50 protein-coding genes and 1 tRNA gene (1 of these 51 running past the window's edge) are annotated in these 45929 nt (G+C 50.4%); 21 read left to right on the top strand and 30 right to left on the bottom strand.

All coding sequences use genetic code 11. The annotated features are described in order from the left end of the window. Positions 1-66 precede the first annotated feature (66 nt). Positions 67-861 (bottom strand): Crp/Fnr family transcriptional regulator, encoded by a 795-nt coding sequence (locus AACR41_RS16470; RefSeq protein WP_030006012.1) that lies wholly within the window; start codon positions 859-861, stop codon positions 67-69. A 196-nt stretch (positions 862-1057) separates the two neighbouring features. On the opposite strand from AACR41_RS16470, the gene AACR41_RS16465 reads away from it, so the two are divergent. From AACR41_RS16465 to AACR41_RS16450, 4 genes are all read left to right on the top strand, one after another. After that, entirely contained in the window at positions 1058-3040 is a 1983-nt protein-coding gene (locus tag AACR41_RS16465; RefSeq protein ID WP_339367646.1) for an SLC13 family permease, read from the top strand. A gap of 102 nt (positions 3041-3142) precedes the next feature. Continuing rightward, a complete protein-coding gene (locus AACR41_RS16460) occupies positions 3143-3706 on the top strand; it encodes a peroxiredoxin (protein ID WP_012306421.1) in 564 nt (187 codons plus the stop codon). 117 nt (positions 3707-3823) lie between these two features. Further along, a complete protein-coding gene (locus AACR41_RS16455) occupies positions 3824-4813 on the top strand; it encodes an NAD(P)/FAD-dependent oxidoreductase (RefSeq protein ID WP_030006011.1) in 990 nt (329 codons plus the stop codon). A 149-nt stretch (positions 4814-4962) separates the two neighbouring features. Then, positions 4963-5943, top strand: a complete 981-nt coding sequence (locus AACR41_RS16450; protein ID WP_030006010.1) for a GntR family transcriptional regulator — start codon at positions 4963-4965, stop codon at positions 5941-5943. Positions 5944-5981: 38 nt separating this feature from the next. Here the strand turns inward: AACR41_RS16450 and AACR41_RS16445 are convergent, their stop codons facing one another. The 7 genes from AACR41_RS16445 to lipA all read right to left on the bottom strand — a co-directional run bounded on the left by AACR41_RS16445 (position 5982) and on the right by lipA (position 13223). Further along, positions 5982-6932, bottom strand: a complete 951-nt coding sequence (locus AACR41_RS16445) for a hypothetical protein (RefSeq protein WP_030006009.1) — start codon at positions 6930-6932, stop codon at positions 5982-5984. Positions 6933-7175: 243 nt separating this feature from the next. Then, positions 7176-8012, bottom strand: coding sequence for a nucleoside triphosphate pyrophosphohydrolase (gene mazG / locus AACR41_RS16440; protein ID WP_030006008.1), 837 nt, complete (start codon positions 8010-8012; stop codon positions 7176-7178). Between the two features lie 102 nt (positions 8013-8114). Continuing rightward, the gene (locus tag AACR41_RS16570; RefSeq protein WP_084149980.1) at positions 8115-8483 is read right to left on the bottom strand and encodes a hypothetical protein; all 369 of its coding nucleotides are present in this window, start codon (positions 8481-8483) and stop codon (positions 8115-8117) included. After that, the gene (locus AACR41_RS16435; protein WP_397427741.1) at positions 8480-10195 is read right to left on the bottom strand and encodes an Rne/Rng family ribonuclease; all 1716 of its coding nucleotides are present in this window, start codon (positions 10193-10195) and stop codon (positions 8480-8482) included. Before AACR41_RS16435 ends, AACR41_RS16570 begins: the two co-directional genes overlap by 4 nt. A gap of 356 nt (positions 10196-10551) precedes the next feature. Then, entirely contained in the window at positions 10552-11715 is a 1164-nt protein-coding gene (locus AACR41_RS16430; RefSeq protein ID WP_315862003.1) for a cysteine desulfurase family protein, read from the bottom strand. A gap of 10 nt (positions 11716-11725) precedes the next feature. Next, the gene (locus AACR41_RS16425; RefSeq protein ID WP_030006006.1) at positions 11726-12289 is read right to left on the bottom strand and encodes a Uma2 family endonuclease; all 564 of its coding nucleotides are present in this window, start codon (positions 12287-12289) and stop codon (positions 11726-11728) included. Between the two features lie 28 nt (positions 12290-12317). Beyond that, positions 12318-13223 (bottom strand): lipoyl synthase, encoded by a 906-nt coding sequence (lipA, locus tag AACR41_RS16420; protein WP_030006005.1) that lies wholly within the window; start codon positions 13221-13223, stop codon positions 12318-12320. A gap of 93 nt (positions 13224-13316) precedes the next feature. On the opposite strand from lipA, the gene AACR41_RS16415 reads away from it, so the two are divergent. Continuing rightward, positions 13317-13390 (top strand) — tRNA-Pro (locus tag AACR41_RS16415). Between the two features lie 58 nt (positions 13391-13448). On the opposite strand, the gene AACR41_RS16410 is transcribed toward AACR41_RS16415, so the two are convergent. Beyond that, a complete protein-coding gene (locus tag AACR41_RS16410; RefSeq protein ID WP_030006004.1) occupies positions 13449-13958 on the bottom strand; it encodes a pentapeptide repeat-containing protein in 510 nt (169 codons plus the stop codon). 246 nt (positions 13959-14204) lie between these two features. Here AACR41_RS16410 and AACR41_RS16405 point away from each other — a divergent pair, with 246 nt between their 5' ends. Continuing rightward, positions 14205-15821 carry an iron uptake porin gene (locus tag AACR41_RS16405; protein WP_030006003.1) on the top strand — a complete coding sequence of 539 codons (1617 nt, stop codon included), beginning with the start codon at positions 14205-14207 and terminating at the stop codon, positions 15819-15821. 84 nt (positions 15822-15905) lie between these two features. On the opposite strand, the gene AACR41_RS16400 is transcribed toward AACR41_RS16405, so the two are convergent. Next, positions 15906-16223 carry a DUF3082 domain-containing protein gene (locus AACR41_RS16400; RefSeq protein WP_012306410.1) on the bottom strand — a complete coding sequence of 106 codons (318 nt, stop codon included), beginning with the start codon at positions 16221-16223 and terminating at the stop codon, positions 15906-15908. A 216-nt stretch (positions 16224-16439) separates the two neighbouring features. On the opposite strand from AACR41_RS16400, the gene AACR41_RS16395 reads away from it, so the two are divergent. Further along, on the top strand, positions 16440-16682 hold the full coding sequence (locus AACR41_RS16395; RefSeq protein ID WP_052349580.1) for a hypothetical protein: 243 nt from the start codon (positions 16440-16442) through the stop codon (positions 16680-16682). Here the strand turns inward: AACR41_RS16395 and AACR41_RS16390 are convergent. The 4 genes from AACR41_RS16390 to AACR41_RS16375 all read right to left on the bottom strand — a co-directional run bounded on the left by AACR41_RS16390 (position 16679) and on the right by AACR41_RS16375 (position 18913). Next, complete coding sequence (locus AACR41_RS16390; protein ID WP_030006001.1) at positions 16679-17062, bottom strand: VOC family protein; 384 nt, start codon at positions 17060-17062, stop codon at positions 16679-16681. The two genes, AACR41_RS16395 and AACR41_RS16390, sit on opposite strands and share 4 nt — an antisense overlap. A 3-nt stretch (positions 17063-17065) precedes the next feature. Next, positions 17066-18190: a DUF3747 domain-containing protein gene (locus AACR41_RS16385; protein WP_030006000.1), complete on the bottom strand. Its 1125-nt coding sequence runs from the start codon at positions 18188-18190 to the stop codon at positions 17066-17068. A gap of 153 nt (positions 18191-18343) precedes the next feature. After that, positions 18344-18634 carry a hypothetical protein gene (locus AACR41_RS16380; protein ID WP_030005999.1) on the bottom strand — a complete coding sequence of 97 codons (291 nt, stop codon included), beginning with the start codon at positions 18632-18634 and terminating at the stop codon, positions 18344-18346. Positions 18635-18796: 162 nt separating this feature from the next. Further along, the gene (locus tag AACR41_RS16375; RefSeq protein ID WP_015132356.1) at positions 18797-18913 is read right to left on the bottom strand and encodes a photosystem II reaction center protein I; all 117 of its coding nucleotides are present in this window, start codon (positions 18911-18913) and stop codon (positions 18797-18799) included. 158 nt (positions 18914-19071) lie between these two features. Between AACR41_RS16375 and AACR41_RS16370 the strand changes: the two genes are divergently transcribed. Both AACR41_RS16370 and AACR41_RS16365 read left to right on the top strand, forming a co-directional pair. After that, positions 19072-20034, top strand: coding sequence for a DUF6282 family protein (locus AACR41_RS16370; protein WP_200870482.1), 963 nt, complete (start codon positions 19072-19074; stop codon positions 20032-20034). Positions 20035-20067: 33 nt separating this feature from the next. Continuing rightward, positions 20068-20853, top strand: a complete 786-nt coding sequence (locus AACR41_RS16365; protein ID WP_030005997.1) for a DUF1350 family protein — start codon at positions 20068-20070, stop codon at positions 20851-20853. Between the two features lie 17 nt (positions 20854-20870). On the opposite strand, the gene AACR41_RS16360 is transcribed toward AACR41_RS16365, so the two are convergent. After that, positions 20871-22166, bottom strand: a complete 1296-nt coding sequence (locus AACR41_RS16360) for a Glu/Leu/Phe/Val family dehydrogenase (protein WP_030005996.1) — start codon at positions 22164-22166, stop codon at positions 20871-20873. Between the two features lie 461 nt (positions 22167-22627). Here AACR41_RS16360 and AACR41_RS16355 point away from each other — a divergent pair, with 461 nt between their 5' ends. From AACR41_RS16355 to AACR41_RS16325, 7 genes are all read left to right on the top strand, one after another. Then, positions 22628-23209: a DUF4126 domain-containing protein gene (locus AACR41_RS16355; protein ID WP_030005995.1), complete on the top strand. Its 582-nt coding sequence runs from the start codon at positions 22628-22630 to the stop codon at positions 23207-23209. A gap of 52 nt (positions 23210-23261) precedes the next feature. Beyond that, a complete protein-coding gene (locus AACR41_RS16350) occupies positions 23262-24473 on the top strand; it encodes a molybdopterin molybdotransferase MoeA (RefSeq protein WP_030005994.1) in 1212 nt (403 codons plus the stop codon). A 135-nt stretch (positions 24474-24608) separates the two neighbouring features. Then, positions 24609-25076 (top strand): LptA/OstA family protein, encoded by a 468-nt coding sequence (locus AACR41_RS16345; protein WP_012306399.1) that lies wholly within the window; start codon positions 24609-24611, stop codon positions 25074-25076. 3 nt (positions 25077-25079) lie between these two features. After that, entirely contained in the window at positions 25080-25823 is a 744-nt protein-coding gene (gene lptB / locus AACR41_RS16340) for an LPS export ABC transporter ATP-binding protein (protein ID WP_012306398.1), read from the top strand. Between the two features lie 140 nt (positions 25824-25963). After that, the gene (locus AACR41_RS16335; protein ID WP_045441416.1) at positions 25964-26341 is read left to right on the top strand and encodes a hypothetical protein; all 378 of its coding nucleotides are present in this window, start codon (positions 25964-25966) and stop codon (positions 26339-26341) included. Positions 26342-26370: 29 nt separating this feature from the next. Beyond that, entirely contained in the window at positions 26371-26943 is a 573-nt protein-coding gene (gene lepB / locus AACR41_RS16330) for a signal peptidase I (RefSeq protein ID WP_030005992.1), read from the top strand. 34 nt (positions 26944-26977) lie between these two features. Beyond that, positions 26978-27919, top strand: a complete 942-nt coding sequence (locus AACR41_RS16325) for a glycosyltransferase family 2 protein (RefSeq protein ID WP_030005991.1) — start codon at positions 26978-26980, stop codon at positions 27917-27919. A gap of 11 nt (positions 27920-27930) precedes the next feature. On the opposite strand, the gene AACR41_RS16320 is transcribed toward AACR41_RS16325, so the two are convergent. Then, complete coding sequence (locus tag AACR41_RS16320; RefSeq protein WP_030005990.1) at positions 27931-28593, bottom strand: class I SAM-dependent methyltransferase; 663 nt, start codon at positions 28591-28593, stop codon at positions 27931-27933. Between the two features lie 73 nt (positions 28594-28666). Here AACR41_RS16320 and AACR41_RS16315 point away from each other — a divergent pair, with 73 nt between their 5' ends. Both AACR41_RS16315 and AACR41_RS16310 read left to right on the top strand, forming a co-directional pair. Further along, a complete protein-coding gene (locus AACR41_RS16315) occupies positions 28667-30367 on the top strand; it encodes an ABC-F family ATP-binding cassette domain-containing protein (protein WP_030005989.1) in 1701 nt (566 codons plus the stop codon). Between the two features lie 17 nt (positions 30368-30384). After that, a complete protein-coding gene (locus AACR41_RS16310) occupies positions 30385-31467 on the top strand; it encodes a YheT family hydrolase (RefSeq protein WP_030005988.1) in 1083 nt (360 codons plus the stop codon). Between the two features lie 28 nt (positions 31468-31495). Here AACR41_RS16310 and AACR41_RS16305 read toward each other — a convergent pair whose 3' ends face one another. The 6 genes from AACR41_RS16305 to psbX all read right to left on the bottom strand — a co-directional run bounded on the left by AACR41_RS16305 (position 31496) and on the right by psbX (position 35134). Continuing rightward, positions 31496-31711, bottom strand: coding sequence for a hypothetical protein (locus AACR41_RS16305; RefSeq protein ID WP_030005987.1), 216 nt, complete (start codon positions 31709-31711; stop codon positions 31496-31498). Further along, positions 31711-31839, bottom strand: coding sequence for a hypothetical protein (locus tag AACR41_RS16300; RefSeq protein ID WP_255447998.1), 129 nt, complete (start codon positions 31837-31839; stop codon positions 31711-31713). Before AACR41_RS16300 ends, AACR41_RS16305 begins: the two co-directional genes overlap by 1 nt. A 130-nt stretch (positions 31840-31969) precedes the next feature. Beyond that, positions 31970-32470 carry a TolB family protein gene (locus tag AACR41_RS16295; protein WP_045441389.1) on the bottom strand — a complete coding sequence of 167 codons (501 nt, stop codon included), beginning with the start codon at positions 32468-32470 and terminating at the stop codon, positions 31970-31972. Positions 32471-32535: 65 nt separating this feature from the next. After that, positions 32536-33453 carry a Ycf66 family protein gene (locus AACR41_RS16290; RefSeq protein ID WP_030005985.1) on the bottom strand — a complete coding sequence of 306 codons (918 nt, stop codon included), beginning with the start codon at positions 33451-33453 and terminating at the stop codon, positions 32536-32538. A gap of 73 nt (positions 33454-33526) precedes the next feature. Further along, the gene (locus AACR41_RS16285) at positions 33527-34777 is read right to left on the bottom strand and encodes an RNA-guided endonuclease InsQ/TnpB family protein (RefSeq protein WP_084149979.1); all 1251 of its coding nucleotides are present in this window, start codon (positions 34775-34777) and stop codon (positions 33527-33529) included. 240 nt (positions 34778-35017) lie between these two features. Further along, positions 35018-35134, bottom strand: a complete 117-nt coding sequence (gene psbX, locus AACR41_RS16280) for a photosystem II reaction center X protein (RefSeq protein ID WP_030005983.1) — start codon at positions 35132-35134, stop codon at positions 35018-35020. A gap of 76 nt (positions 35135-35210) precedes the next feature. Here psbX and AACR41_RS16275 point away from each other — a divergent pair, with 76 nt between their 5' ends. Together AACR41_RS16275 and AACR41_RS16270 are read left to right on the top strand one after the other, a co-directional pair. Beyond that, the gene (locus AACR41_RS16275; RefSeq protein ID WP_045441386.1) at positions 35211-36836 is read left to right on the top strand and encodes a PhnE/PtxC family ABC transporter permease; all 1626 of its coding nucleotides are present in this window, start codon (positions 35211-35213) and stop codon (positions 36834-36836) included. Positions 36837-36936: 100 nt separating this feature from the next. Then, positions 36937-38055 carry a hypothetical protein gene (locus tag AACR41_RS16270; protein WP_030005981.1) on the top strand — a complete coding sequence of 373 codons (1119 nt, stop codon included), beginning with the start codon at positions 36937-36939 and terminating at the stop codon, positions 38053-38055. A gap of 10 nt (positions 38056-38065) precedes the next feature. Here the strand turns inward: AACR41_RS16270 and recO are convergent, their stop codons facing one another. The 8 genes from recO to rimP form a co-directional block, all read right to left on the bottom strand. Next, positions 38066-38878: a DNA repair protein RecO gene (gene recO / locus AACR41_RS16265; RefSeq protein WP_012306386.1), complete on the bottom strand. Its 813-nt coding sequence runs from the start codon at positions 38876-38878 to the stop codon at positions 38066-38068. A gap of 7 nt (positions 38879-38885) precedes the next feature. Continuing rightward, positions 38886-39572, bottom strand: coding sequence for a deoxyribose-phosphate aldolase (gene deoC / locus AACR41_RS16260; RefSeq protein ID WP_030005980.1), 687 nt, complete (start codon positions 39570-39572; stop codon positions 38886-38888). Between the two features lie 173 nt (positions 39573-39745). Then, positions 39746-39883: a hypothetical protein gene (locus tag AACR41_RS16255; protein WP_168191133.1), complete on the bottom strand. Its 138-nt coding sequence runs from the start codon at positions 39881-39883 to the stop codon at positions 39746-39748. A 4-nt stretch (positions 39884-39887) separates the two neighbouring features. After that, the gene (petN, locus tag AACR41_RS16250; protein ID WP_071819460.1) at positions 39888-39977 is read right to left on the bottom strand and encodes a cytochrome b6-f complex subunit PetN; all 90 of its coding nucleotides are present in this window, start codon (positions 39975-39977) and stop codon (positions 39888-39890) included. 193 nt (positions 39978-40170) lie between these two features. Then, positions 40171-43110, bottom strand: a complete 2940-nt coding sequence (gene infB, locus AACR41_RS16245; RefSeq protein ID WP_030005979.1) for a translation initiation factor IF-2 — start codon at positions 43108-43110, stop codon at positions 40171-40173. A 237-nt stretch (positions 43111-43347) separates the two neighbouring features. Next, positions 43348-43602 carry a YlxR family protein gene (locus AACR41_RS16240; protein ID WP_012306383.1) on the bottom strand — a complete coding sequence of 85 codons (255 nt, stop codon included), beginning with the start codon at positions 43600-43602 and terminating at the stop codon, positions 43348-43350. A gap of 51 nt (positions 43603-43653) precedes the next feature. Further along, on the bottom strand, positions 43654-44916 hold the full coding sequence (nusA, locus tag AACR41_RS16235; protein WP_030005978.1) for a transcription termination factor NusA: 1263 nt from the start codon (positions 44914-44916) through the stop codon (positions 43654-43656). Positions 44917-44975: 59 nt separating this feature from the next. Further along, on the bottom strand, positions 44976-45437 hold the full coding sequence (rimP, locus tag AACR41_RS16230; RefSeq protein WP_030005977.1) for a ribosome maturation factor RimP: 462 nt from the start codon (positions 45435-45437) through the stop codon (positions 44976-44978). A gap of 290 nt (positions 45438-45727) precedes the next feature. Between rimP and AACR41_RS16225 the strand changes: the two genes are divergently transcribed. Then, positions 45728-45929 carry the 5' portion of a 30S ribosomal protein PSRP-3 gene (locus AACR41_RS16225; protein ID WP_012306380.1) on the top strand. 101 nt of this gene lie beyond the right edge of the window, so only the first 202 of its 303 coding nucleotides appear in the window; it begins with the start codon at positions 45728-45730; its stop codon lies beyond the right edge, outside the window.

The raw sequence follows: 45929 nt of genomic DNA, 5'->3' as shown, positions 1-45929 counted from the left end.
TTAGGTGGCTAAATAGATGATTTTCAATGGTGATTAGGCGATCGCTCCAATGGTTGACGCCCTCGCCTAGCGCAATGGCCACCAAGCCACTTTATCGCGGGTCGCACTATAGACTTCCTTGAGGCCTTCTGGATTCAACACATGGATCAGATCCCCTTGTCCCTCAGCGGATTTTTCTGTCTTAATCAGTTCCACCTTCGTCATCCCCTTCAACACCTGTTCCACAGTGCGGTGATTTAACTGGCAGGCATGGGCAATGATATCGACGGGGAGATCAAAGCTAAAAACGCCATCACGCTGGGGTTGATTGGCCAGCGATCGCTCTTGGTAAATCAAAGCTCGCAGCAGGGAAGCGACGGCCTGGGGCGGGTAGGTACTACAGTTCAGCAGATGGTACTGGAATTTTTCTCGCAACTCGAAACTCAGGTTATAGCGATCGCGAAAATCAGCACTCTGGTCATAGATCCGTTGTACCGTTGCTACCGGAATTTTCAGCACATCGGTAGTTTTGTAGGCTTCCACCAAACTGGGAAAACTCCGACTCACCTGCCCAAACCCAACGGGAAGATTGCGCATCCCAAAACAACTGCCCATGTAGGTAATCGCTAAGATGCGGTCGAGGGGCGTACTCCGCACAATCACTGGCCCCCCCGCCAGTAACACGTAGAGAAATTCCAAATTGTGGTTCGGGCGAAAAGCTGTATAGATCGGCCGACTGGAATAGAGTTTCTCGGTGATCAGTTCCGCTGGATCAAGCCAATTTTGCAGTGCATCTGGATCCATTCCCCGAAAGAAAAAATTGTTTTCGGTCAACTCAGTGATGATTTCTGGCACTTTGGGAGCTTGGACAGGCTTGGCCATGGGGTTTTGTTGGATCTTGATTCGGGCTTGGGACGGGTCTTTGGTCATTTTAACGGAGGATTGTCGCCCCATGTCTTCCAAACCAAGACATGAATTTTAAATGAATTGAAATACATCTTAAATTTTATTTGAAATTATTTTTCGTTGGGATATACTTCAAGGTTACTTAATCTTTTTTTCTTAGTGCCCCTGTCCTATGGCAAAACAACCTCCCTGGTGGCCGCGAATTTTGCAACGTCAGTGGCGATCGCCCCGAACTTGGAACGCGATTCTGCCCTTTAATGTCATAAAAACGACTAAATTCTTTTCAACGGCGCCCATGCTAGGCGTTCTATGTGCTGGAGGATTTTCGATGGCAATGTTTGCGCAGTTGCCTTCTTTGGGGGAGGCGGCTTTCTTCGGTTTGGGTTGGCAAGGTTGGTTGACCCTCGGTCTGACCCTGGTGGCCTTTCTTTTAAATGCCCTGACGCCTCTCCCTGCCGAGGTGATTTTCCTTGGTGCCTTGGGAGCCTTGCTGCTGACGGGGGTGCTTGATACGAGTACTACCCTCGCCGGGTTTAGTAACGAAGGTTTGGCGACCATTGCGGTGCTTTATCTCGTGGTGACTGGCTTGCAACAAACCGGCTCTCTCAGTTGGATTTCCCAGCGGGTTTTAGGACTGCCGAAAGGAGAGTCTGCGGCCTTGATGCGGTTGATGGTGCCGGTGATGGGCCTGAGTGCCTTTCTAAACAACACTCCCGTAGTGGCGATGTTTATCCCGGTAGTGAACGAGTGGTGCCGCAAGCTGCGCATTAGCCCCTCAAAATTGATGTTGCCCCTGAGTTATTCCGCTTCCTTTGGGGGCGTCTGTACTTTAATTGGTACCAGTACAAACCTGGTGGTCAATGGCCTCTTGATTGCCGAAACAGACCATGCCGGTCTCGGCCTCTTTGACATTGCCTTGGTGGGATTACCCTGTGCGATCGCCGGTGTGACCTTTCTAATGCTGAGTCACAGTTGGCTACTACCAGAGCGCAAACCGGCCATTAGTGACCAAGACGATCTGCGGCAATACACCGTGGAAATGGTTGTCCACGAAAACAGTCCCCTCATTGGCAAAAGTATTGAAGAAGCTGGGCTACGAAATTTGCCAAACCTGTACCTGATTGAAGTGGTGCGGGATTCCTTAGTGTTGCCAGCGGTCAGCCCGCGCGAAGTTTTGCAGGAAAAGGATCAGTTAGTTTTTGTCGGGGCAGTGGATTCGATCCTCGACCTCAATCGACTCCGGGGGTTACAGCCAGCCACGGATCAAGTTTTTAAATTAGATACTCCCCGCTCTGAACGTTGCCTAATTGAGGCGGTTGTTTCCAATACCTGTCCGCTAATCCGGCAAACGATCCGGGAAGGAAAGTTTCGCAGTCGCTATAATGCCGTCGTTTTAGCCGTGGCCCGGAATGGGGAGCGCCTCAAGGGAAAAATCGGGGAAATGCGCCTGTTGGCAGGGGATACCTTATTACTCGAAACCCACCCCACTTTTTTGGAGCAGCAACGGGGTTCCCGGGACTTCTACTTAGTCAGTGAAATTCCTGATTCGGAGCCGATGCGCCATGACCGTGCTCCCCTGGCCCTGGGAATCCTGCTCGTGATGGTGGTTTGTGTGGTGTTCGGTTGGCTCTCGATGTTAAAGGCGGCAACCCTAGCGGCGATCGCCATGATTGTTTTCGGTTGCTGTTCCCCCAGTCGTTCCCTCAAAAGTATTGAATGGTCTGTGTTGCTCGTGATTGGGGCCGCCTTTGGTCTGGGGAAAGCCTTAGAAACGACCGGGGCTGCTGGGGCGATCGCCGCCAATCTCCTGCAACTGGCCGGAGACAATCCCTGGCCCACCCTGGTTGTCGTCTACGGAATTACAACCCTCCTCACAGAATTAATTACCAACAATGCCGCAGCGGCGTTAATGTTCCCCATTTCAGTATCTTTAGCCAATACCCTCGGTGTGGATGTGATGCCTTTTGTGATTGCGATCATGATCGGCGCTTCGGCGAGTTTTTCGACTCCCATCGGCTACCAAACTAATTTGATGGTCTACGGGCCAGGGGGCTACAAATTCACCGATTATTTTCGGGTCGGGATTCCGTTAAATCTCCTGTTTTGGGCCGTGTCCTGTGTTCTGATTCCCTTCGCCTTTCCCTTTTACCCCTAAAAGAATCTTGACTTATTCCTAAATAAGAATTATTCTGGCTTATCAAGAAAGGTTGAGACCTTTCCTAAAATTTTCTGTTATCACACTATCCAAGAGGTCCACATGGCTAGAGTACCTGACGTTGTCTTCAAAACCCGCGTCCGCGATGAATCCGTAGAAGGCCCCAACCCCTACCGTTGGGAAGACAAAACCACCGCTGACATTTTCGGTGGCAAGAAAGTTGTTCTTTTCTCCCTGCCTGGTGCTTTCACGCCCACTTGTTCCTCCAACCACTTACCCCGTTACGAAGAGCTTTATAGCGAATTCCAAGCCCAGGGCGTTGATGAAATCATCTGTCTGTCTGTAAACGATGCTTTTGTAATGTTCAAGTGGGGTAAGGAAATCGGTGCTGACAAAGTCTTCCTCCTTCCCGATGGTAACGGTGAATTTACCCGCAAAATGGGGATGCTCGTTGAGAAGTCTAACCTCGGTTTTGGGATGCGTTCTTGGCGCTACTCCATGCTCGTCGAAGATGGCGAAATCAAGAAGATGTTTGTAGAGCCTGACTTCTCTGATAACTGCCCCACCGATCCTTTTGAAGTATCTGATGCAGATACCATGCTGGCTTACATCAAGGGCGAATCTGCTCCTGGTGTTTCTGAACCCCGCAAAGAATTTGTTGGTTAAGTTTTTATCACTGACGCTCACCAAATAATTTTTTAGACTAAGGCAAGGGGGGCGGTGATCGCCTTCTTTGCCTTTTTGATTTCTCGTACCACCGCCAAACCATTGGGGGACCCTGCCATGAAGCTTTCTAGTAAAAACCTCGAAACCCGTTTAGATACCGTCTATGATGCCATTATTGTGGGGGGCGGCATGGGTGGTTTATCCGCTGCAATTTACCTCGCCCGCTATGGCCTGAAGTGCCTCATCGTCGAAAAAGGCAGGGGTCGCTCCTTCTGGATGCAAGATCTCCGCAACTATGTCGGCTTAGACCCAGAAACTCCTGGGCGAGATATTATCCTCCAGAGCACCAAGCAGGCTATTGATTGGGGCGCAGATCACCTGCGGGGTTATGTCGAAGAAGTTACTGATGAAGGTGAAACCTTCGCCGTCAAAGTCAAAGTTGGCAGAAAAAATAGTAGCTATCCTGTTTTCCGCAGTAAATATGTAATCGCCGCCTCTGGCATCATCGACAATCTCCCCGAAACCGATGATATGCAAAATGTCTATGATTATGCTGGCTATACGCTCCATGTCTGCATGATCTGCGATGGCTTCGATATGTGGGATCAAAAAGCAGTGGTCATTGCTGGAACTGAAGGGCAGATGAATGCGGCTTTCGTCTTAAATTGGTTTACGCCTTATATTTCCGTGCTTACCCATGGTCTCGTAGAGGTGAGTGACGAGATGAAAGCAAAATTGGCAGCCCACGGTTACCCTCTCTATGAACAAAAAATTGTGAAGTTCCACGGCGAAAAGCACAAGATGAGCGGCGTTGAACTAGAGGATGGCACCATTGTCGAAGCCACTACGGGTTTGGTAAATATGGGTTCGACCTACTACAACGAATACTTGAAAGGGATTGATGGTTTGGAGTGGGATGGCGAAAATCTCGTGACCAATGATATGTGTCAAACAAGCCATGAACGAATCTTTGCCCTTGGTGATCTCAAAAAAGGTCTTAACCAAGTATCTGTGGCGGTGGCAGATGGCACTTTGGCGGCAACGCAGATTTGGCGCAATACTCGTCGAGCGGCTCCCCCCCGCAAATGGGAAGAGAATATTGTCTAGGCTTAAAGTAAGCACGTTTCGGCTGTTTGGCCACTTAATGTCGCAGAATTGAGATTCCCTCCATAATGAAAATTTTTTGATAACCCAGGGCGATCGCCTTGGGTTTTTTGGCTTTGATAATAGAAGCAATGATCTCTGCGAGGGTCCCCATGGCGTTTTCTTTTCATATTCAGTCCGATAGTGAAATTCCCGCGTCCCAACAGCTTCTGGATCAATTACAATTTGCGATCGCCTCCCATCAGTTTGCGAGCGAGCAACGGCTGCCGAGTTTACGACAATTGGAAATGATGACTGGACTCCACCGCAATACCATCAGCAAGATTTACCGGGAGCTTGAAGTCCTTGGCCTCGTCAAGTTAATTCCCGGCTCAGGGGTTTATGTTCAGGATCAACGCCAGTCCCCCACGACGCCATCCGAAACCACTAAGGAGCCGTCGCCGCAACCCCAGGCCATTTTTGATGACGCAATTCAGCAACTGTTGGAGGCGGGCTATAGTTTGCCCCAAATTCAACAACTGTTTACTAAGGCCATTGATTGGCGTCTCGCTTGTGCCGCCCAGGTGATGATCACTGTCCCCCAGCGGGAATTGGGGGCTGGCCAATGGATTTTGCAAGAAATAAGTCAGGTGATCGCTATCCCGATCCAACTGGTTCCCCTAGAAGCATTGGCCGAACGTTTAGAACAGGTCACGGCGGCAACCCTGGTTACTACCCCCTATTTCGTTCAGGCTGTGGCGGCGATCGCCCCCCCGAATATCCAGATTATTCCGGTCACACTCCATGATTACGGCCCCGAACTGGCCCACATCAAAGCGCTTCCCCCCAACCACTGCCTCGGTCTAGTGAGCCTGAGTCCTGGCATTCTCCATGCTGCCCGCACCATTATCCATAGTCTCCGGGGGACTGAGCTGACCCTAATTACTAGCACGCCGACGGATCTGCCGCGTCTCCAGGCGCTAATCCGGCGCAGTCACAGGATTTTATGCGATCGCCTTAGCTTGGAAACCGTGCAACAACAAATTAGCCGACTCCAACCCAGTCTTAGTCAGCGACCTAAAGTATTTCCTTGTAACAATTACATCAGTGAAACATCACTACAGTCACTGCATCAAGCCTTACAAAAATCTTAATATTATAGAAATTCTTAGTTTTGGCTGAATAAAACTGCTTATAAATATTGTTGGTATTTTTCATAAATGTCTACTGCCGGAATTGGTTCCTTAAATGCCTGCGGTAAACTATAATCCTGAGCAGAATACTCTCTTCGCAAATCAACAATATTTAGATAAGGAAGTTGCCAATCCCGTAGCCGCTGCAATAACTCTTGAAATTCGATGTCATTTTTTTGATGACGATATTTAAACGCAATAAATTGCAGCATCCGTGCATAGGAACGGGGGTTATCATGTTCTGCTGGAATTTGGAGAATTTCAGTCAAATGATTGAAAACATCTTGATTATCACGAATGTGTAAACTGAGCTGCGTCACATCATAAGTATCAGATTTTGTTAGGGTTTTTGAGATACTAGAAATCGCCCGCAGCACCGTGTAACTGTAGGTTGCCTGCTTAAAAAGCCTCAGCAATTCCAGTCCATCTGGATATTGGGCGACATTATCAATCGCCTTTAAATATTCCTGGAGCACAATCCGGCCTTTGTCTGTTTTAATGCGGTCGAGCAGAGGCCATACTTTTTTGTGAAGAATAGCGATCACTGTTTGGTGATCTTGGGTTGCAAGCACCTGGGAAATAAATTTGTAAATACTTTTTTGAAGCGGACTGCGAAACTGTAATTCTGTTTCAGAAATCAGTAAATAACTTTCTGCCGCTGTTAAAGCCAATTCTAAAAACTGAATAATTCGTTTTAAACCCTTAAACTCGCCAAGTTCTTTCTCGATCAAGACCCGCATTTTGGCATAGGTCAAAAAGTCTTCATTGTCGAACTTATTTAGTTCGATTCGCTGCACATGCCAGGCCTTTGCTCTAATTTCGCGATTATACTTTCGGTGTGCTAAAACAACTTTTTCCGGCACTGACTTCTTGCTAATCAGTTTCGCAATTTTTTCTGAAAAACTGGTCTCACCGATTAGAGGCTTATTCCACCATTGTGTTTCATCCATGGTTATTTAAGGCAAGTAATGGAGTTGATTGCTGGTGAACGGGATAGTGTTTTCTGTTCCTAAACTATTTTTTAGTTTGCTGATAGGGAAAAATAGACTTTCTTAACCATATCATCGCATATTCTTTGTCTAGGTTGAGGCGTTTATTATTACATAAATCCTGTCGAAATTGTGGCTTAGAGCGAGCAGTCAAGCCACTTTAACAACCCTCACAGTGCCCTAAGGTAACGAAATTACTGAAGACTAGTCGGAAGAATCAATGCTTTGGTGGAGATGTTGTTTTGCTCGTTGCCAAAGGGTTTCTAGTTCTGCGAGGGAATAATCTGTCAGGGACTTATCTGCAAACTTTTCCATCAAAGAAATGCGTTGCACCATGCGGTCGTTGGTGCCGTGGAGTGCCCCATTGGGATCAAGATCATACCACCGGGCTAAATTGACAATGGTGAATAGTAGATCGCCGAGTTCAGCCTGTTGATGGGCTTTGTTCTCAGTTTGGAGTGCCTCGCGAAATTCCTGGAGTTCTTCCTCAAATTTTGCCCACACTTCCCCAATGTTTTCCCATTCAAATCCGGCGGCGGCAGCTTTTTCGGACATTTTTAGGCTCGCCATCAATGGTGGGAGGGTGCTGTTATAGCGGTCTAATTTACGGCTGAGCTGGGGCACAGTTTGCGGGGATTCGCCTTTTTCTTCGGCCTTGATGGTCTCCCAGTTTTGACGGACTTCGGCGACGGTGCTGGCACTGGTTTCACCGAACACATGGGGGTGACGGCGAATCAATTTTTCGCTAATGCCCTCGGCGACTTCCTGGAGGCTGAAGTGGCCGTATTCCTGGGCAATTTGGGCTTGTAAAACGACTTGCAGTAAGAGATCCCCTAATTCTTCGGCGATCGCCTGTTGGTCATCCTGGCGGAGAGCATGGACAACTTCATAGGCTTCTTCGATCACGTAGGGAATCAAAGTTTGGGGTGTCTGTTCTAAGTCCCAGGGACAACCACCAGCAGGCGATCGCAATTGGGCGACAACCTCAATTAAATGTTGTAGAGCCGTTAGGATTGCGTCGGTCGTTTGTTTCGGTGCCATAGCTTTTTAAGGGGGAATTTTGGGGTCAGAGTGAGGGGGCGAAAACACCCCCAAAAGAAAAAAGCAGTGTTGCCACTGCCTTGGGTTAACGGTAATTGGGTTTTAACTACTGGCGGAAGAACGGCGACGGCGACGGCGACGGCCATTGGTCTTTTCTTCAGCGTCTTTTTCTGCTGCTTCCGGTTCCGCCTGGGGTGAAACTTTTGTTTCTACGGGTTGAGCAGTTTGGGGAGCTGTGTCGTCTGCTTCGGGGACGACCTCTCCAGTTTCAGGGGTCTCAATCTGGAGTTGTTGCGGCTCTAAATTTTCGACTGGTGTTACTTTTTCCGAAGTGGCATCGGTTTCTTTGGCGCTTCCCGGTCGCACAATTTCGATAATCGTTGAGCGGGGGTCTTTTTTCCCAGCAGCGTCTAAACGCACCAGGGGTGATACCCCAATCAGGGCATAGACATTTTTTTCCTGCTCCGTCATTTCCACCTGGACGGTTTCTTTGGGCTCGTCACGGCGGTAACGACTCCGTTCGCGACGGTCATAGCGGGAAGACGTATTGCTGTTGTCTTGGGACGAAGACGTTTTTGTTTCTTTTTTTCTTTTGTTGGCGTCTCAGCAGAGGGGCGATCGCCACCATTATCTTGGGTCTCTTTTTCGTCCCGGAGCACTGGCTTACTCGAAACCTCCGGCGATCGCCGGCGACGACGACGATTATTATTATTACTGCTTTGTTCCTGATAATCGGGATGATGCACCAGATTTAACGGCTCTGCCGCAGGCGTATTCCCTGCATTAATCAGCTTGCTCCGAGCAACCCGTGATGTAATCCGTCGTCCGTGGCTGGTGGTGCCGCGCCGTCCCCCAGACAGTACAGGCCGACTTTCTCCCGGTGTCCGCGCCCCGCCCTGGAGCGAGAGAGAAGACAGAATATTTAACTGGAGTGGTACAGGTTCCTCTTCACCGGGTAAATGTACCAAGTGACCAAGGCCATTACAGTGGGCGCAGGGCTTACCGAACAGTTCATAAATATTTTGACCCTGCCGTTTGCGAGTCAGTTCTACCAAACCCAATTCAGACAACTGGGCGATCTGGGGCCGGGCCTTATCCGCCTTGAGAATACTTGTAAAATGCTCCAGCAACTTCAACTGATCATGGCGAGAATCCATGTCGATGAAATCCACCACGATTACCCCACCAATGTTGCGTAACCGCAGTTGCCGCGCAATTTCTGTGGCCGCCTCATAGTTCGTCCAGAGCACCGTTTCCCGTGCGGTGGCGGATTTAGTAAAAGAACCAGAGTTTACATCAATAACAGTTAAAGCTTCGGTGGGTTCAATGATGATGTAACCCCCAGAAGGCAACTCAACCCTGGGCTTGAGGGCTTCACGAATGGCTGCATTCACCCGGAAATAGTCCAGAATCGATTGCTTTTCGCGGTGATGATCAATTAACAAACCGTCGGGCGCTTTCCCCCCTTCCCAGTTCATGAGCTGGCTTTTCACCCGTTTCATGCCGCTGGCAGAATCCACCACGATGCGGTTCACTTCATCGCTGTACATGTCCCGCAGCACCCGCTGAATAAAGTCGTCATCGCGGTTGATCAGGGTCGGAGGACGGCCGTAGTTTGCCTGCTGCTGGATCGCTTCCCACTGTTTTTGGAGCAGTTCTAAATCTTCGATGATCGCTTCTTCGTCGGTACCTTCGGCCTCAGTCCGCACCAAAAGTCCCATGCCGGGGGGTTTCATCAGCACGGCGAGGGCCCGCAGACGGTTACGTTCGCTATCACTACTGATGCGGCGGGAAAGGTTAACTCCTTTGCTGTAGGGCATCAGGACGACGTAGCGACCGGGGAGGGTAATATTGCCTGTGAGCCGTGGCCCTTTGTTTCCCGTGGGTTCTTTCATCACCTGAACCAAGGCTTTTTGTTGGGGTTCGAGGAGTTCGGTGATTGAGCTGGAATTTTTTCTGAGTCGAATGGGGCCGAGATCGCTGACGTGGATGAAACCGTTTTTTTCGGTGTCACCGATGTTGACAAAGGCCGCGTCAATGCCGGGAATGACGTTTTCGACGATACCGAGATAGATGTCACCGACCTGTTGGGCACCGGTGGATACGACAATTTCTTGGATTTGGTCTTCCCAAAAAACGGCAGCAATCTGATGCTGCTCTGCAATAATAATTTGCTTAGGCATTCAAATTCCTCGATTTTTTTCGCTTAATGCTGAAAAAACTGTTCTATGCAAGTTCTGTTGTCTGAAATAAATGCTTTGAAACTAGGCTGGATATTTCTTGTTTCGTGCAGACTTCACCGCAGACATGAGTCTATGTATGGCTGGGTGAGATGAAATGGTAGGCGATCGCCGGATCTTGTGTCATTGAGGAAAAGGTTAGAATTACCGCAACAACAAACAAAGACCGGAGCAAATTCTTTCTTCACACGCTGTGTAAAGGGAGAAGACGGTTACGGCTAAATACAGGAAGGTTTAGCGGCATATTTGCAATCGCCTCAAATTCCATTCTAAAGCCAAGTGTTCACTTTGGATCACTTTCATGGGGTCTTGGTGGGCATTTTCCGGAGGCTGTGGAGGGTTTGCTGTAGGGTGTGGGCGACGTGATCGATATCGGTAGCGGTGGTGAAACGGCCTAAACCAAAGCGCAGGGAGGCGCGACAAAGGGCTGGCGATCGCCCTAGGGCCGTGAGGACATGGGAAGGTTTACCGGAACTACAGGCGGAACCAGCGGAAAGGGCGACGGTATTGCGCAGTGCCAAAAGGAGGGCGGTGCCGTCAATATTTTCGATACTGATGTTGAGATTATGGGGGAGCCGTTGGTCGAGGTCGCCGTTTAGATAAATGCCTTCTAGGGGTTGGAGTTGCTGCCAGAGGCGATCGCGTAATAGTTTAAGCCTGGTATTTTCTTCGTCCATCTGGGCCAGACCGATTGCGATGGCCTTACCAAAGCCAACAATTTGCGGTGTGTAGAGGGTACCCGATCGTCGGCCCCGTTCTTGGCCACCGCCGTGGAGTTGGGGCGCGAGGTTGACACGGGGATTTTTTCGGCGCACATACAACGCACCGATTCCCTTGGGGCCATAGATTTTATGGGCTGTCAGGGACAGCAGGTCAATGTTTTGGGTTTGGACATTCAGGGGAATTTTGGCGATCGCCTGGGCCGCGTCACAGTGAAATAAAATGCCTTGGTCATGACAGAGGGTGCCAATCTCGGCGACAGGTTGGAGTACGCCAATCTCGTTATTGGCCGCCATTACCGAGACCAGCACCGTATCTTTACGGAGTGCTTTTTCCAACAAGGATAAATCCAATAAACCATTGGCTTGCACGGGCAGATGAGTCACCTCAAACCCCAGAGTTTCTAAATAGGCACAGGGGTCAAGCACCGCTCGATGTTCTGTTTGCACCGTAACAATATGCCTGCCCTTGTCAAAATAAGCCTCAGCTAATCCTTTAATCGCTAGATTATTTGCCTCCGTCGCCCCGCTAGTAAACACAATTTCCTCTGGCTCTGCCCCAATGCTGCTGGCGATTATTTCTCTGGATTGTTCTACCGCTGCCGCCGCTTCCCACCCATAAACATGGCCAGCACTCGCAGGATTGCCAAACTGCTCCGTAAAATAGGGCAACATCGTTTCTAGTACCTGCGGATCAACGGGAGTTGTCGCATGGTTATCAAGATAGATAGGACGCTTCATCACAAAAAATAGCCTAATTTTTTAACCAAGCAAAAATCTCATCTCCCCTTAAAGTCAATGATTGAGCAAAAGTCGGCATTGGTAAACTTTGGGCTTGCTGATCAAACACCTGTACAGATTTATCTGGCTGATAAACGAAAATACAGGCTTCTTGGGGGTCAATCAGCCACCCCATTTCTGTTCCATAAGCTAAACAGTGGAGGATGTTACGAATAACACGGCTATGGCTTTGATTGGGAGACAAAGTTTCAATTAACCAATCCGGCGCAAGCTTAAAAACATTGGCAATTTCACCGTTGTCATCCCGAGGGATTCGTTCGGTTTTAAAGACCGCAACATCCGGCACAATGGAGCGTTCCCCAAAAGTACAACGTAGTTCTGGAAAAACCTGAGCTGTTTTCTCCGGGCGGAAAGCCATGGTGAGGGCAAGGGTTAATTCCCGTTGTAGGAGGCTATGTTTTCCTTGGGGCATTGGCTTTTGACGAATCATCCCATCGATATATTCGTTGGCAGGTTTAGTCTCTGGTAGCGCTAAGAATTCTTCTAGGGTCATTGAGCGACTTAGTGCTTGCACCATGGAACGTACCGTAGATGGGAACTATTTTTTATTTTAGTGAATGTAACTGACTGAGTTCTGGCTTAGATCGTGGGTGGGTTTCCATTAAGCGCCGCACCTGTTCGGCATGGTAGGAACTGCGGGTGAGGGGGCTAGATACTACTTGCAAAAAGCCGAGGGATTCACCATATTCCCGCCAAGCGTCAAATTGTGCCGGGGTAATAAAATCTTGCACCCCTAAATGTTTTTGGGTGGGCTGGAGGTATTGACCAATGGTGAGAATGTCACAGTCTACGGCTCGCAGATCACGCATGACTTCACGCACTTCGGCATCGGTTTCCCCAAGGCCAACCATAATCCCCGATTTGGTGTAAACCCAGGGGGTTAGCTCGCGGGTGCGCTGGAGTAACTCCAGGGAACGTTGATAATCCCCTTGGGGACGCGTTTTTTTATAAAGACGGGGGACGGTCTCGGTGTTGTGGTTCAACACTTCGGGGGCCGCATCAAGGATCGTTTTGAGGGCGTCCCAATTACCGCAGAGGTCAGGAATCAAGACTTCAATGGTGGTTTTGGGAGACAGTTCGCGGGTGCGTTCGATACATTTTACAAATTGGCTTGCGCCACCATCGGAGAGATCGTCACGGTTGACAGAGGTGATTACGACATGATTGAGATTCAGACGGCGGACGGCTTCGGCGAGATTGTCGGGTTCTGTGGGATCTAAACCCCGGGGCACTTTGTCAAAATCAATGTCGCAGTAGGGGCAAGCACGGGTGCAGGCTGGCCCCATAATCAAAAAGGTGGCGGTGCCTGCATTGAAACATTCGCCAATGTTGGGACAGGAGGCTTCTTCGCAGACGGTGTTGAGGCTGAGGTCTCGTAAAATTTCTTTGACGCTGCCAACCCGTTGCCATTGGGGGGCCTTTACTCTGAGCCAATCTGGTTTTACCGCCACGGCGATCGCTCCTTACTTTTTGAGAATTTTGGACTTAACGGACAAGTTTTTATCGTAGCAAGGTTTACCTGTGTTAGTATAGGTTCTGTTTTTCGGGATGTAGCGCAGCTTGGTAGCGCACCTCGTTCGGGACGAGGGGGTCGTAGGTTCAAATCCTATCATCCCGATTTTTTGAAAAAATCACGACCAAAGATCTCCTGGATATTTTGCTAATTCCCAGGGGGACTAATTTTTACAGTTGAGACTGTAGCGGGTGTCGGTGCCGGTAATGGTATTGGTGCCGCTGGCTCGTTTGCAGAGCTCGGACAGTTGATAGCGGTCGAGGAGCGCACCAGAAAAATCAGCCCCATCGATAATCGCTTCGGCAAAATTTGTCCCCGGTGCAACGGCATCGACAAAAAGGGCGTTGGTGAGGTTCGCACCTTCCATGTTGACTTGATCCATAAAGGCTTCGGAAAGGTTGGCTTCGGTGAGATTGGCCTCCATAAATTTGCCTTCGGTGAGGATGGCTCGGCTTAGGTCACTGCCAGTAAAGTCACTCCCCCGCACATCGGCCCGGGCAAAGCTCGCTGCCTGGAGATTTTCGTGGGCAAAGTCATGGTTCGGCAGTTCGGAATAGGTGTAGTTCAGCTTACTAGCGGCGATCGCCTCTGGGGTCACCAAAATTATCATGGCGATCGCCAACAGAAAAATCATTCCCACACGTCGAACAAATTGCGCGGCTACAGAAACCATAATTTCACTAACCTCAAAAAATATTTTTCTTTTTCTAGGATACAAGCCTTCCCCAAGGGGGTTACATCCAGAACTTCCATGTAGTACCCGCTAAATTTGCATCACCGCCACAATTTCGTAGGAAATACTACAAAACTTCCACCATAAGTCATGGCAAAACTAAGCCATTCATTTTTTAACCCCGACTTCAACTTTGATTAACCTTGCCAAAATCAAAGCTTCGGGTGTGAGGACAAACACCAAACTATGACTTCTTTGAAAACTGTATCCTTAGCTGCAACCGCTTTTGTGACGATGACCGGCCAGGCGATCGCCGCAGATAATCAAGCATTGCTCGAACAAATTAATCAGTACAGTGCGAACAGTTCTACCGCTCAAGTCAATAGCATTTTCCAGCTCAGTGATGTGTCCCCTTCGGACTGGGCCTTTGATGCGCTGCGAAATTTAGTCGAAAACTACAACTGTATTGTTGGCTATCCCGATGGTACCTATCGTGGCAATCGTCCCCTCAGTCGTTATGAATTTGCTGCTGGTTTAAATGCCTGTTTACAGCAAATTGAGCGGCTGATCACCAGTGGCAGTTCTGAAGTTACGGCAGAAGATCTCGCTGCACTACGTCGCCTCGTGAATGAATTTGAAGCAGAACTCGCAACCCTCGGTGCCCGCGTTGATGACCTCGAAGGCCGCGTTGAATTCCTCGAAGATCATCAGTTCTCAACGACGACCAAGCTAGTGGGCGAAGTTTCCTTTAACGTTTCCGATGCATTTGGTGACGATGTCGAGGCCCAAACTGTTTTCCAAAACAAAGTCCGACTCACCCTTGTCACCAGCTTCACCGGGAAAGATCGCTTGTACACGCGCTTCACTGCTGGGAATTCAGAAAATTCCTTTATTGATGAATATGGTATTTCTCCTCTGACCCAAGAGGGCCGCTTTGCCTACGATGGCGAGTCCGATAATGATGTCACCATTGACCGCCTCCACTATGTCTTCCCCCTCGGTGAAAAAACCACTGTTACTGCCATGGCTAGTCTCGGTGGCCACCACTTTTATGCAGATACCTTCAACACAGGTCTTGAAGCTGGGGGCGGTTCCAATGGTGCGCTTTCCCGTTTTGGTGAGCGTAACCCCATCTACCGCTTAGGCTTAGGTGGTGGTAGTACTGGAATCGGGATCAAGCATGATTTCAGCGATGTTTTTCAAATCTCTGCAGGTTACCTGGCGAAAAATGGTAGCAATCCCACTCAGGACAATGGCCTTTTCAGTGGCGCTTACTCAGCCTTAGGACAACTAGTTGTTAAGCCTAGTGACCGCTTTAAACTTGGGGCGACTTATATTCGTGGTTTTGATACAAGCGTTTTTGACAGTAATGGCATGGCTCCAGGGAATGATGACACTTTCGCTTTCGGCGGAACTGGTACTGCCTGGGCAAACAACCTTGGTAATACTGCAGGTGATGTTGAGAGCGATACTTTTGGATTACAAGCTCAATGGGATATTAATGATAATGTCAGTCTTCGGGGGTGGGTTGGCTATACCAATGCTAATTTCATCAATGTTGATGCCGAAGCAGATATCTGGACTTGGGCTGGTATTTTGGCATTGCCTGACCTTGGTAAGCCTGGCAATATGGGGGCAATCATCGTTGGCTCAGAGCCCTATGCAACAGATTTAGAGGTGGGTGGTATTACTCCCCAAGAGTTTACGGATGATATGCCTTTGCACATTGAAGGGCTTTATAAGTATCAGTTGAGCAAGAATATTTCCATTACCCCTGGTGTAATTTGGCTGATTAACCCAAATCAAAATGAGGATAACGAAGACATCATTATTGGCACGATTCGGACAACCTTCTCGTTCTAGAGGAGCTGGCAGCGAGTGAAGCTGCTTAACTGAAAATGCTGAAAAATAATGACCTGACCCTAGAATTACTTCTAGGGTTTTTTCTTATGAATCACCAGGAGAAGTTGTTTGCTTACCGCTCAAGAGAGACTGGAGACCTAAAATAAATAGACCTACAGCAATGAGGCCAAATACTCCTGTTGCCATGGTAAATAAGCCCATAATGAGGGTGCGTACTGTAATCCCAATTTGGATGGCAAGGCCATTCCCCGTAGGTGGTTTACTAGCAAAGCCCGCAATGACTTTATTCGTTAAAAGGTAGGCTGCAAAGGACATGGAACCAGCAACGGCAGTACCGTACCAACACCGCAAAGGACTGGGTAAGGTTTCGTCTGGTTTTAGGTCGGGGGTTTCTTCGCTCATCGTCTCGATTTGTTAAATAGTAGAAACTACAAATTACAGGCCAGGGGACATGGTTGATATTTTACGCCTTTGGGGTTTGGGCAAGGAAATTTTCCAGGAGTGCCAAGATCAAGATTTAAGCCAATATTTAGTACCGATGCCACTGGGCCAGGTGTTGCCGTAGTATAAAAATTGAGAGAAATATTTCCGTGGCCGTTTACGAGGAAGGATAGATCCATGAAAGTTAAGTTCATGAGTGCAGGCAATTCGGTGAAGTTAGTTATTTTTCTGTTGCTGGCATTTGTGGCGGTGGGAGATGTCTTTTTACCGGAACCTCTCAAGGGGGCGAGTAAACAAATAAAGACAACCGTAAACAATCTTGTCCTGGGTATTTTGCCACGGGAGGGATTTCAAGATCCCCATGAGCGGACGGAAAAGGCCGTAGAAGAAATGGAACAGGAATCAGGGAGCCAACCCTAGGGATTGGCTTGAATAGCATTACTTTGGTGCAGAATTAAGCGGTTTTGGGCAGGATCGTAGGCGTAACATTCACGTCCATGAGAGGCTGTTATGATTTCACCATTTATCGCTCCCCCTAAGGCTTGCACGGTGGCGATCGCCTCTTCGAGATCATCAACTTCTAGGCAAAAACTCAAAGCCCCTGAGGTTCCGGTAAATTCTGCTTGGTGTTGGGGACTGGGTTGAAAAATGCCGATTTTCAGACCCAGAATCCGAAACTCCGCGTAACGATCTTGGCTGTAGCTTGCGGGTTCGTCATTCAGGAGGCCACGGTAAAAGTCAACCACCTCCTGCCAAGGGTCAGCGGCGATCGCCACAAAGATTTCTGAAAAATTTGCCATCACTTACTGCACAGGGACAATTTGCACGGCTAGACCCGTTTCTCGCAAGCGCATTTGCAGATCTTGGGCTTCAAATTCGGCGGCGAAGGCTCCGGCTTGCATCATCCGGCGATCGCCAACCCACGTATGAAACGCATCCGGAATCACGGCCTTTAACCGTTCTTTTTGTTCTGGGGTTTGGGCATCAACCACCACCCGGTAACGCAAGCCTAAGCTCTGGGCCAAGGAAACGCTATTGGGCGGTGGCGGCGGTTGTTGACCGGGTTCTTCAAGGCGAATGACCCCAGTGTTACTGGAACTATAGGTGGGGATAGAGCGTTGGGGGACAGGGAGAACGTTGGGATTGCTGGGATTGCTCGGTAGGCTCACGATGGGTTCAGGGGCCGCGGGAACTGTAATTGCTGCCACGAGGGTTTCGTTCGGGCGACTGGTGGTTTCTTGGTAGGGAGGCACAAAAATTTGAATTGTTTCGCTGCCAGAGACCGATTTTTCGGTAATTTTGCTGCTGGTATAGGTGGTAGGCGCAGTTGCAACCCATTCCTGTCGGGGAGCGGCAGCAACCAGTTGATCACGGGGCCGTTCATTGGCGAGGTAAATGTGACCCAGGGTTTTTCCTTCGTAGGTGCGTTTCGCCATGCGCCAACCTGGATTGAGGTTAATCTTCAGCATTCCCTGGGCCAGCCCGCCCGTATCTCCCACTTCGATGGGCGATCGCCCCGGATTTTCCACATCAAAAGCCTTGAGGACAACCGCTCCCCTTTCCTGAACCAACTGGAGGCGATAGCGCCAAGCCATATCTTGCTCCCCTAGGCGCAGGGAATAGCCATTGGAATCGGTGCTGCGGCCACAAATCCCCGTAAAGTCAAATTGCAACAGTAGCGGATCAATGACCGTGGGAGAGCCTCCCTGTTCTCGCCAACAGGCCCGGTTTTGGTCGAGTTGTTCAAGGATCACAAGATTATAGGCTTCACCACCAGCAAGGGGGACGGCGATCGCCACCACATCTCCAGGGGTCAAATCCTGGGTGCCAAACAAACCGCTATTAGCTTGGGCTGTGGGTGCAAAGCTAACTGGCCCTAGGGTAGCCATACTCACCCCCAACGCCGTGAGACCTGCGCGAATATTCATCTGATCCTCATCACCAAAACGAACAATGGGCCTGGGTTTTCCCCTGGGGGAAAGCTCAGAATTGCCAGCATTTTAGCACCGGACTTTTGCCTCTCCCATCCCCTATCCGGCCATCAGTCAACAAAAATTTATAGTTCCGTGTGCCGACAAAGTTTAAAAAGGAGAAATTGTTTGCAGCAGTTTCCGCAACCGGAGAAGAAAAATGGTGTGCTGGATGTCTGCATTGACGGTGGGGGGAAGATTTCGTTCCGCCTGTTCCTGTTGGATTTCGGCGTATTCTTGGGCGGTGACGGGTTCGCCATCAATGGGTGATCGCCCTTCGGTAATCATTTCTGTGCGCAACACCTCCTCCGGGAGATCCTCTGGGGGCGGCAAGGCGATCGAGAGGGGCGTTGTCAGGAGCAAAACAACGGCGGTTATGGGAAAAGCAGGTCGTCTTAGCATGGTGACATTTAGGGGACAGTTGCGGGGGACTCAATGGCCTTTCTTTTCAATGTAGCGAATCTAAAACCCATACCCATGAAAAAGTGGGGTTGCCCTAGGACAGATCCCCACCATTTTTGATGCTGTAAATCAAGTTTGCTGCGATAAACAGCCCAAAATACTTTATTCGAAATCCTTTCTACCGGGGTTGCGGGTTGGGTCGCTAGATAGAAAACCGAAGATAAACAGAGATACAAAGAAAATGACTGTGATGTAAACAGCAATCTTAAGGGTAAGCATATTTATAGGTCTCCTGTGAACACAAAACCAACGGATGCAATTGGTTTTATGAGGATATTTTAATTAACGTAACATATCATACGTTGATATCCTCGCTTCCGTAAACGAAAGGAATCCTTAAACCGTATTCGCTAGCGCAAAAGTTGTCATTCTCTGCCATGGAACGTCCCCTTTATTTCCTTAAAAATCCTTTCCTGTTGCGGCTGCTAGTCGGGATCGGTTTGGGCCTCTGGATTTGGGGGGTTGGGATGCTGGGGGCGATCGCCACAGATTTTAAAGGCAGTATCGATTTTCATGTCCATTCTGCTCCGGATGTCACGGCTAGGTTATACGACGACCTCGAATTGGTTGAAAACGCAGCCCAGGCAGGGATGCAAGCCCTCGTGCTCAAAAACCACGTCACCCCAACGGCGGATCGGGCGGTGTTGGCCCATAAAGTTGTGCCGGACATGGAAGTATATGGCGGCGTTGTGCTCAATGAAACGGTGGGCGGCTTAAATCTCCGGGCCGTGGAAACCATGGATCGCCTGGGAGAAGGACGGGGAAAAGTCGTTTGGCTACCCACCATTGATGCGGCCCACCATCGTCAGACCCTAAACCACCGCTTTGGGGGATTGCGAGTCGCTCGCTATGGCCATCTGGTGCCAGAAATGCCGGACATTTTGCAGTACATTGCCGCCCATAATCTGGTTTTAGGCACGGGCCACATTTCCCCAGCAGAAATTCTCACCGTTGTCCCTGCGGCGAAACAATTGGGCGTTGAAAAAATCCTCGTAACCCATGCCATGGCCACCGTACCAGGATTAACCCTCGCACAAATGCAGGCGATCGCCAACCAAGGGGCTTTTTTAGAATTAACCTACGTGAATACATTGATGGGGGAAAATGCCACCGAAGCCGACCACCAAGCCTGGGAGAATGTGAGCATTGAAACAATGGCGAAGGCGATCCAAACCATCGGCGCAACCCACTTTGTCCTGAGCACCGACCTCGGACGAGCCCTTGATCCATCGCCCATTGACGGCTACCAGCGATTTTTAGAACAGTTGGCGGCGGCGGGCATTTCTGAGGCTGACCTGTACCTGATGAGCCACACCAACCCCGAAAAACTTTTACAATAAAAGCCACTTTTAGTAAGCAACAAACGGCAAATAATGATTTGGCAAGAGTCTGGTGGCAGTTGGATTTTAATCCCAGTACAACCGGTGGGGGTGATTCATTTTTTGGGGGGTGCTTTTGTGGGCACTGCGCCGCAACTCACCTACAAATGGCTCCTAGAACAGCTTGCTGCCGAAGGATATGCGATTATCACCACTCCTTTTGTGAATGGTTTTGATCATTTGGCGATCGCCCGACAGGTGCTTAACCGCTTTGAAAATATCTTCGAACGACTGCAAAACTCAAACCAACTGGGCTACCGTTACCTCCCTATCTATGGCGTGGGCCACAGCATGGGCTGCAAAATTCACCTGTTGATTGGCAGCTTATTCAATGTGCAACGGGCAGGCAATGTTTTGATGTCCTACAACAACTTTCCCGTGAAAAAATCTATTCCTTTCTTCGAGCAGTTTGACCCAGATAACACGATTAATTTTGAATTCACCCCTTCTCCTCTTGAGACCAATGAAATCATCCAAACCAGCTACCAGATCCGACGCAATCTCCTAATTCAGTTCAATAACGATACCATTGACCAAACCCCAGATCTAACCCCCATCCTCATCGAGCGCTTCCCTAATATGGTGGCCACCCTCAACCTCACGGGAAATCACCTCACCCCCTTAGGCCAAGATCTAGACTGGCAATTTACCGAAGGCTTTTCTCCCCTCGATACCTTTGGCCAATGGTTAAAACAAGGCCTATCAAAGGATCTAAAGGGACTGAAAACAGAGATCTGCCGTTGGCTGAATCCTGCTGATTTTGCCGTCTCTAGGGCGTAGATCGAAAGAATTCTCCCCTAGGCCGAACTGCCTGAAAAATAAGTGCGTGTCCCCTTCGCATCTAGGGCCTCACCGAGGCGCATCAGAGCCTGGACATAGGCCGCAGTCCGCATCGAAATCTGTCGCGTTTGGGCAATGTGCCACACCTGGTTTGTGGCTGTAACCATACGTGTCTTCAGCTGATCACGAATGTCCGTCGCTGGCCAATAAAAGCCACTGCGATTTTGTACCCACTCAAAATAACTCACCGTGACACCCCCAGCATTGGTGAGAATATCTGGCACCACCATAATTCCCTTCTCTTCTAGGATGACATCCGCCGCCGAGCTAATGGGGCCGTTGGCCACTTCAAAAATTAATTGGGCTTGCACTTGATGGGCATTGTCCGCCGTAATTTGATTTTCCAGGGCTGCCGGAATCAAAATATCAACATCTAAGGTCAAGAGTTGTTCATTGGTGATCGTTTGGTGTTCAACAATATTGCAAACGGATTTTTCACAATAAACAGCAGCCATATTCCGACTTTCTGACTTGTACTGGCGGATGCTCGGAATATCTAAGCCCTGTTCTGCATAGATCCCCCCACGGGAATCACTAACGGCGACAACACGGTAGCCAGCGCAGGCTAGTTGTTGGGCCAGTTCTGCTCCGGCATTGCCAAACCCTTGCACCGCAACGGTGGTTTTTTCGGGTACATATTCTAGTTTCTTGCAGATGGTTTTAATTACATCAAAGGCACCACTGGCCGTCGCGGTATTGCGTCCTTGGCTTCCCCCCATGCCCAAGGGCTTGCCCGTTACGACCCCCGGCAAAATTTTCCGTTGAATAATGCTGTAATGATCCATCATCCAACCCATCACCATGGCATTGGTATAGGCATCTGGTGCCAAAATGTCTGTGTCGGGGCCAATGGCATCGGCGATCGCCTCGATGTAACCCCGGCTCAAACGTTCTAGTTCGGCTTTAGAAAGGCTTTTGGCATCAACGGTAATGCCCCCCTTGGCTCCCCCAAAGGGCAGATCTAGCAAGGCACATTTGAAGGTCATCCAAAAGGCCAGGGATTGTACTTCGTCTAAGGAAACGTTGGGATGATACCGCACGCCCCCTTTCCCCGGCCCCCTAGTGTCGTCATACCGCACCCGATACCCCCGAAAAATCCTTAAAGAACCATCATCGAGGCGCACGGGAATAGAAACGCTCAGGCTCATTTTGGGATATTTCAAGCGTTCGCTGGCATCTTCAGAGATGTTGACGTGGTGGAGCGCTTTTTCGAGGCGTAGGCTAGCATCGTTCAGGAGAGAACTTACCGTCATGGTTCATGGTTTAAGCCGAATAAGGGGTAGTGAACTACCCCGCCGCAAGCGGACGGAGCTTCCTGTTTCAATGGGATGCGCTTTTTACCCCTAAAGATAGCAAGTCTTATCATCCCTCACCAGGCAGGAGTCCTAGTTCCTAAGACCGTTCGGCTGAGCTCACGGCCGAAGCCCATACTTTTTCTTGCAACACGTCCCTTTAGCTTGGTTTTCACTTTGGGAGTTAGTGGTCAAGATAATTCTATTGTACGCCGCAAGCGGCGGGGAATTTACCCTGAGAGATTAAATCACGGTGACTTTGGCTTGTGAGGTCGGGAACATGAATCACGGGGAAATCGTTACATCTGCTGGTGTGAAATCATTCGGGATTGGAAAAAAGGCCATCCCTAAAAATGGAACGATACACTGAAGGGTAAGGTCTTCTGTCCACGGGATTGTGGCACAGAATTTTTTATGCAGACATGATCATCGGATTTTTGGCGGTATTGTCAGCGGCGGCGGCGGCGGGAATGCGCATCGGTTTACCGTTGCTGATTATTTTGCTGCTCCACAGTGATGAATTGGTGGCAAATTTGCCTGGGATCGGTTGGTTGCCGCCCCGGGTTTTGATCGCTATTTTTACGATGTGGGCCGTGTTTGAGCTGTTTGGCTCGAAGCAACTCCTGGGTCAACGCATTCTCCAGGCGATCGCCCTCTTATTTAGTCCGATTGTGGGGGCCATTTTAAGCCTGACTGTGGCCCAGGTGATCCGCCTAGAATTTGAACCGCTCTGGCTGGTGGGGGTAATGGGGGGGCTGGTCGCTTTTGTGCTGAAACTGACTTTGACGGGGTGGTTTTTCCGGTTGCGGGGTCTGCCCCTGTGGTGGTCTTTTACGGAAGATTTTTTATGTGTGGTGCTGGTGCTGTTTGCTTTTCAATCGCCGGAGCAGGGCGGCATTATCGCGATGATTTTGCTGTGGTTAGCGGTGCGCAGTTCCACAGAATGGAAACGCTATTACGAAGAGAATCGCCGGCCCCAAGGTGGCAGCCCAGGGCCAGACTAACTTGTTTGGCAAACTGACCTACTATATTGGGTGTCAAAACGTATGACGAAGTATGATTTCCGTTGATCAAGCCCAAGCTTTAATTCTCCAGGCGATCGCCCCCCTGGGCGAGACTGAACCCAGTACCCTAGAAACGGCCCTGGGACGGATTTTGGCGACGACGGTGACCGGAAAATTAGATATTCCCCACTGGGATAATTCCGCCATGGATGGCTATGCGATCCGGTTTGCAGACCTGGAAGAAGAGCCCGTCGAACTAGAAGTTGTTGAAACGATTCCGGCGGGTCAAGCGCCCCAAAAATCCTTAGCGCCTGGCCAAGCCGCCCGCATTTTCACCGGGGCAATGTTACCAACCGGAGCGGATACGGTGGTGATGCAAGAGCACACAGAACAACGGGGCGATCGGGTCAAAATTTTACAGAATCCCTCTTTGCGGCAGTTTGTACGCCAGCGGGGTGACTATTATCGCGCCGGGGAACCCCTCTTAAAACCGGGGCAACGGTTGGGCGCAGCAGATTTGGCTGTGCTCGCGGCCTGTCAATGTGTGGAATTTCCGGTCTATCGGCAACCGAGGGTCGCAATTTTTTCCACGGGGGATGAGCTGCGATCGCCCCAGGAAAAGTTAGAAATCGGCCAAATTGTTGATTCGAATCGCTATGGTTTGACGGCCTTTGTCCAGGGGCAACGGGCGATTCCGAAAAATTTTGGCATTGTCCCCGATGATCCGGCCCAACTGAAAGCAACCATGGAAAAGGCGATCGCCGCCGGAGATCTGATCCTCTCGACGGGGGGCGTTTCCGTGGGCGAGTTTGATTATGTTGAAAAACTCCTCGAAGAATTAGGGGGCGAAATTTTTATCCGTAGTGTGGCGATTCGCCCTGGTAAACCCCTGACAGTGGCGAAATTTCCTGGAAATAAACTCTACTTTGGGCTGCCCGGCAATCCGGTATCGGCCCTGGTGGGTTGTTGGCGGTTCGTGCAACCTGCGTTGAAAAAGTTGTCCGGCGATGCTGGGCCTTGGGCACCAGAATTTGTTTGGGCCACCTGTGATCAGCCCCTCAAGGGCGCCGGAAAGCGGGATGCTTACCTGTGGGGAACCTTGGTAGCCACCGCGACAGGTTATCTTTTTCATTTGGCTGGGGGCGGCCACAGTTCTGCGAATTTAGTGAATCTTGCCCAAACCAATGCCCTCGCCATTGTGCCCCAGGGCACTGGTGAAATCCCAGCAGGCGATCGCCTCCGGGTGATGCGTCTCCAAACCTAGGAGAATTTTTGTTGAAAAGGGAAATCCCAGGCTTACTATAGGAAGATAATTCCGCAACTCAATCGGCCATCGTTGCGTCTTTAGGGTAAATAGCCGCACCCAGCGCGCATAGTCTTTTTAGCAGGTACAACAATTATGACGGTCAAGGGCTTTGGTAATCGAATGATTTATGGATTTGGGGGACTCTCCTTGGCGATCGCCGCCACGGTCAGTCAGCTTCCCCCCCAGCAGGCCGCCCAAGCCCAAAATGCCAATGCCCTCACGGTGCGTTCTGATATCCAAGAGGCGAATACCGAAACGGGGATTATCACGGCCCGGGGCAATGTACGGATCAATTATCCCGCCCGCAATCTCCAGGCTACTGCTGCCCAGGCCCAATATTTTTCAGAAGAACGTACACTAGTGCTCAGCGGCAACGTCTATGTCCTCCAGGATGGCAATAGTCTCCGGGCAGAACAAATGACTTATTCCATCGACGAAGGACGTTTTGTCGCCACCCCAGGCCGCAGCGAACAAGTAGAAGCCAGCTATCTTATTCCCGAACAGCCCCCGACAAGTCAGTCCCGCACCCCTGCTCCCATTACCCTCCCCGAAGACGAATAAACCGTGACCATCGTTCTCGAAAACATCCGTAAAACCTATGGCAAACGCGTCATTGTTAACCGTGTCAATTTAAAAGTAAATCAAGGGGAAATTGTCGGCCTCCTGGGGCCAAATGGTGCTGGAAAAACCACTACCTTTTACATTACAACGGGTCTGATTAAACCCAATGAAGGGCGCGTCTGGCTCCAACGGCAGAACATTACGCCCCTAAGTCTAGATGAGCGGGCCAAACTCGGCATTGGTTATCTCACCCAGCAACCCAGCATTTTTCGGAATTTAACGGTCAAGGAAAATATTCAACTGGTTCTCGAACAGTCCCCTTTGTCCCACCGCCAACAGCAACATCGCCTCAAGGAACTGGTGAGCGAATTTCGGCTGCACCGCATTGTGAATACCCGTGGTCGTCTGGTGTCAGGGGGCGAACGACGGCGTACTGAACTGGCCCGCGCCTTAGCCGTCGGCGGTCAAGGGCCGAAATTTCTCCTGCTTGATGAACCCTTTGCTGGGGTTGATCCCATTGCCGTCGCTGAAATTCAACAAATTGTGGCCCAACTGCGGGAACGGGGCATGGGAATTTTGATCACCGACCACAACGTCCGCGAAACCCTTGCGATTACTGACCGTGCTTACATCATGCGGGACGGGGAAATTCTTGCGGCGGGAACGACAGAAGAGCTTTATAGCAACCCCCTTGTGCGGCAGTATTACCTTGGGGAAAATTTTGAGCGCAATGTGAAATATTTCTAGGGCAAGGGTTGCGGGGCGATCGCCAATGGGTAAGGTTTTTACGGACTGAGACTTCATAAAACGTTAGGTAAAAGTTCCTAAGAATTCGTTAGGCTCAGATCAATAACATCATCTTTTTTTAAGAGCCTTTGAATATTGCCGTGTTCGAATTGAGTAGCGTTTTTGAGCAGTTGTGTGAATTTTCCCGGTGCCATTGTCTTGCCATTTGTGGCGGTTTGGTTCCCTTTAACCTGATTTTGAGTTTTTTGACCTTGGTGTACGTGGTGCGCCAAGCTTCCCCCAGTTTGATCCAAAGAAATGCGATCGCCGTTTATGGGGGCGTAACCCTGATGGTGCTCCATGTCAGCACGTGGTTCCTGATCGGCGTTGTGATGGTGCCCACCTTCCTCCTGCCTGCTTTTGGGGCAGTTTGTGTCGCGATTAATCTCTGGGGAACCCAAGCGCCCGCATCCCTGCGCCGTTTCCTGTTTTGGCTATGGGGAACTGTACTGAAACGAAGCGAACGTGCCACAATATAGAGCCGTCGTATCAAATTTCACGGAGACCCATGGGCGATCAGGGCGAACACCTCAGCACAAATCAACAACCGAAACCATGGGCTGCCCTCTGGGAAAATATTCGCATTCTAGTCATTGCCCTGGCGATCGCCTTGGTGGTGCGCTGGTTTATCGCGGAACCCCGGTATATCCCCTCCGGTTCGATGCTGCCGACCCTCGATTTAGGCGATCGCATTGTTGTCGAGAAACTATCCTATCGATTCCAGCCCGTGCATCGGGGTGATGTGGTGGTTTTCCGGACGCCCCCCCAACTAGAACTCCTCGGTTACGATCCCCAACAAGCGTTTATCAAAAGAATTATTGCCACCCCCGGTGAAACTGTATCCGTTCACAATGGCACCGTGTATGTTGACCAAGTGCCTTTGACGGAACCCTTCATTGCTGCGTCGCCTGACTATGAATTGCCTACCCTAACGGTGCCGCCCCACAGTTTTTTTGTCCTTGGTGATAATCGCAACAACAGCAACGATTCCCATATCTGGGGCTTTGTCCCTGCCGATAATGTTATTGGCCATGCCATCTTCAAATTTTGGCCCCTGAACCACCTCGGCAAAATTCTCTAGAACTATTTTCTCAACCCATCTCCCCCTTCTTTCGATGATTACTTACTCCATCATCATCCCGGTGTACAACGAAGAAGCGAATCTTCCGGAAATGTATCGGCGCGTTGTCCAGGTCATTGAAGGGTTAGATGGCCCCGCAGAATTGGTTTTAATCGACGATGGTAGCCAAGATCGTTCCCTCGCTATTTTGGATGAATTACACCAAAGGGATCCCAGAGTCCACTACTTAAGTTTGGCGAGAAATTTCGGCCATCAAATCGCAGTCACCGCTGGTTTGCAATATGCCCAAGGGGAAGCGGTCATTATCATGGACGCCGATCTCCAGGATCCCCCCGAACTGGTTCCTCAACTGATTGAAAAATGGCGGGCGGGCTACCATGTGGTCTATGCCCAGCGGGTGAGTCGGGCCAGAGAAAGCTGGTTTAAGAAGCTCATGGCCTATGGCTTTTACCGGATTTTAAATCGATTCACCGATGTTTCCATTCCCACGGATACGGGGGATTTCTGTTTGATGTCCCGTCAAGTGGTGGATATTCTCAACAGTATGCCCGAAAAACACCGCTACATTCGCGGCCTCCGGGCTTGGGTGGGGTTTCCGCAAACGGCGGTGCAGTTCAACCGGGAGCCACGTTTTGCTGGGGAAGTAAAGTACACCTTTCGTAAATCCCTGAAGCTCGCCATTGATGGGATTATTTCCCTGTCCCGTAAACCCTTAAAAATTGCGACTTATTTGGGTTTGGTGACGGCCCTGGTGGCGATCGCCATGATGATTTTGGTGTTATTTTGGCGGATCTACAATGCCCCGGCCCAATTAATTGGCTATACCTTGATCACCATTGCCATTTTCTTTTTGGGAGCTGTGCAACTTATTTGTCTTGGCATTCTCGGTGAATACATTGGCCGCATTTACGACGAGGTGAAACAACGCCCCCTCTACACCGTTAAAAAAGCGGCGGGCTTTGACGAAGTACTTTAAGCCAGATTTTTCTAAAGTTTGCGGGCGAGGGTCAGACCATCAGCCACAGGCAATACCGTCAAACTAATGCGTGGGTCGTTGTACAAAGCTTCATTGAAAGCGCGAATTTTTTCCGTACGTTTGTCTTGATCCGCTGGATCGGCCACGCGTCCCGACCACAACACATTATCAACGGCAATCACGCCGCCGACCCGCAGTAATTTGAGAGACCGCTCAAAATAGTTTAGGTAGTTGCCTTTGTCCGCATCAATGAAGGCAAAATCAAAGGTGCCCGCTTGGCCATCCGCTAGCAGAAAATCTAACGTTTCGAGGGCCGGGGCAAGGTGGAGTTCAATTTTGTCGGTGACCCCTGCTTTTTCCCAATAGGTTTGGGCGATCGCCGTTGGCCTTGGGTCGCGATCGCAAGCAATGACTTTTCCATTTTTCGGCAGAGCTAAGGCGACAACGAGAGCACTGTAACCCGTAAAAACGCCGATATCTAAGGTTTTCTGTGCCCCCAGCAGTTGCACGAGCCAGGCCATCAACTGGCCCTGCTCCGGGGCGATCTGCATCCGGGCTGCTGGGTGTTGGGCCGTGATTTCCCGTAATTCTTTGAGGACGGGATGCTCTTTGAGGGAAATGCGGAGGAGGTAATCATATAAAGGGGCGTCCAGGGAGAGGCTACTACGGGTCATGGCAAAGGAGTGAACGAAAAAAGTTTACAATTTGTTATAGACTGATGCTGATCCCAACCAGGAGTTTTTCCCGATGTTAAGACTTGAGCACATCCGCAAAATTTATCCCACCGGCGAAGTTCTCAAGGATATTAACTGGGAAGTGAAAACAGGTGAACGGGTCGGCCTTGTGGGAGTCAACGGTGCGGGAAAATCTACCCAGATGAAGATCATTATGGGGGAAGTGGAGCCGACGGATGGCGAAATTATTCGTCCGGCAGATCTGCGCATTGCCCATTTAACCCAAGAATTTGACGTGGTGCCGACGCGCACAGTGCGCGAAGAACTATGGACAGTTTTTACAGAAGCCAATGCTGTGCAGGATGAAATCCACCGCATTCAGCATGAAATGGCCGAGCCGGATGCCGATTTAGATGATCTAATCCACCAGCTTGACCGAGCCCAACGGAAATTTGAAGCCCTTGACGGCTATCGTTTAGAGTCCCAAATTGAAAAAATTCTCCCGGAAGTGGGCTTTGAGATCGAAGATGGCGATCGCCTGGTGAGTTCCTTTAGTGGCGGCTGGCAGATGCGGATCAGTTTGGGCAAAATTCTCCTCCAGGAACCAGATATTCTCCTTCTAGACGAGCCGACCAACCATCTAGATCTAGAAACCATTGAATGGTTGGAAAATTATCTCCGGGGTTTAAAGACGCCGATGGTGATTATTTCCCATGACCGAGAATTTCTTGATCGCCTTTGTACGAAAATTGTTGAAACGGAGCGGGGAATTTCGACCACCTATCTCGGTAACTATTCTCAGTATTTGCAGCAAAAAGCAGAAAATAAAGACGCCCAGCAATCCGCCTTTGAGCGCCAACAAAAAGACTTGGCCAAGCAACAGGAATTCATTGAAAAATTCCGGGCGAGTGCCACCCGCAGCACCCAGGCAAAAAGTCGCGAAAAACTATTAGATAAGGTCGAACGCATCGAAGCGCCCATTAGTGATGTGCGCACCCTCAAGTTCCAGTTTCCCCCAGCGCCCCGGGGTGGCCAGGAGGTGGTGACAATTCAGGATTTGACCCACACCTACGACGACAAAATTCTGTTTCTCGGTGCGAATCTGGCCATCGAACGCGGCGATCGCATTGCTTTTTTAGGGCCGAATGGCTGCGGCAAGTCCACAACCCTGCGCATGATCATGGGCATGGAAAGCTACGACGAAGGCAACGTTAAAATTGGCACCCACAACATCATTCCTGGTTATTTTGAGCAGAACCAAGCTGAAGCCCTCGACCTTGAAAAAACGGTAATGGATACGATTCATGATGAAGTACCCGATTGGAAAAATGGCGAAGTCCGGACGCTCCTAGGGCAATTCCTCTTTAGTGGCGACACCGTTTTCAAAAAAGTAGGTGCCCTTAGTGGTGGTGAAAAAGCCCGGTTAGCCCTGGCAAAAATGTTGCTGCGGCCCGCAAATTTTCTAATCCTCGATGAGCCGACCAATCACCTTGATATTCCAGCGAAGGAAATGTTGGAAAACGCCCTCAAGGAATATGACGGCACCGTGGCGATTGTCTCCCACGACCGTTTCTTTATTTCCCAAGTCGCCAATAAAATTGTCGAAATTCGCGACGGAGAATTTATTGTTTACAACGGCGATTATCATTACTATCTTGAAAAAATCGAACAAGAAAAAGAAGCAGCACGACGACGTCTAAAAGCAGAGCAAGAAGCGGCGAAAAAAGCAGCAAAAAAAGCCAAGCAATTGGCCAAGAAAGCGACTAAAAAATAATAGCAAGATGTAGTTTTATGTTTTATCAACCGCCCCTCTGGTTACGGTCTGGCATTGCCATGACAATCTATGCGGCCTTTGGTGCTGCGAAACAGTGGCACAGTCAACCAAAAACATCTCCTTTAAAGTATCGGGAGGTGATCCTGACGGGGGCGAATCAAACGCCTATTTTTTGCCAATATGCGCAACCCAGTAATTCAAAAGGAACGATCGTTGCTACCTATGGCATTACCGGCAGTTTAGAAGACCAATGGTTTCTAGAAATTCTCGCCCATAAGGCTTTCCAGGCAGGCTATGGTGTTTTATTGTTCGATTGGCGTGCCCATGGTAAAACAGCAGCCCTCTCCCCTGATTTGACCAGTGACGGCCTCCTTGAAGGCGAAGATTTTGTGCGTCTAGCAGCCCAGGGCAAACAACAACTGGGGTTAAAGTCGCCTTTTTTCTTTGCTGGTTATTCTCTGGGGGGACAATTAGCTTTGTGGGGATTAAAAAAAGCCCAGGAATTGAATTTAAAGGCTTTAGGGCTGCAAGGGGAAGACATTCTCGCGGGCGCTGTCATTTGTCCCAGTTTAGAATCCCACCGTTCCCTCAGTTATCTCGAAAAACATCCGTTCAAATGCTATTTTGAGCAGGCGATCGCCAAAAATTTACAGAAATTGGCTTGGCAACTTCAAAGCTACCATCCCCACGCTTTCCAGACTGAAACCATTGAAAAGGCGACGACGATTCGAGAATTTGATCAATATCTCGTGATTCCAAAGTTAGGTTTCACCACAACCCAAGCCTATTATGAAGCCAGTAGTCCCCTTTATTTTCTCCAGGATTTGCACAGGCCGACCTTTATGCTGTATGCGGCGGATGATCCTCTGTTTGCGCCGGATCTTGTTGAAGATCTCCGCTATGTCGATCAACGAAATACTCACCTCAATACCCAAATTACAAAGCTTGGGGGCCATGTGGGTTACATTAGCGATCGCCACTGTCAAAACCATTGGGGAGACAGTGATCCCTGGTGGGCATGGCAAAGAATTCTTTCTTGGTTTGACCAACAGTTAAGTCAGCACCACCGGACTCGTTCTGTCACGACAGCGCAACAATAGAACAATAGTCAGAAAGTCGCACAGAAATTCAAAGATCAGAAGAACGGGCTTTGAGGCGCTCGATGATGATTGGTAATGCAATGACGAGTACCTTAACGACCCAGGGGGCGTAACACAAGGCCAGAAATCCGGCGAGGATAGCCACGCATCCCGTAGCAACTTTGACAATTTCTTCCTTTGTGGTGACACTCAAACAAGTTGCACAAGCAGCAACTCCGAGACTCAAAATCGATGGGTTAATCATTATTCAATACTATTTCTGCTGCAAAAGGCGATCGCCCGAATGGCGTTGGTGCGGATTTTTACTTCCCTAGCTGTCATGGTGGGGCGGTTAGGGAGCGCACAGTCAATAAAAGTTAAGATATATGACATGATACTCCGATCTACTCATCTGTCAAGGTAGAGCAAGACGACTTTTTCTCACATTGTTAACAATTGCCCACAGCAATGGGGCTCAACATTTTCCGCTGAAGCAATCGCCAACTTACCTACAGCGGCGCGGTTAACCTGACGGATTTACAATCACTTCCTGGGGTAAATCAAATTCAATATTCGGGCCACGGTCTAAAACCTCAATGTCCCACTGGCCCCGCCGAGCTGATTCAAACACCACATAGCGGCCATCGGGGCTAATTTGGGGGTTGCGCACCCAATGACGGTAGCCCTGGGTCAAAATATCAGACTGCTTGGTCGCCCGATCGTAGAGGATAATATCCGGCTTCCCCAGGGGACTAGAAAGATAAACAAGGTAACGCCCGGTACGGCTTAGGCTAGGGCTTTCATAAATTGCATTTTTTTGATTGAGATTCGGCAATTCCACAAACTGCTTTTGGTTTAAGTCATAAAAAAGCAGTTCACTGGTGCCATGGCGATTAGAAATTAGAGCCAACCAGCGACCATCCCCACTCAACGCAGGCTGTTCATCATGGAAGCGGCTATTGAGGGAGACCGGGGTTAAGGGGGTGTTGCCAAAGGAGCAGCCTCCCAATCCCACCAATATCATCAACAACCAGAGAAAGCGAGGGGTTTGCCTAAGCACGTTCGTTAATGGGCAGAAAATTCGGGCAATTAGTAGTCGAAATTGACGGGGTTGTTGGGGCGATCGCCTTCTGGCATTTCTGGATTGTCGGGGGCCGGATCATCCCAATCTTGATCCTCACCAAAGGAGGCCCCATCAATGGGTTGATAGTCAACGGTGGCCACTTCCTCATCGGAGGCACCATAGTTATCGGGGCGAGGCCGACGGGGACGACGGGGGGCTGGTGGCTCATCATCGGGTCGGGGGCGGCGGGGTCGACGGGGCGCTTCATCGACGGGGCGATCGCCTTGTTCCCAGGCATCTTCTGACCAGACATCGGTGACATTGCCGCTGGGGCCATAGGCATCGTAGCCGCCATTGTCATAGCGATCTGGACGGGGGCGGCGGCTAGGGGGTGTGGGGCGACTGGGGCGACGACTGGTGGGTCGGCCACTGGGGCGATCGCCATAATCCGTGGGAGGACGATTGGTGGGGCGGCTACTGGGTCGGGTACTCGTTCCCCGAGGGGCTTCATCTTCATAGCCCCGGCTCCGACTCGAACGGGGTTCAGGATAGCCCCGCAACCGACGTTCATAGCGTTCTTCCCCTTGGTAAGGCTCAATCTGATCCAGCTCCGCCCGATAAACCCGACTGACGGGCCGTTCATCGTCCACAATGGGCGTATTGCGGCGGGCCTGCTCTGTGGCCAAACCCCGGAGGCGAATTGATTCAATGGCGAAAAATACCGCTGAGCCAGACAGGAGAAATTGACCAAATTGCAAAATCGGGTCTAAACGCCACCCTTGGAACAGGAGAATGAAGCCGCACAATAACCCAACCGCCGCAAAGAAAATATCGTGGTCGCGGGAAAGTTCTGGGCGTACCGACCGTAAAAAATAGAGGGATGCACCCGCTGCGGCCAGCGCAATCCCCAAGATACTGGCGGAATTTAGCCCAAAATTAACCATTGTTGATCTCCCTTGACTCTACCTTCTATAGTGACATACTCCCGACTCTGCTCTAGGAGACAGCGCGGGCTTCTTAAGTCGCCTCAAGAAATTCCTGCTTCAAAGCCTCCCCACTGGGCGTAGCTCCACAGGATTGAACGGTCTGTCCAACCGCTACACTTCGACATGCTTCGACAAGCTCAGCAACATGCTCAGTGCTAGCTAGTCCACGATTGCGAATCACTTGCCCACTGGCTACATCTCGATTGGTTGTGTAGCCACATTCTGGACATTCATGCCGACGCATGGACAAATCTTTTTTCACCGCTACCCCACACTCTGGGCATTCCTGGCTTGTACCAGCGGCTTTAACTTTTTGGAAATACACCCCACGCTTAAAGCAAACCCATTTCAATGTATCCAGGAACTGCCCCCAACCCGCATCCAGGCAATGCTTCCCCAGCATTCCTTTAGCCAGTCCTTTTAGGTTCAACTCCTCCGCAAATATCATCCCTGCTTGGTCGCAGAGATGATGGGCTAACTTACGGTGAAAATCTTTGCGTCGGTTCGCAATTCGTTCATAGAATCTGGCGACTCGTTGACGAGCTTTTTGCTGGTTCTTTGAACCTTTCTGCTTTCTGGCAACGGCACGGTTCAGCACTTTCAGCCTGTGTTGTGCCTCCACAAAGAATTGAGGTCTTGCTATCAACTCGTTGTCTGATGTAGCAACAAAATGACTTAACCCCACATCAATACCAATGGCGTGGCCTTTAATTGGGGGTTCTGGTATTTTGACGTCGCTTTGGATTACCAACTGGATATACCAGCCAGAAGCGCGTTTAACCACCCGTGCTTGCTTCGCCTCAAACCCATCAGGGATAGGACGGTGCATCACGGTCTTAACCCAACCAAATACAGGCAACTTAATTTGATTGTCACCAATTGGGTTTTTGCCCAACTGCGGGAAGTTAAAGCTGCGAAAACGCTTCTTAAACCGTGGGAATCCGAACCCACTATTCCACAATGCATTAAACGCCTTTTCCAGCCTGCCCATCACATCCTGAAGCACTTGAGAATGCACCGCTTGCAGAAAAGAATTAGTTTTCCTTGCGGCGGTCAAATTGCGCTTTTGACTGTAATAGGTCGGCTTTTCTGAATCCATTGGGTAAATAAATTCCCGCTGAATACTGCAAGCATTAACTGGGCACTTACGGGCCTGAATCCAGTCACGACGCTCCGCCAAGGCGTAGTTATAGACGCGTTTGCACGTTGCCAGCCACTCCTCCATTGTGGAAGATTGATTGGCCGTTGGATAGGCTCTGTACTCGTAAGTGAGGTTAAGCATCAGGTTATTCTATCAGGTTCTAGGGAGCTTGTTGATTTCCCTAAGATTTGTTGTTTGTCTCCGCGTTGCTATGACTTACCGCTTCTTATCCCGACGCTGAATTAAAATTACAGCGTCGGGCTTCCTCATGATTTAGCTAACGACTTCCGTTTCCAGACTATAAGATATCTCAGATGAAAACAGAGGTGGGCAATGTTACAAAATGCCCACCTCGCAGTTTCGTGTTTTGGAAGGGAATATCTAGCGCTTAATTTTGTCCTGCTGACTGATGAAAATCAAAAATGCGGTGGCAGGAATGACCACAACTAAGGTGCCAGCCAAGAGGCTATAGAAAAAGTTTGCCAAAGAGGGAGTCATAATGAGGGTTTCCTTAATGTGTTTAATAATTATTTGTTGATAATTTTGCCATACTCTCCGCCGAATCTTGCCATTGATGTTTAGAATCTCCCTGCCGCTGCCCCGAAATGTTCAGCCCAAGGCTTGGGGGTTTGGTCTTTTTGGCCTGGCGATCGCCTTCAGTTTGATCGACGTTACCGTTCGGGGTGGAGCCCTATTTAATGGCCAGGGTTTAGGCACCCTTGGGCGATTTGTGGGGGCCGCTTTTCAGCCAAATTTAACAGTAGACTTTCTCCTCCTGACCTGCCAGGCAAGCCTGACCACCTTTGCCTATGCGATCTGCGGCACCTTTTTGAGTTTGGTGGTGGGTACTATCGGCGGGCTACTCAGTGCCAGGTTACTCTGGGAGACGATTTTTCCCCAAGGCAAGCAGTTGGGGGGTGGCATCCGGTTGCTCTTGGCTGTACCCCGTTCGATCCATGAGGTGGTGTGGGGTCTGATTTTGATTAATATTTGGGGCCTAGATCCGGTGGTGGCCTTGGGGGCGATCGCCATTCCCTTTGGGGCGATTGTGGCGAAAATTTTTGCCGAAATCATTGATGAGACTCCCCGGGCCGCCTTTGAAGCCTTAATTTATAGCGGTGTCCCCACGGCCCAAGCCTTTCTCTATGGGATTTTGCCCCAGGCTTTGTTTAATTTGTTGTCCTACAGTTTTTATCGCTTTGAATGTTCCCTGCGTTCGGCGGCTGTGTTGGGCATTATTGGTGCTGGGGGCCTGGGCTATGAGATTTATTTAAGTCTGCAATCCCTCCGCTACGAACAGCTTTGGACGTTGTTTTATGCCCTGATTGCGTTGAATGGGGTGGTGGATTGGGGGAGCCATTTTTTGCGGCAACGGCTGGATTGCACCAGTCGCTTTGACCTCAACAGCCACCGTTACAAATTGGGGGGACAGCGACGGGATTGGCTCCTCGGTACGATGCTTTTCGGTAGTGGTTTAGTGGCTTGGGGATTTTGGTATATTCAGCCCGATTGGTCGCGACTCTGGTCTGGCCGGGGCCAAGACTTTTTGGGGGAAGTTATAACTCAACTCCAGACTGTCAGTTTCGATTTCGCCCAGGGAAAACAGTTAGCGATCCTGAGTCTACAGACTCTGGAGATGTCTATTTTGGCGATCGCCTTAGCGGGGGTGGGCGGATTCTTTCTGGCCTTTTTGGCAGCGAAAAATCAGCGGCCCATTTTCTGGGGACAACGGCTCTTAAGTCATTTAGTGCTTTTGGTCTGTCGCAGTATTCCGGCTCCCATCTGGGCATTGGTAGTGGTATTCGTGATGTTTCCGGGGACTTTGCCGGGGGCGATCGCCCTGGGGATTCATAACCTGGGCATTTTAGGCAGATTAATGGGCGAAGTGATTGAAAATGTTCCCCTTGCGCCCCTCAATGCTCTCCGAAACTTGGGCAGCAGCGAAGGCAATGTTTGGCTCTACGGTACGGTGCCTTTAACGCTGCCTAATTTTATTGCCTACAGTTTTTATCGTTGGGAAGTCTGTCTACGGGAAACGGTCATTGTCGGCCTCGTGGGGGCGGGCGGCCTCGGACGACTTTTGATGGAACAATTGAGCAGTTTTAATTATGGTGGCGTCAGTCTGACCTTGCTTTGTTTCCTCTTGCTTACTTGGGGAGTCGATAGTTTTAGTGGATTTTTGCGGCAACAGCCCCGCTAAATAAACTGAGCTTTGGCGATCGCCGGGGTCTTTTGACAAGACTTTTTTTTTGAGCTTTACTTACAATGACATTTCAAGTCCATAGGCTGTTCTTGCGGTTATGTCCGATGTTGCCCCGTTAAATCTCCAGGATCTGCAAGCGGATCTCCAAACTCAACTTGAAGCAGAATATTTCCCCACAGACCCGATTCAGGTGCGTTGTCTCTTTAAGGAAGGTCTGTTGCTTGTCCTGGTGCAACATCAAGCTCCGGCCCCGGCAGAGCTCCCGCCCCTTTTCCGGCTCATCCGCGATCGCCTCCAGGGTGATCCCCGCGTCCAAGGGCATCAAACCCTCATTTATTTGCGGATTACTGGGGCCAACGAACCCTATGCTTTCCACGCCCTCACCCAGTCTGAAGTTGAGCCGGTTTCCGATGGAGAACCTCCAGAAAATGAACCGGACTCTCCTGAACAATCTGAATTTCCGGAAGATATTGATCTCGAAGCCACGGATGATCCCTTTCCGCCCGTGGGCAATGAGTTAGAAGAAGACTCGTTTGACACCGCTGCCCCAGAAGAAGAGCCGACGGATTCCAGCGGCGATTTTGAAGGGTTTACCACTGCTGACGGGGGGCTAGAAGAGTTTACCGAATCCTCTGATCGCCCTCGCAAAAAAGGCCCCCTAATCCTCGGTGCGGGTTTGTTGTTAGTCCTTGTGGGGGTAGCGGGCTATGGTTTGAGTCGTCCCTGTGTGATTGGTGCCTGTGCGCCTCTGACCACCGCCACACAACTGGCTGATCCGGCTCGATCGCTGTTTGCTGCTGGCGAAAATCCCTCTGGCCAAGCGATTCTCCAGGCCCAAGCCAATTTAGAAGAGGCGATCGCCACCCTAGAAACCGTGCCCCGTTGGTCACCTCGGTATGGGGAAGTGCAGACCCAACTCGCCGATTACCAGTCCCTCAATGGCAGTCTTGGCAATCTAATCACAGGCTTATCCCAGGGAGCAACGGCAGCCCAAATGGCTGAAAATCCGCCCTCTTCTGTGGCCCAATGGCAAGAGATTATTGAACAGTGGCAAACGGCGATCGCCACCTTAGACGCAATTCCAGCAGAGGATTTTTACTACGATTTTGCCCAGGCGAAACGGGCCAGTTACCAACAAAATTTAGAAGCTGTGGAACTACGGGTGCAACAACTCCAGGCCCAAGAATCCTCAGCCCCGGCTGCAGCCAGCAATTAGCGATCGCCCCTTAAAAAGCTAGGGGGGCAAGGGTATCGATGAGCGGGGCCGCCTTGAGGGTTTTGCCAATGTGATGCTCAAGGTACTGCCGCAACAGATGTTCAACCCGGAGCCAAGCCGTTTCTAAGGAAAATACCATTTGTTCTGCTTGGGACCACCGTTGCAGCTCCGGCAAATTACGGTTGGGTAGCATTTGTAAAATATCTAGTTCCAAAGCCGTCAGCCGTTGATCGGGACGAATGTTTCCCTGGCCCAGCACCATAATCCCCCCCAGATCGTGACTAAAGCCAATGCGCCACCGGGGATCAACAAAGTTGGGAGAAATAAGGGTTTGACTGCCCTGGCAATGTTGAACTTGGGGGGCAAAACCGGCGATCGCCAACAGATGAAATAGAGCTTGGGTTAGGTGGGCGATGATCTGGGTCACCCTGGCGCTGGGCTGAAATTCTAAAGCTTCGATGCGGCGCAGATGTTCCCGGAGCAGTTCATATAATTCCGGCTGGGGAGTTTGGCTCACTGCGAGGTAATGGGTTACTTCTGCGAGGTATTGACCCACGGCTAATTTGGCAAAATCATGTCTGAGGCCAGAATAGGAGGTGAGCATATCCGCCTGTTGGATCCGGTCTAGCGATCGCCCCCTGGTCAAAACAAATTCATTGACCACCAGTAATTCTGTGCGTCCCCGCAGGGCAGAACGATGTTGACGCGCCCCTGGGGCGACGGCTTTTACCAACCCTTGTTCCGGCGATAGGATCGTTACCAGCCGATCCGCTTCACCGAGGGGGCTGCCTTTGAGAATGATGCCTGTGACTTTAAAAGACATGCCGTATTTACCAAGTTGGGTTGTCGCTCGCTTGTTCCCTTTCCTGCATAATCTTGATACTCCGGGAGGTGCCAAGGCGAGTTGCCCCAGCCTGGATTAAGGCGATCGCCTGGTCAACCGTTTTGATCCCTCCTGCTGCCTTGATCCCAATGCGCCCTTTGGTGATCCCATGGAGCAACTTTACATCGGCCACCGTTGCCCCCCCGAACCAGCCCGTTGAGGTTTTGAGATAACTCACCCCTGCATCGAGGCAAATTTCTGCGGCAAGGCGTTTTTCGGTATCGGTTAGGAGAGCCGTTTCTAAAATGCCTTTGATGGGAACCTTAGTTAGTTCGACGATTTGCGCCACTTCCTGGTAAAGCTTCTCCGATTCCCCCATTTTCACCAAGGCCAAATTAAGCATCACATCTAATTCCGTTGCGCCATTTTCTACTGCTTCCTGGGCTTCGTAGAGTTTGGTTGCGGTCGTATGGGCCCCGGCCGGAAAACCGACGACAGAACAAATCTGAATCGGTCGCTGGTGTAAGTAATCTCGGGCTGTTTTTATCGCCGTTGGGTAGAGGCAGACCGCCGGAAAATCAAATTGGACTGCCGCCTCACAGCATTCTTTGACCTGGACTGCGGTGGCTGCTGGGTGCAACAGAGAATGTTCGAGATACCGGGCTAAATCAATTTCGTTTGCGGGAATCGCCATGGTTTTTGGAAATGGTACTTCCTTTGATTGTGGCAGAAATTGTTCGTCTTCTGGGGCGTCTGTAGAAATTGTCTAGGCACAACATCCACAAAAAAATCCCCTGCCATCACAGGAGATTAACCAAGCAAGATAGTTCGGGAAAGGCACCAAGGCCGCGCAAGTTCGTTTGAGGGTTACTTGCCCCGTTTATCTCGGTCTTGACGACGGCGATCGCGCCATTCCACAAAGGTGAGGTAGGAGATCCCACCGCTGACCAGTAGCAGCAAGGCAAGGGCTCCCAAAAAAAGAGAATTTAAAAAAATTGTTTCCACGATCCTAGAAACCGTTACGTGCCCAAACAACCATGGCGATCGACCAAGTGAACAGGGCCAATAGCGCGCCCCAACCTAGAGAAAGAACATCCATTTTTAATAACGCCTTGAAATTACTAAAGAGTGATCATCCCATATCTTATCCTGTCTTGAAACCTACCGAAACGTGACTCCCTGAATCCCCAGGGGGAAATTGAAGGTGAAATTGGCGATCACCAAAAAAACCTCCCAGTTGCCCAGGAGGTTTTGGATTAAAGGATTATCGCCAGTTAAACAACGTGCGTCACTTAACTGGTGCGGCCCGCCAAGGTGCGGCGTTTGAAGACCATTTCGTAGGCTTCGATAATGTCCCCTTCTTTCCAGGTGCTAAATTTATCGACGCCAATCCCGCATTCATAGCCAGAATTGACTTCCCGGACATCCTCGCGGACACGCTTGAGGGAATCGAGGGAACCGTCATAGACGACGACATCACCCCGACGCACGCGGATCATCCGGTTACGAACGACCTTACCCGACTGGACATAACAGCCCGCAACGGAGCCACGACCGACGGGGAAGACGGCCCGCACTTCGGCCCGACCCAAGGGTTCTTCGACTTCCTCTGGATCCAGGAGACCTTCCATCGCCCCTTGGATTTCTTCGAGGAAACGGTAGATCACGTTATATTCGCGGATATCAACTCCTTCTTGTTCGGCGGCCTGTCGCGCACCGGGAGCCAAGGTCGTGTTAAAGCCGATAATGATCGCCCCACTGGCAGCGGCAAGATCGACATCTGTTTCGCTGATTTCACCGGGAGCAGACAGCAAGACACGAATTTGGACTTCGTCCTGGGGCAGTTGTTGGAGGGAGCCAAGAATCGCCTCGACGGAACCCTGGACATCAGCCTTGAGTACCAAGTTAAGTTCCTTGAGTTCCCCTTCTTGGGCTTGGGCCGAGAGACTGCTGAGGCTGACCCGTCGGGAAGACATGGCCTGTTGGAGCCGAGATTGACGCTTCCCTTCAGCCCGTTCGTCGGCGATCGCCCGGGCTTCTTTTTCACTGGAGTAGACTTCAAATTCATCCCCAGCCGCTGGTACCTCACTTAAACCAAGGATTTCCACTGCAAAAGACGGTGTTGCATCCGTGACTTTTTCACCGCGATCGCTAATCATGGCCCGGATTTTACCCATCACCGATCCCGCCACAATGATGTCACCAACCCGTAGGGTTCCGTTCTGTACTAACAGAGTCGCTACCGGGCCGCGAGCGCGATCCAAGTGGGCTTCAATGATTGTGCCTCTCGCCAGACGATCTGGGTTCGCCGAGAGTTCTTCAATCTCAGAGACGAGCAGAATCATTTCCAGGAGAGTATCTAGATTCTCTCCCTTCAGGGCACTGACGGGCACCATAATGGTTTCGCCGCCCCACTCCTCAGGCACTAAGCCCTGTTCTGAGAGTTCCTGCTTGACGCGATCCGGTTCTGCGCCGAGTTTATCCATTTTGTTGATCGCCACAACGATGGGCACTTTGGCCGCTTGGGCGTGGCGGATCGCCTCTAGGGTCTGGGGACGGACACCGTCATCGGCGGCGACAACAAGAATGGCAATATCTGTCACCTTTGCGCCCCGGGCCCGCATGGCCGTAAAGGCTTCGTGACCAGGAGTATCGAGGAAAACAATTTGACCGGGTTTCCCGTTGTGTTCGATGTCCACGTGGTAAGCACCGATGTGCTGGGTAATTCCCCCGGCTTCCCCTTGGGCCACCTTAGTCTCGCGAATGGAGTCCAGGAGGGTAGTTTTACCGTGGTCAACGTGACCCATGATGGTGACGACTGGAGGACGATGTTGGAGGTGTTCGAGGTCGGCCACATCCAGCATTTCTGTGGATTTTTCAGCCGCTGATTTCACCTCTGGGGCAATGACTTTCACGTCAAATTCCTCGGCTACCATCTGGGCGGTGTCGTAGTCTAGGGTTTGGGTGATGTTGATCGCGATCCCCTTACTAAAGAGGCGACGGATAATGTCTGTTTCAGCGATGCAGAGAATATCTGCCATTTCCCGGAGGGTCATGGTTTCTGTGAGGGTGATCTCCGCTGGTGGTGTTTTCACATCAGGGCGATCGCGCCGTTGTTCTTTCTGAGATTGACCACTGCCACCACTGCCAGATCGTTTCGCCGCTGGTTTCTTCGGTTTTGAAGGTGATGGCTTGCTTGGGGAAGGAGACGATGAAGCACTCTTCGGTTTGGGGGGACGGGCAATGGACAAGCTGACAGAAGGCACTTCGGCATTGTTGTTTGTGGTTGTGCCAAAGTCGTCATCATCGTCATCAATGACAACGGGGCGACGCTTGAGTTTGCTGGTTTTTGTCTTCTTGCTTTCGGATTCGTCCTCTTCCTCATCTTCCCAGACTTTACGTTTGCTGGGTTTCGGACCAATGGCTTTTTTGGGTTTTGCAGCAGGACGTTTGGGGGGAGCGAGAAGGACTTCTGGGGTTGCGTCATCATCCCCTTCGACATTGTTGGTATCGGGTTCTTCGTCAAGCTCGGGTTCAATCGCTTGAACGGGGGTGGGCTTTTTACTGACGGTGCCAACAATTTGCGGTTTTGGCCGTAATTTTGGTGCTTTAGCCGGGGCTTCGGCGGTATTTTTCGAGAGGGATTTGGCCCTCACATCGGCTTGGGTTGCCCCACTGCTTGTTTCTGCCGTTACAGGACTGGCATCGGGCGTCTTGGGAGCAGATGATTTGGGGGTTGGCCGAGGCGGCGGCCCCATGAGCTTGGGTTTCGGGGCAGCGGGGGCTGCTGGTTCTGCTTTGGGGGAAGTTGTCTTGGCCACTGGCTCAGCTTTGGCTCCATTGTTGGCCGGAGACTCTTCTGGTTGTGCAGGTGTCTCTTTTCCTCGACTCGGAGGAGACTGCAATTTCGGACGTTCAAGCTTTTTGGCTGTTGAGGTTGGTTGATTTGCGTCGGCTGATTCTGATTTACTAGCCTGGGGTTTTGCGCCCTGGGGCTGGTGCTGGACGGAGAGAATTTCTTGTTTTTTCTTTCTCTGGGGCCTTGGGGCCTTGGGGCCTTGGGGGCGCTTTTGTGTGGCGATCGCCCGGATTTTATCAGCTTCTTCTGTCGTGATGGTGCTACTGTGACTCTTCACATCAATGGAGAGCTGGCCACAGAATTCTAAAATGTCTTTGTTTTCGAGATCTAGTTCCTTTGAAAGTTCGTAAATTCTAACTTTTTCGTTATTCATCCAATAATGTCCTTAACTACTAGTCGTACAAATTGAGGGTGAGTGAGGGATAGGTGGGTTTAATGTGGATTGTGGGATCTAAATCCAACGGGGATTAGCGGCAATGATGAATGGAAAGGCCTCCGAGCTTGCTAGAGTTCAACAATAAAAAGAAGGTTTAATCTGAGTAATTTCAGGGATGATTTTAAATAGCATCGCGCGTCCATAATGGCTTGAGGAGTGGCGATTGTTAGAGCTTTAATTGAGAGAATTTAAGCGTTCTTTTAGGGTTTGATAAATCTCAGGGGAGACGTTCTTTTTGAGCGATCGCCCGAGCCGATCTTTGCGCTGGGCCATTTCTAGACAATGGTGACATTGACAGAGATAGGCGGAACGCCCCATGCCCCGATCTAATTGTACCTGCTGGGATGGATAGACTCGAACCACCCGCCAAAGAGATTGTTTTGGGGCAAGTTTGCGGCAGGCAACACAGCGGCGTAGATTTGGTTCCATGGCAATGGTTGAAATGGCGATCGCCTTTTACATCAAAATTCCCCCCGGAATCTAAGCGTCCGTTGGCGTGGCCTCTTCTTCTAAAGGTTCCGTTTCAGCTTGATCCGGCAGCACAGCAGTTTCCGATGCCATTTCATGGGGGGGGGCTGTCTCTTGTTCAGCGAGGGCAGCCTGTTCTGCCTCGTACTTAGCACTATCTTTAATATCAATTTTCCAGCCCGTCAAGCGTGCGGCCAAACGCACATTTTGTCCCTCCTTACCAATGGCAAGGCTCAGTTGGTTTTCGGGGACTAATACCGTGGCCTGTCGCTCTTCCGCATCAACCAAGATTACCCCATCGACCCGTGCTGGGCTCAGGGCATTGGCAATGTAAGTCGCTGGATCCGGTGACCAACGGATCACATCAATTTTTTCGCCCCGCAGTTCATTAACTACGGCTTGGATCCGTGATCCCCGTGCCCCAATACAAGCACCGACAGGATCAACATCCCGCTCTAGGGTATCCACGGCAATTTTTGTGCGGGGGCCAACATAACGGCCGGGGGGATTCGCTTCCCGGGCAACGGCCACAATCCGCACGATTTCTTCTTCGATTTCTGGGACTTCGTTGGCAAACAGGTAAACGACTAAATCTGCGGCGGCGCGGGAAACGACTAACTGGGGGCCACGGTGGGAGCCTTCTTTGACGTGTTTTAAATAGACTTTGTAGGTGGTATTGGCGCGGTAATTGTCGTTGGGGAGCTGCTCCCGTCTGGGTAATTCGGCTTCGGTTTCTGGTTGACCAAAGGCGCTGGTAACCGCCATCACCACAAAGTTCCGCTCAAAACGGAGGACACGGGCCTGGAGGACTTCTCCTTCTAGTTCTTGGAATTCTTCTTGGACGAGTTTGCGTTGCTGATCCCGTAATTTCTGAAGCAGCACTTGCTTGGTTTGAATCGCGGCCATCCGCCCAAAATCACTCTGTTCGGGGGTGACGTCTAGGATTACGGAATCACCGAGTTGGGCTTCATTGGCGACTTCTTGGACTTCTTGTAGGGCAATTTGATGATCGGAGTTTTCCACTTCTTCGACAATCACCTTGGTGGCCAATACCCGAAAGCCTTCGTCTTCGAGGTCTAGTTCGACTTCAAAGTTATCGAAGTAATCTTCGGCGAAGGGGGTGGCTTGGTTGAGCGTTAGGGAACGGCGATAGCGCTCATAACCTTTGAGCAGGGCTTCCCGGAGGGCTTCATGGACGGCACTTTGGGGTAAATTGTGGCGATCGCTGATTTCTTCAACGAGGGCGCTTAAACCAGTGAGACTAACAAGGGACATAGAAATTTACGGATAGAAAAAATCGATAAATGAACAAAGCTTGGGGCAGTTTGGGGCAACTAGGGTTGGTCATCTAGCTGTACTTTGGCGACCAGTTCCCGGGGAATGGCGATCGCCTTGCCCTTGAGATTGAGATGGATTGCCGCTTCATCCCGTTCCCGGAGGGTGCCACACCACTCTTTTTGATCTTTGTAGGGAGCATAGGTTTTCACCCGGACAGGAAAGCCCCGGAAGGCGATAAACTCTCGATCTGTGGTGAGGTTACGGTCGGTGCCAGGGCTAGAGACTTCCAGCACATAGGCCCCAGGAATAATCTCTTGGGCTTCCAGTTGGGGATCGAGTAGGCGACTGAAGCGCTCGCAATCTTCCAGGCCAGTGTCTTGGGAGAGATTCCGGACATCAATTCTGAGGACTGGTGGTTTTTTATTCGTCTGGAACACCACGTCTACCACTTCTAAACCCAACTCTGCAGCAATGGGTTCGGCACAGGTTACGATTCGGGGGATGAGGGGATGAGCCATGGGGAAATCTAGACAACAAAAAAAGCGGGTCAGGCCCACTTCAGGATTTCTTGATCGGGGTGGTATAGATAAAAAATATTTTATCTATCTGCAAATAGTCTAACATTCGCCCGTCACAATGACATAGCTTGGGGCGATCGCCCCCGGTAACAAGTGTTTATTTCTCTGGATTTGTTTCCCCAATTCGTCAGGAGATTTTCTAGGGGGCATCCAAATCTCCCGCTTCAATGTAAAATAATAGACTGTAAATTTTTGAAACCACTTGTGTAAATTTGGGTTTGGAGGCTTCTTTGGTAGAAAGATTTCTTTTAAAGGTACTTTGGTTAGATAAAGACGTGGCGATCGCCGTGGATCAAGTTGTTGGGAAAGGCACCAGTCCTTTGACCGCCTATTTCTTTTGGCCCCGTAACGACGCTTGGCAACAATTAAAAGACGAACTAGAAGCGAAGCACTGGATTTCTGAGGCAGAGCGCATCGAAGTGCTCAACCAAG

It is taken from the genome of Picosynechococcus sp. NKBG042902, assembly GCF_963864045.1.
In the GTDB taxonomy this organism is placed as follows: domain Bacteria; phylum Cyanobacteriota; class Cyanobacteriia; order Cyanobacteriales; family MRBY01; genus MRBY01.
Note: the sequence above shows the minus strand (reverse complement) of the source record. Positions and strands in the feature narration are given on the sequence as shown.

What these genes read in the sequence shown, in the direction of transcription:
- AACR41_RS16345 (WP_012306399.1), top strand. Translation starts at nt 24,609, where the DNA reads ATGACGGTCAAGGGCTTTGGTAATCGAATGATTTATGGATTTGGGGGA.
- AACR41_RS16360 (WP_030005996.1), bottom strand. Translation starts at nt 22,166, where the DNA reads ATGACGGTAAGTTCTCTCCTGAACGATGCTAGCCTACGCCTCGAAAAA.
- AACR41_RS16300 (WP_255447998.1), bottom strand. Translation starts at nt 31,839, where the DNA reads ATGTCATATATCTTAACTTTTATTGACTGTGCGCTCCCTAACCGCCCC.
- AACR41_RS16400 (WP_012306410.1), bottom strand. Translation starts at nt 16,223, where the DNA reads ATGAGCGAAGAAACCCCCGACCTAAAACCAGACGAAACCTTACCCAGT.
- AACR41_RS16270 (WP_030005981.1), top strand. Translation starts at nt 36,937, where the DNA reads ATGTCCGATGTTGCCCCGTTAAATCTCCAGGATCTGCAAGCGGATCTC.
- AACR41_RS16320 (WP_030005990.1), bottom strand. Translation starts at nt 28,593, where the DNA reads ATGACCCGTAGTAGCCTCTCCCTGGACGCCCCTTTATATGATTACCTC.
- AACR41_RS16570 (WP_084149980.1), bottom strand. Translation starts at nt 8,483, where the DNA reads ATGACGGAGCAGGAAAAAAATGTCTATGCCCTGATTGGGGTATCACCC.
- AACR41_RS16460 (WP_012306421.1), top strand. Translation starts at nt 3,143, where the DNA reads ATGGCTAGAGTACCTGACGTTGTCTTCAAAACCCGCGTCCGCGATGAA.
- AACR41_RS16295 (WP_045441389.1), bottom strand. Translation starts at nt 32,470, where the DNA reads ATGATATTGGTGGGATTGGGAGGCTGCTCCTTTGGCAACACCCCCTTA.
- AACR41_RS16470 (WP_030006012.1), bottom strand. Translation starts at nt 861, where the DNA reads ATGGCCAAGCCTGTCCAAGCTCCCAAAGTGCCAGAAATCATCACTGAG.
- AACR41_RS16325 (WP_030005991.1), top strand. Translation starts at nt 26,978, where the DNA reads ATGATTACTTACTCCATCATCATCCCGGTGTACAACGAAGAAGCGAAT.
- AACR41_RS16385 (WP_030006000.1), bottom strand. Translation starts at nt 18,190, where the DNA reads ATGAATATTCGCGCAGGTCTCACGGCGTTGGGGGTGAGTATGGCTACC.
- AACR41_RS16305 (WP_030005987.1), bottom strand. Translation starts at nt 31,711, where the DNA reads ATGATTAACCCATCGATTTTGAGTCTCGGAGTTGCTGCTTGTGCAACT.
- mazG (WP_030006008.1), bottom strand. Translation starts at nt 8,012, where the DNA reads ATGGCACCGAAACAAACGACCGACGCAATCCTAACGGCTCTACAACAT.
- AACR41_RS16435 (WP_397427741.1), bottom strand. Translation starts at nt 10,195, where the DNA reads ATGCCTAAGCAAATTATTATTGCAGAGCAGCATCAGATTGCTGCCGTT.
- AACR41_RS16465 (WP_339367646.1), top strand. Translation starts at nt 1,058, where the DNA reads ATGGCAAAACAACCTCCCTGGTGGCCGCGAATTTTGCAACGTCAGTGG.
- AACR41_RS16365 (WP_030005997.1), top strand. Translation starts at nt 20,068, where the DNA reads ATGATTTGGCAAGAGTCTGGTGGCAGTTGGATTTTAATCCCAGTACAA.
- AACR41_RS16240 (WP_012306383.1), bottom strand. Translation starts at nt 43,602, where the DNA reads ATGGAACCAAATCTACGCCGCTGTGTTGCCTGCCGCAAACTTGCCCCA.
- AACR41_RS16405 (WP_030006003.1), top strand. Translation starts at nt 14,205, where the DNA reads ATGACTTCTTTGAAAACTGTATCCTTAGCTGCAACCGCTTTTGTGACG.
- AACR41_RS16410 (WP_030006004.1), bottom strand. Translation starts at nt 13,958, where the DNA reads ATGGTTTCTGTAGCCGCGCAATTTGTTCGACGTGTGGGAATGATTTTT.
- AACR41_RS16425 (WP_030006006.1), bottom strand. Translation starts at nt 12,289, where the DNA reads ATGGTGCAAGCACTAAGTCGCTCAATGACCCTAGAAGAATTCTTAGCG.
- recO (WP_012306386.1), bottom strand. Translation starts at nt 38,878, where the DNA reads ATGTCTTTTAAAGTCACAGGCATCATTCTCAAAGGCAGCCCCCTCGGT.
- AACR41_RS16380 (WP_030005999.1), bottom strand. Translation starts at nt 18,634, where the DNA reads ATGCTAAGACGACCTGCTTTTCCCATAACCGCCGTTGTTTTGCTCCTG.
- infB (WP_030005979.1), bottom strand. Translation starts at nt 43,110, where the DNA reads ATGAATAACGAAAAAGTTAGAATTTACGAACTTTCAAAGGAACTAGAT.
- AACR41_RS16285 (WP_084149979.1), bottom strand. Translation starts at nt 34,777, where the DNA reads ATGCTTAACCTCACTTACGAGTACAGAGCCTATCCAACGGCCAATCAA.
- AACR41_RS16275 (WP_045441386.1), top strand. Translation starts at nt 35,211, where the DNA reads ATGTTTAGAATCTCCCTGCCGCTGCCCCGAAATGTTCAGCCCAAGGCT.
- petN (WP_071819460.1), bottom strand. Translation starts at nt 39,977, where the DNA reads ATGGATGTTCTTTCTCTAGGTTGGGGCGCGCTATTGGCCCTGTTCACT.
- rimP (WP_030005977.1), bottom strand. Translation starts at nt 45,437, where the DNA reads ATGGCTCATCCCCTCATCCCCCGAATCGTAACCTGTGCCGAACCCATT.
- AACR41_RS16450 (WP_030006010.1), top strand. Translation starts at nt 4,963, where the DNA reads ATGGCGTTTTCTTTTCATATTCAGTCCGATAGTGAAATTCCCGCGTCC.
- AACR41_RS16455 (WP_030006011.1), top strand. Translation starts at nt 3,824, where the DNA reads ATGAAGCTTTCTAGTAAAAACCTCGAAACCCGTTTAGATACCGTCTAT.
- AACR41_RS16370 (WP_200870482.1), top strand. Translation starts at nt 19,072, where the DNA reads ATGGAACGTCCCCTTTATTTCCTTAAAAATCCTTTCCTGTTGCGGCTG.
- deoC (WP_030005980.1), bottom strand. Translation starts at nt 39,572, where the DNA reads ATGGCGATTCCCGCAAACGAAATTGATTTAGCCCGGTATCTCGAACAT.
- AACR41_RS16315 (WP_030005989.1), top strand. Translation starts at nt 28,667, where the DNA reads ATGTTAAGACTTGAGCACATCCGCAAAATTTATCCCACCGGCGAAGTT.
- AACR41_RS16350 (WP_030005994.1), top strand. Translation starts at nt 23,262, where the DNA reads ATGATTTCCGTTGATCAAGCCCAAGCTTTAATTCTCCAGGCGATCGCC.
- nusA (WP_030005978.1), bottom strand. Translation starts at nt 44,916, where the DNA reads ATGTCCCTTGTTAGTCTCACTGGTTTAAGCGCCCTCGTTGAAGAAATC.
- AACR41_RS16355 (WP_030005995.1), top strand. Translation starts at nt 22,628, where the DNA reads ATGATCATCGGATTTTTGGCGGTATTGTCAGCGGCGGCGGCGGCGGGA.
- AACR41_RS16290 (WP_030005985.1), bottom strand. Translation starts at nt 33,453, where the DNA reads ATGGTTAATTTTGGGCTAAATTCCGCCAGTATCTTGGGGATTGCGCTG.
- AACR41_RS16375 (WP_015132356.1), bottom strand. Translation starts at nt 18,913, where the DNA reads ATGCTTACCCTTAAGATTGCTGTTTACATCACAGTCATTTTCTTTGTA.
- psbX (WP_030005983.1), bottom strand. Translation starts at nt 35,134, where the DNA reads ATGACTCCCTCTTTGGCAAACTTTTTCTATAGCCTCTTGGCTGGCACC.
- lepB (WP_030005992.1), top strand. Translation starts at nt 26,371, where the DNA reads ATGGGCGATCAGGGCGAACACCTCAGCACAAATCAACAACCGAAACCA.
- AACR41_RS16310 (WP_030005988.1), top strand. Translation starts at nt 30,385, where the DNA reads ATGTTTTATCAACCGCCCCTCTGGTTACGGTCTGGCATTGCCATGACA.
- AACR41_RS16445 (WP_030006009.1), bottom strand. Translation starts at nt 6,932, where the DNA reads ATGGATGAAACACAATGGTGGAATAAGCCTCTAATCGGTGAGACCAGT.
- AACR41_RS16395 (WP_052349580.1), top strand. Translation starts at nt 16,440, where the DNA reads ATGAAAGTTAAGTTCATGAGTGCAGGCAATTCGGTGAAGTTAGTTATT.
- AACR41_RS16390 (WP_030006001.1), bottom strand. Translation starts at nt 17,062, where the DNA reads ATGGCAAATTTTTCAGAAATCTTTGTGGCGATCGCCGCTGACCCTTGG.